This window comes from Desulfuromonadaceae bacterium, assembly GCA_019429445.1.
GTDB lineage: Bacteria > Desulfobacterota > Desulfuromonadia > Desulfuromonadales > JAHYIW01 > JAHYIW01.
The window spans coordinates 1-57,671 of record JAHYIW010000017.1 but is presented as its reverse complement, the minus strand read 5'-3'; the positions used below and the strand labels follow the sequence as shown (position 1 = coordinate 57,671).

General features: G+C 54.1%; 50 protein-coding genes, 7 tRNA genes and 1 other RNA gene. 13 read left to right on the top strand and 45 right to left on the bottom strand.

Annotated elements, in window-relative coordinates:
* Nucleotides 1–20: 20 nt before the first annotated feature.
* The 30 genes from K0A93_08530 to cysZ all read right to left on the bottom strand — a co-directional run bounded on the left by K0A93_08530 (nt 21) and on the right by cysZ (nt 25,473).
* The gene (locus K0A93_08530; protein ID MBW6512138.1) at nt 21–1,169 is read right to left on the bottom strand and encodes a peptidoglycan DD-metalloendopeptidase family protein; all 1,149 of its coding nucleotides are present in this window, start codon (nt 1,167–1,169) and stop codon (nt 21–23) included.
* Nucleotides 1,166–2,062 carry an ABC transporter permease gene (locus K0A93_08525; protein MBW6512137.1) on the bottom strand — a complete coding sequence of 299 codons (897 nt, stop codon included), beginning with the start codon at nt 2,060–2,062 and terminating at the stop codon, nt 1,166–1,168. Before K0A93_08525 ends, K0A93_08530 begins: the two co-directional genes overlap by 4 nt.
* Nucleotides 2,059–2,730 carry a cell division ATP-binding protein FtsE gene (gene ftsE / locus K0A93_08520; protein ID MBW6512136.1) on the bottom strand — a complete coding sequence of 224 codons (672 nt, stop codon included), beginning with the start codon at nt 2,728–2,730 and terminating at the stop codon, nt 2,059–2,061. Before ftsE ends, K0A93_08525 begins: the two co-directional genes overlap by 4 nt.
* Before the next feature lie 3 nt (nt 2,731–2,733).
* Nucleotides 2,734–3,162 (bottom strand): type II secretion system GspH family protein, encoded by a 429-nt coding sequence (locus K0A93_08515; protein MBW6512135.1) that lies wholly within the window; start codon nt 3,160–3,162, stop codon nt 2,734–2,736.
* Complete coding sequence (locus K0A93_08510; protein MBW6512134.1) at nt 3,156–3,662, bottom strand: type II secretion system GspH family protein; 507 nt, start codon at nt 3,660–3,662, stop codon at nt 3,156–3,158. Before K0A93_08510 ends, K0A93_08515 begins: the two co-directional genes overlap by 7 nt.
* Nucleotides 3,646–6,126, bottom strand: a complete 2,481-nt coding sequence (locus tag K0A93_08505) for a hypothetical protein (GenBank protein MBW6512133.1) — start codon at nt 6,124–6,126, stop codon at nt 3,646–3,648. The genes K0A93_08510 and K0A93_08505 overlap by 17 nt, the downstream gene beginning before the upstream one ends.
* A complete protein-coding gene (locus K0A93_08500; protein MBW6512132.1) occupies nt 6,119–6,955 on the bottom strand; it encodes a hypothetical protein in 837 nt (278 codons plus the stop codon). The genes K0A93_08505 and K0A93_08500 overlap by 8 nt, the downstream gene beginning before the upstream one ends.
* Nucleotides 6,952–7,515 (bottom strand): type 4a pilus biogenesis protein PilO, encoded by a 564-nt coding sequence (gene pilO, locus K0A93_08495; GenBank protein ID MBW6512131.1) that lies wholly within the window; start codon nt 7,513–7,515, stop codon nt 6,952–6,954. The genes K0A93_08500 and pilO overlap by 4 nt, the downstream gene beginning before the upstream one ends.
* A complete protein-coding gene (locus K0A93_08490) occupies nt 7,512–8,087 on the bottom strand; it encodes a PilN domain-containing protein (protein ID MBW6512130.1) in 576 nt (191 codons plus the stop codon). The genes pilO and K0A93_08490 overlap by 4 nt, the downstream gene beginning before the upstream one ends.
* 3 nt (nt 8,088–8,090) lie before the next feature.
* A complete protein-coding gene (locus tag K0A93_08485) occupies nt 8,091–9,008 on the bottom strand; it encodes a hypothetical protein (protein ID MBW6512129.1) in 918 nt (305 codons plus the stop codon).
* A 4-nt stretch (nt 9,009–9,012) separates the two neighbouring features.
* A complete protein-coding gene (gene tadA, locus K0A93_08480; GenBank protein ID MBW6512128.1) occupies nt 9,013–10,686 on the bottom strand; it encodes a Flp pilus assembly complex ATPase component TadA in 1,674 nt (557 codons plus the stop codon).
* 58 nt (nt 10,687–10,744) lie between these two features.
* Nucleotides 10,745–11,947, bottom strand: coding sequence for a type II secretion system F family protein (locus K0A93_08475; protein MBW6512127.1), 1,203 nt, complete (start codon nt 11,945–11,947; stop codon nt 10,745–10,747).
* 91 nt (nt 11,948–12,038) lie between these two features.
* Nucleotides 12,039–13,145, bottom strand: coding sequence for a cytochrome c3 family protein (locus tag K0A93_08470; GenBank protein MBW6512126.1), 1,107 nt, complete (start codon nt 13,143–13,145; stop codon nt 12,039–12,041).
* 1 nt (nt 13,146) lies between these two features.
* Entirely contained in the window at nt 13,147–13,830 is a 684-nt protein-coding gene (locus K0A93_08465) for a hypothetical protein (protein MBW6512125.1), read from the bottom strand.
* Between the two features lie 253 nt (nt 13,831–14,083).
* Nucleotides 14,084–15,121 (bottom strand): SMP-30/gluconolactonase/LRE family protein, encoded by a 1,038-nt coding sequence (locus K0A93_08460; protein ID MBW6512124.1) that lies wholly within the window; start codon nt 15,119–15,121, stop codon nt 14,084–14,086.
* Between the two features lie 11 nt (nt 15,122–15,132).
* Nucleotides 15,133–16,095: a peptidylprolyl isomerase gene (locus K0A93_08455; protein ID MBW6512123.1), complete on the bottom strand. Its 963-nt coding sequence runs from the start codon at nt 16,093–16,095 to the stop codon at nt 15,133–15,135.
* Nucleotides 16,096–16,191: 96 nt separating this feature from the next.
* Nucleotides 16,192–16,268, bottom strand: a tRNA-Asp gene (locus tag K0A93_08450).
* A 38-nt stretch (nt 16,269–16,306) separates the two neighbouring features.
* Nucleotides 16,307–16,382 (bottom strand) — tRNA-Val (locus K0A93_08445).
* A gap of 9 nt (nt 16,383–16,391) precedes the next feature.
* A tRNA-Asp gene (locus K0A93_08440) sits at nt 16,392–16,468 on the bottom strand.
* A gap of 96 nt (nt 16,469–16,564) precedes the next feature.
* Entirely contained in the window at nt 16,565–16,837 is a 273-nt protein-coding gene (locus tag K0A93_08435; protein ID MBW6512122.1) for an HU family DNA-binding protein, read from the bottom strand.
* A gap of 104 nt (nt 16,838–16,941) precedes the next feature.
* Nucleotides 16,942–19,341: an endopeptidase La gene (gene lon, locus K0A93_08430; protein MBW6512121.1), complete on the bottom strand. Its 2,400-nt coding sequence runs from the start codon at nt 19,339–19,341 to the stop codon at nt 16,942–16,944.
* Between the two features lie 49 nt (nt 19,342–19,390).
* Nucleotides 19,391–20,638: an ATP-dependent Clp protease ATP-binding subunit ClpX gene (gene clpX, locus K0A93_08425; GenBank protein MBW6512120.1), complete on the bottom strand. Its 1,248-nt coding sequence runs from the start codon at nt 20,636–20,638 to the stop codon at nt 19,391–19,393.
* 6 nt (nt 20,639–20,644) lie between these two features.
* A complete protein-coding gene (clpP, locus tag K0A93_08420) occupies nt 20,645–21,247 on the bottom strand; it encodes an ATP-dependent Clp endopeptidase proteolytic subunit ClpP (GenBank protein MBW6512119.1) in 603 nt (200 codons plus the stop codon).
* 4 nt (nt 21,248–21,251) lie between these two features.
* Nucleotides 21,252–22,574, bottom strand: a complete 1,323-nt coding sequence (gene tig / locus K0A93_08415) for a trigger factor (protein ID MBW6512118.1) — start codon at nt 22,572–22,574, stop codon at nt 21,252–21,254.
* An 87-nt stretch (nt 22,575–22,661) separates the two neighbouring features.
* Nucleotides 22,662–22,744 (bottom strand) — tRNA-Leu (locus K0A93_08410).
* A 285-nt stretch (nt 22,745–23,029) separates the two neighbouring features.
* A tRNA-His gene (locus tag K0A93_08405) sits at nt 23,030–23,105 on the bottom strand.
* 92 nt (nt 23,106–23,197) lie between these two features.
* Nucleotides 23,198–23,274, bottom strand: a tRNA-Arg gene (locus tag K0A93_08400).
* Nucleotides 23,275–23,277: 3 nt separating this feature from the next.
* Nucleotides 23,278–23,354 (bottom strand) — tRNA-Pro (locus K0A93_08395).
* Between the two features lie 119 nt (nt 23,355–23,473).
* A complete protein-coding gene (locus K0A93_08390) occupies nt 23,474–24,688 on the bottom strand; it encodes a tetratricopeptide repeat protein (protein ID MBW6512117.1) in 1,215 nt (404 codons plus the stop codon).
* On the bottom strand, nt 24,685–25,473 hold the full coding sequence (gene cysZ, locus K0A93_08385) for a sulfate transporter CysZ (GenBank protein ID MBW6512116.1): 789 nt from the start codon (nt 25,471–25,473) through the stop codon (nt 24,685–24,687). The genes K0A93_08390 and cysZ overlap by 4 nt, the downstream gene beginning before the upstream one ends.
* A 99-nt stretch (nt 25,474–25,572) precedes the next feature.
* Here cysZ and K0A93_08380 point away from each other — a divergent pair, with 99 nt between their 5' ends.
* Nucleotides 25,573–26,649 carry a sensor domain-containing diguanylate cyclase gene (locus K0A93_08380; protein ID MBW6512115.1) on the top strand — a complete coding sequence of 359 codons (1,077 nt, stop codon included), beginning with the start codon at nt 25,573–25,575 and terminating at the stop codon, nt 26,647–26,649.
* Between the two features lie 57 nt (nt 26,650–26,706).
* Here K0A93_08380 and K0A93_08375 read toward each other — a convergent pair whose 3' ends face one another.
* Entirely contained in the window at nt 26,707–29,067 is a 2,361-nt protein-coding gene (locus K0A93_08375; GenBank protein MBW6512114.1) for an EAL domain-containing protein, read from the bottom strand.
* Between the two features lie 200 nt (nt 29,068–29,267).
* Here K0A93_08375 and ssrS point away from each other — a divergent pair.
* A non-coding RNA gene (gene ssrS, locus K0A93_08370) (6S RNA) lies at nt 29,268–29,451 on the top strand.
* A 93-nt stretch (nt 29,452–29,544) separates the two neighbouring features.
* On the top strand, nt 29,545–30,735 hold the full coding sequence (locus K0A93_08365; GenBank protein ID MBW6512113.1) for a TraB/GumN family protein: 1,191 nt from the start codon (nt 29,545–29,547) through the stop codon (nt 30,733–30,735).
* Here K0A93_08365 and K0A93_08360 read toward each other — a convergent pair.
* Together K0A93_08360 and K0A93_08355 are read right to left on the bottom strand one after the other, a co-directional pair.
* Nucleotides 30,719–32,413 (bottom strand): L,D-transpeptidase family protein, encoded by a 1,695-nt coding sequence (locus tag K0A93_08360; protein ID MBW6512112.1) that lies wholly within the window; start codon nt 32,411–32,413, stop codon nt 30,719–30,721. The two genes, K0A93_08365 and K0A93_08360, sit on opposite strands and share 17 nt — an antisense overlap.
* A gap of 56 nt (nt 32,414–32,469) precedes the next feature.
* The gene (locus K0A93_08355) at nt 32,470–32,928 is read right to left on the bottom strand and encodes a phosphate-starvation-inducible PsiE family protein (protein ID MBW6512111.1); all 459 of its coding nucleotides are present in this window, start codon (nt 32,926–32,928) and stop codon (nt 32,470–32,472) included.
* Nucleotides 32,929–33,279: 351 nt separating this feature from the next.
* On the opposite strand from K0A93_08355, the gene K0A93_08350 reads away from it, so the two are divergent.
* The gene (locus K0A93_08350; protein MBW6512110.1) at nt 33,280–34,056 is read left to right on the top strand and encodes a rhomboid family intramembrane serine protease; all 777 of its coding nucleotides are present in this window, start codon (nt 33,280–33,282) and stop codon (nt 34,054–34,056) included.
* Between the two features lie 23 nt (nt 34,057–34,079).
* A complete protein-coding gene (ybaK, locus tag K0A93_08345; protein ID MBW6512109.1) occupies nt 34,080–34,565 on the top strand; it encodes a Cys-tRNA(Pro) deacylase in 486 nt (161 codons plus the stop codon).
* 75 nt (nt 34,566–34,640) lie between these two features.
* On the opposite strand, the gene K0A93_08340 is transcribed toward ybaK, so the two are convergent.
* The 3 genes from K0A93_08340 to K0A93_08330 all read right to left on the bottom strand — a co-directional run bounded on the left by K0A93_08340 (nt 34,641) and on the right by K0A93_08330 (nt 36,929).
* Nucleotides 34,641–35,102: a ferritin family protein gene (locus K0A93_08340; protein MBW6512108.1), complete on the bottom strand. Its 462-nt coding sequence runs from the start codon at nt 35,100–35,102 to the stop codon at nt 34,641–34,643.
* A gap of 105 nt (nt 35,103–35,207) precedes the next feature.
* Nucleotides 35,208–36,179, bottom strand: coding sequence for an MBL fold metallo-hydrolase (locus K0A93_08335; protein ID MBW6512107.1), 972 nt, complete (start codon nt 36,177–36,179; stop codon nt 35,208–35,210).
* A 24-nt stretch (nt 36,180–36,203) separates the two neighbouring features.
* Nucleotides 36,204–36,929, bottom strand: a complete 726-nt coding sequence (locus K0A93_08330) for an outer membrane protein transport protein (GenBank protein ID MBW6512106.1) — start codon at nt 36,927–36,929, stop codon at nt 36,204–36,206.
* A 920-nt stretch (nt 36,930–37,849) separates the two neighbouring features.
* On the opposite strand from K0A93_08330, the gene K0A93_08325 reads away from it, so the two are divergent.
* Both K0A93_08325 and K0A93_08320 read left to right on the top strand, forming a co-directional pair.
* The gene (locus tag K0A93_08325) at nt 37,850–38,074 is read left to right on the top strand and encodes a topoisomerase DNA-binding C4 zinc finger domain-containing protein (protein ID MBW6512105.1); all 225 of its coding nucleotides are present in this window, start codon (nt 37,850–37,852) and stop codon (nt 38,072–38,074) included.
* Nucleotides 38,075–38,225: 151 nt separating this feature from the next.
* Nucleotides 38,226–39,071 carry an NAD(P)-dependent oxidoreductase gene (locus K0A93_08320; protein MBW6512104.1) on the top strand — a complete coding sequence of 282 codons (846 nt, stop codon included), beginning with the start codon at nt 38,226–38,228 and terminating at the stop codon, nt 39,069–39,071.
* A 15-nt stretch (nt 39,072–39,086) separates the two neighbouring features.
* Here K0A93_08320 and K0A93_08315 read toward each other — a convergent pair whose 3' ends face one another.
* Nucleotides 39,087–39,761, bottom strand: a complete 675-nt coding sequence (locus K0A93_08315; protein ID MBW6512103.1) for a L,D-transpeptidase — start codon at nt 39,759–39,761, stop codon at nt 39,087–39,089.
* A gap of 194 nt (nt 39,762–39,955) precedes the next feature.
* On the opposite strand from K0A93_08315, the gene K0A93_08310 reads away from it, so the two are divergent.
* Complete coding sequence (locus K0A93_08310) at nt 39,956–42,037, top strand: adenylate/guanylate cyclase domain-containing protein (protein ID MBW6512102.1); 2,082 nt, start codon at nt 39,956–39,958, stop codon at nt 42,035–42,037.
* Between the two features lie 50 nt (nt 42,038–42,087).
* Here K0A93_08310 and K0A93_08305 read toward each other — a convergent pair whose 3' ends face one another.
* From K0A93_08305 to K0A93_08295, 3 genes are all read right to left on the bottom strand, one after another.
* Nucleotides 42,088–42,378, bottom strand: a complete 291-nt coding sequence (locus K0A93_08305; protein ID MBW6512101.1) for a hypothetical protein — start codon at nt 42,376–42,378, stop codon at nt 42,088–42,090.
* A gap of 307 nt (nt 42,379–42,685) precedes the next feature.
* Nucleotides 42,686–43,417, bottom strand: a complete 732-nt coding sequence (gene fabG / locus K0A93_08300) for a 3-oxoacyl-ACP reductase FabG (GenBank protein ID MBW6512100.1) — start codon at nt 43,415–43,417, stop codon at nt 42,686–42,688.
* 50 nt (nt 43,418–43,467) lie between these two features.
* Entirely contained in the window at nt 43,468–44,037 is a 570-nt protein-coding gene (locus K0A93_08295) for a hypothetical protein (protein ID MBW6512099.1), read from the bottom strand.
* Nucleotides 44,038–44,220: 183 nt separating this feature from the next.
* Between K0A93_08295 and K0A93_08290 the strand changes: the two genes are divergently transcribed.
* Nucleotides 44,221–45,066, top strand: coding sequence for a hypothetical protein (locus K0A93_08290; GenBank protein MBW6512098.1), 846 nt, complete (start codon nt 44,221–44,223; stop codon nt 45,064–45,066).
* A 22-nt stretch (nt 45,067–45,088) separates the two neighbouring features.
* Here the strand turns inward: K0A93_08290 and K0A93_08285 are convergent, their stop codons facing one another.
* The 4 genes from K0A93_08285 to K0A93_08270 all read right to left on the bottom strand — a co-directional run bounded on the left by K0A93_08285 (nt 45,089) and on the right by K0A93_08270 (nt 51,399).
* Nucleotides 45,089–46,714: a PAS domain S-box protein gene (locus K0A93_08285; protein MBW6512097.1), complete on the bottom strand. Its 1,626-nt coding sequence runs from the start codon at nt 46,712–46,714 to the stop codon at nt 45,089–45,091.
* 466 nt (nt 46,715–47,180) lie between these two features.
* Complete coding sequence (locus tag K0A93_08280) at nt 47,181–48,347, bottom strand: class II aldolase/adducin family protein (protein MBW6512096.1); 1,167 nt, start codon at nt 48,345–48,347, stop codon at nt 47,181–47,183.
* A complete protein-coding gene (locus K0A93_08275) occupies nt 48,341–50,083 on the bottom strand; it encodes an aldehyde ferredoxin oxidoreductase family protein (GenBank protein MBW6512095.1) in 1,743 nt (580 codons plus the stop codon). The genes K0A93_08280 and K0A93_08275 overlap by 7 nt, the downstream gene beginning before the upstream one ends.
* Nucleotides 50,083–51,399, bottom strand: coding sequence for a peptidoglycan DD-metalloendopeptidase family protein (locus tag K0A93_08270; protein ID MBW6512094.1), 1,317 nt, complete (start codon nt 51,397–51,399; stop codon nt 50,083–50,085). The genes K0A93_08275 and K0A93_08270 overlap by 1 nt, the downstream gene beginning before the upstream one ends.
* A 181-nt stretch (nt 51,400–51,580) precedes the next feature.
* Here K0A93_08270 and K0A93_08265 point away from each other — a divergent pair, with 181 nt between their 5' ends.
* Complete coding sequence (locus K0A93_08265; protein MBW6512093.1) at nt 51,581–52,717, top strand: M20/M25/M40 family metallo-hydrolase; 1,137 nt, start codon at nt 51,581–51,583, stop codon at nt 52,715–52,717.
* A 188-nt stretch (nt 52,718–52,905) separates the two neighbouring features.
* A complete protein-coding gene (locus tag K0A93_08260; protein MBW6512092.1) occupies nt 52,906–54,078 on the top strand; it encodes an aminotransferase in 1,173 nt (390 codons plus the stop codon).
* 4 nt (nt 54,079–54,082) lie between these two features.
* On the opposite strand, the gene K0A93_08255 is transcribed toward K0A93_08260, so the two are convergent.
* A complete protein-coding gene (locus tag K0A93_08255) occupies nt 54,083–54,355 on the bottom strand; it encodes a hypothetical protein (protein ID MBW6512091.1) in 273 nt (90 codons plus the stop codon).
* A 72-nt stretch (nt 54,356–54,427) separates the two neighbouring features.
* On the opposite strand from K0A93_08255, the gene hrpB reads away from it, so the two are divergent.
* Nucleotides 54,428–56,884: an ATP-dependent helicase HrpB gene (hrpB, locus tag K0A93_08250; GenBank protein MBW6512090.1), complete on the top strand. Its 2,457-nt coding sequence runs from the start codon at nt 54,428–54,430 to the stop codon at nt 56,882–56,884.
* A 122-nt stretch (nt 56,885–57,006) separates the two neighbouring features.
* The gene (locus tag K0A93_08245) at nt 57,007–57,501 is read left to right on the top strand and encodes a hypothetical protein (protein ID MBW6512089.1); all 495 of its coding nucleotides are present in this window, start codon (nt 57,007–57,009) and stop codon (nt 57,499–57,501) included.
* The last annotated feature ends 170 nt before the right edge of the window (nt 57,502–57,671 follow it).

The following is a 57,671-nucleotide window of genomic DNA, read 5'->3' as shown; positions in this document are numbered from 1 at the left end:
ACGAATCCTTTTATTGATGCTCAGCGTTGCGCCTGCAACCATGGCTGCGGATCGATCGGCGCGCCCTGATGACGAATTTCGAAATAGCAGCGCTCCGTGCTCCGGGCAATTCGCTCCCCGACAACGACAGCCTCTCCAGCCGTTTTGAACAATTGCTCGGCGTGGGCATAGAGTGAATAGTAGCTATCGCCGTGATCGATGATCAACAACTTTCCAAAACCGCGAAAAGTGTCGGCAAAGACCACCTGGCCGGACCAGACAGCATGCACCGGCTGCCCGGCGGACACCGCAAACTCCAATCCATTACTGTTGGTCAGAACGCCATCTCCGGGGAGGGTGCGCATTCCGTATCCGTACTTGATCGGGGCAAAGACCGGCGACTTGAGGCGACCGCGTTGCCGCGCAAACTTCCCGGTGCCCGGAGTATACGTAGCACGGCGGGACGATTCAAGCTTTTTGACCAGCGCCCGCAACTGCTCCGCCTGCTGCCGCAGTTGCAACGCCGTCTGCCGCAAATTCACCCCCTTGCTCTCCAGCCGAAGTAAAGTTTCCTGTTGTATCTTTTCGGCATGGCGCAATTCGCGCTGTTCATCAAGCAACCGTGTACGGGTCCGTTGCTGCTCCGCTTCGAGTGATTTCAGCTGCGCGATTTCTCTTTCCAGCCGTTGCTGCCGTGTCCGGGTTTCGTTGAGCAGTTGCTGATCGCTGGCGGCAATCCGGCGCAAGAAAAATAAATCTTCCGCCACGGAATCGGCCGCTTCAGTACCGAACAGAATTGGCAAGACCCCGCTGTTCCCTTCCTTGTACATCACGATCAGCCGCTTCTGCAACAGTTCGCGGTGGGCATGCTGCTGTTTTTTCATTTTTTTGATCGCACTGTTCACAGTCGCAATTTCACTGGTGAGTTGCGCTGTCAGCCGTTTGAGCGCATTGATTTTTTGGCCGATGCGATCCTGCTCGGTCTGCAATTTTTCCAGTACGGCAAATATGTGCTGAACATCCCCCTGATTGTCACGCAGCGCCGCTTCCGCCTGCTGAAGTTGCTCGGCGATTGCAGCCAAACGACGCCGGGTGTCTTGCAGTTCGTCAGCCTTCACCTTAGGCAGGGCGATAACAAAACAAAGCAGCACTACGGTCCCGAGCAGGATACGCGTCGATGTTGAAATCATTTCCGCAGCAACCGCCGCAGCGCGAAGGAACTTCCCAGCAGGCCGAGAATCACCCCGCTGACGATCACCATCACCTGCCATTGCCAGGGAAGGAACAACACCTCACCGATCCCCAGCAAGCTATGCAAAACGCTCAGATTTGCCGCCAGCACGGTCTGGAAAAGAAGGGCGACGGACGCCAGCGCCAGGACCCCTCCACACCCGCCCTGGATCATCCCCTCAACCAGATAGGGCGTTTTCAGGTAGTAGGGAGACGCACCGACCAACGCCATGATTTCCAGTTCGTCACGACGGCTGTAGAGCGTCAGCCGGATGGTGTTGGCAACGATCAATACCGCAGCGCAAAGCAAAAAAATGCCCAGCGTACCACCCACCAGCTTGATCACTGCGGTCAGCGCACGAACCCGCTCCAGCCACTGGCGACCATAGCGCAAATCGGCGACCCGCGGATCATTGCGCAACCGCCCGGCCAGCGCATCGATCTCATCGGTGTTTTTAAAATCAGCAGCAACTTTGAGAACTAATGAGGCGGGAAGAAAATCTTCCGGCAAACCATCGAGCAGATCGGCCCGCCGACTCAAACGCGCGCGAAAATCGTTCATGGCTTGCGCCGGGGAGGTATAATCAACTGCGGCAACCCCCGGCAAACGGAGCATCTCCGTGCGCCACAAGTCAAGCTCAGCCGCATCCGGCACTTGTTGAAGGTAGGCGACCATGCGCACATCTTGCCGCCAGCGTTCGGCGACCTGCTGTCCATTGATGAGCAGCACAGCAAACAGGGCAACGATCCCGAGGGCAACGGCGATGCTTAAAATCGTCGCAAGACTTAATACCGGGGTCTGCCGCAGATTGCGCCACCCACGCACAAACGGATAGCTAACGGTCCTGATCATAACAGATGAGTGTCCGGGGGGATCACCCGACCATCGGCCAAGGCAATCTCACGGCGGGCGTAACGCCGCATCAGCAGCCGATCGTGCGAGGCCATCAGGATTGTCACCCCCTGTTCGTTGATGTGTGTAAAAAGCTTGAGAATATCGCGACTGGTCGCGGCATCAAGGTTGCCGGTCGGCTCGTCGGCCAGCACCAGGACAGGATCGACGACCAGCGCCCGCGCGATCGCCACCCGTTGCTGTTCACCACCGGACAGCTCCGGCGGGCGCCGTTGCAATTTGTCCTGCAAACCAACAAAGCGCAACTGCTCGTTCACCCGCGCTGCAATCTCGCGTCGCCCCACCCCCTGAACTTCGAGCGGCAAGCCGACATTTTCAAAAACAGTTCGAAACGGCAGCAACCGGAAGTCCTGAAAGACAATGCCGAGAGATCGCCGCAACAGCGAAAGACGTCGCTCCGTCATCCGCGTCACATTTTGACCATTGACGAGAATCTGGCCGCGTTGCACCGGCTGTGCGGCATAAACAAGTTGCAACAGGGTTGATTTCCCGGCTCCGGAAGGCCCGGTCAGGTAGGTGAATTCGCCTGTGGCGACCGTGAAAGAGATATCGTCAAGAACCGCGCTGTTGCCGGGATACGATTTGCACACATTGTAAAGCCGGACCATCGCTCACCACTCGCGGTAGGGCGTACCGTCCAGTCCCATCAGGTCGCTCCCACTGTGAACATCAAAGACCCCGCCGGGAACAACAGTCCCGTCCTCCATCGGCTCGGGAGGAACCTCCTCCCAAGTGTCAGCTGAGTTGGTAAACGGGTCTTTGGGCAACTGCCGCAGATAACGCTTTGCTACCAGATCGTCAAGGCTGTCGGGATATTTGGCATTGTCCGCGAAATACGCATCGATAGACGTACGCAACTGAAACAGATCCTCCATCAGCACCGTTTCACGCGCCTTGATCAAACTGCGCTGATAACTGGGGATCGCCAGACTGGTCAGCGTGCCGACGATCGTCATCACCACCGCCAGTTCAATCAGGGTGAATCCGCGTTGGCTGACAATGCGCAATCGACCTATTTTTTGCAGGAAAGTTCTCACCATGTATTGTAATACGTCCCGTCGAGGGCGACTCCGTCGCTTTGTGAGTAAATATCGTAAATGTCACCGCCGCCATAAACCCGGCTGTCCGGTTCATCGCTATAGGCGCGCAGTCCCCACCCCTGCTCATACTCATCAAAGGGATCGACCGGGATGCGGCGCAGATATTTGCGCTTGTACTCATACATCCCGCCCCACGATTCGCCGGTGAGCAGAGCTTCCAGTTCGCGCGGATAACCGGTTTCGTTGATAGCGCTGATAATTTTTTTCTCTTTGACGGCGCGGTCAAAATCCTCTTTGTATGCGTCAATCGCGGTGCGCACCTGACGTAGCCCACGGCGCAGCTCAATTTCCTTGGAACGCCGCACGCTCATCTCGGCCAACGGCATGACTGCCGCCGCCAGCACGGCAAGAATCACCATTGTTATCAGCATTTCGATCAGGGTCAAGCCGCGACAATTTTTCAGGGTCCGACCGGGACTCAAATCAACGCACCTCGATATTCAGCGGTGCCACTTCTGTCGTCAGTCGTGTGCCACCGGGATCACGAAAATTGATCCGATCAAAATTCAAGGTGGTGAGCCCCTGGGTCAACGCCCGGAATGTCGCCCGAAACAGCACTCCATCACCGGAAGCACCGCTGCCTCCGGCACCCTGTTTCGCACCGACAATGATGCGCCCGGCGCTGCGATCAGGACTGCTGGTAAAAATGGTCGTGGCACCCGCCTGCTTCAAAAAATCACCTTCGTCAAGACGCACAAACTCAAGCATTTCTGGATCATAGTCGACAAAGAGCGGTGCACTGAATAACTGCCCGACCCCGGAAAGGACCGCGTCAACCGTGAACGTATCCCCCTGTTTGACCAGTGTTGCCCCGTTCCACGCCAGTCGCCCCCCGGCGGGAAGCGGCGGAATATCAAGTGGCGGGACGTTGACCACTTCCACCGGCGGGGCAATGTCGGGCATGGCAGTGTGCGGCATGCCGCCCGGCAGTTGCTGCATAGCCGTCATTGCGTCCATGCCGGGCAGGGTGGAAATTTGTTCGGTCGAGGTGTGATCTTCCGGCGCAGCGATAGGCTCTAGCGCACGTTGCCCCCCGGCGTCAGCCGCTTGTGCAGGGACCGGAATTTGCGGCGGCTCGTTGACTGCTGCCGTCAGCTCTTTGGCAAAAGAAGAAAAACGCGCACCGGCCTTGAGTTGATCCTCGCCCCCCGACCAGATGCTGGCAACATCGGCATCGGGAATGTTTAACTTTCGGACAATGTGTGGTGTAATCGAAAGAAGAATTTCGCGTTTGTTCTTGTCGCGTGAATATCCGGTGAACAGATCCCCCAACAAAGGAATGTCGCCAAGGAAAGGGATCGTCGACTTGCTCTGGTTGTTGTTGTCGCGGATCAAGCCGCCAATGATCGTCTGTTCGCCATCTTTTAATGTCAAGGCGGTCTGCGCATTGGTCGTGGTGATCGTCAAGGCTATCGAGCCATTGTTGGTTTGGGTCCGGTCAGAGACACTACTCACTTCAAGGGTTATCTTGGTAATGACGGTATTATCAAGCTGCACGGTCGGTTCAACATCCAGCTTGACCCCGACATCGACATACTGAATATTTTCTGTAACATTATCCCCGGAGGTCGTGACGGTGATCACCGGTTCACGCGTACCAACGTGAACCTTGGCCTTTTCCTTGTTTCTGACCCGAATTTGGGGATTGGCGAGGATTTCGCTGTCAGTTTTGGTTTTTGCCAAATCAAACGATGCACTGGGCAGGCCGTAAAGAAAATCGATCCCTCTTAAATCACGCAGCGATTCCAGCACAACGGGACCAATCGCGTTGGTCGTGACGGGACCTGTGCCGCCCGTCGTTGTGGTCAGCGCTCTGCTACTGTTGATCCCGACCTGAAGTGAGTAGTCACTCAGCTTCGGACCGATTTTCAACCCGTCCCCATGACTGATTTCGACCAGCTCCAGATCGAATATGACCTCGGCATCCTGGCGATCCGCCGCCTCCAGTAACTGTTTGGCCAGTTTGATCACTTCCGGAGTATCGCGTATTACCAGTGCGTTGAGTTCTTCATGCACATAAACTTTACGCAATTGCAGCATCGTCCGCAGCAGGTTGACCGCTTTTTTGGCGTCGATATTCGACAGATAGAAGGTCTGGATCACCTGATCTTCATATTGCTTGGCTTTTTCCTTGGAGAGCGGGTAGATAATAATCGATTTTGAATTGAGAATTTTCTTGTCGAGTTTGTTCATGTTCAGCAGCAGTTCCAGCGCCTGGCCGAAGGTGCCGTTTTCAAGCAGAATAGAGATTTTCTCCGAACGGATCTCGCCGTCAAAAATAAAGTTGATCCCCGACAATTGCGACAGAATATTGAACACATCCTTCAGGTCGGCATCCTTGAATTTGAGTGTGATCGGCTCATCGGAAGCAACCTCCAGCTCGACCCCGTCAATCAGCGTGCGCCCCTCGCTGCGGATTTGATCGTTCAGGGCCAGCGCGTCGGCCTGGTCAGGGTTAACCTTGAGAATCTCGTCGATGACTCGTTGCGCCTGCGGCAAACGCCGCTCTCGATAAAAAGCCCGCGCCTCATCCAGGCGGTTTTTCATCTCCAGCCGCTTACGAATCTTGTTCAGTTCATAACCAGCGACATCGAGTCCGGGGTCATAGCTTAGCGCCCGTTCCAGCTCGCCTGCAGCTTCGGCATATTGTTCTTCGTCGGTCAACCCCCGCGCCTGCTTCAGGTGGTGTTGCGCCGCCTCGGCGCGAGCGGTAAGCAGGGAGATACGGTATTCATGCTTGCCCGGATCTTCTTCGACGGCGGTGGTGAATTCATCGACGGCAGCGGCGTAGTCGTGGTGCAGCAATGCATCTTCACCGCGACTGAAGGCACGTTTCCCGGCACAGCCGGTTGTCATCGACAAAATCAGCACAATGAGAAGCCAGGTAAATGTTCTGTTAGTCATGCGAAATCCCTTTGGGAAAGTTGATCAATACTGGCGGCACGTCGGTATGCGCCGGGACCTCTGCGTCAACCGGCACCTCTTCCGCATCGACCGGGGACGTGCTGTCCGGCGCTGGCTCAATCACGGTCGGATGCGGGTACGGCACCACGGCAGGCTGCGAAACTGGCGGTGAAACAGCGGCGGGGTGATACCTTGCTGCACCCGGCAGTGTCGTTGCGGAAGGTATCTCATCCGGCACCAGCGGCGCTTGCTCAACCAATGAAACACTGATGAAACTCCCGCTGATGTGATCCGAAATTATCATTTTGTCGACAGTGATGGTTTGCACTTCAAAGCGTGACTGATCGCCGAAACGGTCTCCCTGCTTGACGATAAAAATTTCACCGGCGGCGGTCAGAAATACCGATTGCTGAAACTTTTTTTTAAGATAACCGAGAAAGGTAAATTGTGCCAACTGCGTCCGCACGACCTCGGCCACCGGCGCGGCGGATATTTCATCCGCCACCGGTTCAGGTGCGGGCGTGGCGACAACCTCCGGCTCAGGTGGCGGGGGGGGCGGCGGGGGCGGAGCACTGGCAGCAACCTTGCCGGTGAAAAGATCGCGTTTGATTCCGGAATATTTGCCCGTTTCATGTGTCAGCAAATCAACCCGCAGGCGTCCTTCGTAGAGACGCGCGACCTCTGCTGACGATTTATTTTCAGCACGGACGACTTTCTTGTCAGGCACCGGTGGTGCTTTTTCAAGACGTGGGGTCTCCAGCCAGGCATACACCAGTGACAGCATAAAAATAATGACGGCAATAACCATCAGCCGCTGGGAACGGGTCATGATTCCTCCGCCTTGAAGTAGGTGGTTAACTTCAAGCGCAAAGCACCGTCGCCGTCAGCACCGCCACTCAAGCCCAGGCTGTCGATGGTTATCAAGCGTCGCGACATTTCCAGTGAATACAGAAAACGTTTCACCTGGGCATAAGAACCTTGCAATGAAAATTGCAGCGAATAGGCAAGAATCCCGCTTTCCTCGATGATTTCAGTCTGATAGTTGATCGAGGCGAGGTTAAGTCCAGTCGCGGCGGCAAGGGTGTCCAGCTCACCGATCAGTTCAGAAAACTCCTGCTCCTGGGGAAGTATTTCGTCAAAGAGACGAAAATCCTCCAGATTGCGTTGAAACTCGGCAGCCGGGCCCTGATTTCTGGCCCGCCCGGCCTGTTCCAGACGAACCTCCGCCTGGCGTTGTAAATAGTTTTTTTCGAGCGTTGCCAGGCGGGGGATCGCTACTAGATGACGATAGCCGAGGATGCCGACCAACAATGGTGCCGCGATCAACAGCATTATTATCAGCGGTTTCTGGGTGCGCCACAGCAACTGAAAACTCGCCGCCACAATCATAAAATTTCTTTCCAAATCATACTGAGAGTAAACTGGACTTGCGTCGCTTCACTTTGCCCCTTACCCCCCTTAACCCGTGACTGACTCGCTAAACGCACATCAAAGAAGAATTCACTGCCCAGCAAACGGTCGAGGAGAAGCTGAAGGGTCGAAACATCCCGGGACCTGCCACTGATATTGATAACCCCGTCCTTAAGGTGTGGTGTAATCGAACTGAGGCTGACTCCTTCAGGCAAAATCGCTTCCAACCGGTCAAGCAGGGCCGTCCACCGAAAGGCATCTTCTTCCAGTAATCGGTTTGCCAAAACGATCCGCTGCCGTTGCTGCACAAGTGCCTCTGCCGAATAGCTGACCTGCGGCACGACCGGGGCCTGTTCCGCTGTCTGCCCCGGCGATTCTTCCAACGCAGAAAAACGCTCAACCAGTTGCCTGGTGCGATTATTTTCAGCCGCCAGCCCGATCAGGTTGTTGACCAGAAAAACCCCCAGAAGAACCAGCAACAGCGTCCCCCCGGCAGTCAGTGCCCGCCGGTTCGGGTAAGATTTAGTGGCCAGATTAATAGCAAGCTTCATGGTTTATAATAATCTTTCAGCCGCACCGATAGCTGCCGTCAAACGCAACGCGTCGTCTTTACCGAAACTGCTTGCGAAATTCGCCAGGCGATCAATTCTGGGGTCAAGAAGGACGATATCACGCTCAAAAACCGCTTGTAATCCGGTGATGTAATCATCAACGTCGACTGGCTCAATGTGGGCAAAAACCGTTGCCCGCCGCAACATGTGAAATTGCTCCCGCAAACCAACGATGGAGCGATTCACTTCCTGAAATACCCGATCGGGGTGTGCAGCCAGATACTTGACGCGGCAAAAAGTCAGGCACTTTTCGTGAAAGAAACTGATGATCAGATTGTCATTTTCGACCCCGATAAAAATAAAATCTTCCCCCAGGTCAAAGCGTCGCTGGACATAATAGTTAAAGAGCGCCAGGGCGTGCAGTTCAATCTGTACCGGCTGCAAACCGGCATCCTCCAGCACCTCTTCATATTGCTCGACCACCGCCTTGCTTAACAACCCGACCAGAACGCTGGATCGACCACTTTCCTCTTTGCGCAACGTCTGAAAATCGAGTTGCAACTCGCCGAGTTCCGCAGGCAGTTTTTTTTTCATCTGCCAGCGCAGAATTTCCCGCCCTTCAGCATGGCTTTTAAACGAAGTTTCAATCTCGGTCAACAGCAGCCGACCGGCGAGGTCCGGCAAGGACAGCGCAACCCGCTCCTCCCCTCCCGCCAGCCCATCAAAAAGATCCCGCAGATCACTGACCAGACCGGAGCGATTAATGATGTTGAGTTTATGGGGAGAAACTGTCAAACGTCCTGGCGCCAACGACAAAAATTTTCCGCCGCTCAGTGCCACACTTTTGCCGGCACGACGCAAGGAGACGGCACGCAACTCATAACCAGTTACATCCAGCCCCAGATAAGTTCTTCGCAACATATTCCTACTCGACAAAAGTCACCCGATCGATCTCCGGTAACGACGTTATCCCGGCCACCAGCTTTTCCACCGCCGAATCACGCAGGAAGACGGTCCCCGATTCACGCGCCACCTGTTTTAATCGCGCTACCGGCTCGCGGGTCATGATCAGCTCGCGCAAATGATCATCGAGCACCAGCAGCTCCACGATCGCACTCCGCCCCCGATACCCGGATCCATTACATTCCTTGCACCCCTCCCCCTCATAGAGAGGCAGATCGCGAAAGGTTGTGTAATCGAGCCGTGATTCTTCGAGACGCTCACGCGAATACTCAACCCGCTTTCGACAGTGGGGACACAACTTGCGCACCAGCCGCTGCGCGATGACACAATTGAGACAGGAGACAAAATTATACGGATCAATCCCCATATGCATGAAACGTCCCAGCACATCAAAAACATTGTTCGCATGGACCGTGGTAAAAACCAGGTGACCCGTCAAGGCTGACTGGACCGCAATTTGTGCCGTTTCCGGGTCACGGATCTCGCCGACCATGATCTTGTCCGGATCATGCCGCAAGATGGAACGCAAGCCACGCGCGAAGGTCAACCCTTTCTTTTCATTGACCGGAATCTGTACCACCCCGGCAACCTGATATTCGACCGGATCCTCAATGGTGATAATCTTTTCCTGATCACTTTTGATTTCACTGAGAGCAGCATAGAGACTGGTGGTTTTACCGCTCCCCGTCGGACCGGTGACCAGAATCATGCCGTAAGGCTCACGGATCAGCCGGCGGAAACGCTTCAGTTCACGCTCAGGGAAACCCAGCACTTCCAGCGTCAACCCTTTCAGATCGGAGGCAATCGACTCTTTATCGAGAATCCGGATAACGGCGTCTTCACCAAAAACACTGGGCATGATCGACACCCGGAAATCGATCGATTTACTCCCCAGACGAACCTTGAAACGCCCGTCCTGGGGGATTCGTCGCTCAGAGATGTCAAGTTCACTCATCACCTTGATCCGCGAAATAATCGGCCCCTGAAAGCGGCTGTCGAGAGTCTCGGTCGCCCGATAGAGCACCCCGTCGATCCGGTATTTGATCACCACACCTTGCGGTGTCGATTCAATATGAATATCACTGGCGCGTTTTTTCAGTGCATCGTAAAGGGTCGAATCGATCAGGCGAATAATCGGGCTGGCGTCGTCGGCGAGCTTTTCCAGAGAAAGGACTTCATCCCCCTTGTCACTTTCCTTGACCAGTTGCAGTTTGAAATCTTCCGAAACTTCCTGCAGCACACGATTGGAGGTATCACCCTTTTCAAGGAGCTGATGAATCCGGCTGGCAGAACCGACCTTGAGAATAAGTGGTTCCCCCAACAGAAGTTCAAGATCGTCGAGATTTTCAACGTCAGTTGGATTGGCAACAGCAACAACCAGCCCCTTATCGGTGCGTTTAATCGGCATGAAACCGAATCGCTGTGGCGCTCCGGAGGGTAACGATTCGAGGAGCGCGGCTTCCGGCAGAAAAAACTCCAGATCAACATATTCCAGCCCATATTGGCTGGCAATGGCCTGCGCCAGGGTTTCATCGCTGAACAGCCCTTCCTGGACACCGGTTTGGCCGAAATTGGTTCCGGAAATCTTTTTCTTGGCCAGCAGGAGATCAACCTCGGAGGGCGTCAATGTCCCCATCTCAACGAGAATTTCTCCTAATTTTTTTCGTTGAAAACTCACCTGCTTACCTCACTCATCATCCGGCGGTCCCGGCAAGCTGGAAGATCGGAATATACATGGCAACAATAATTCCTCCCACCACCACCCCCATCGTCAACATCAGGATCGGCTCAATCAACGTTGTCAGCCGATCGAGACGTTGTTCGACTTCCGCTTCATAATAATCGGCCACTTCGCTCAGCATCAACTCCAGTGAACCACCGGCTTCACCGACCGCCAGCATGCGTAGCGCAATCAACGGAACAAATCCGGTCCGTTCCAGCGCAACGGAAAACTCCCCGCCTTCCTCAACCTGGCGGGTCGCAACCTTCAGTTTTTCTTCGAGGATCCGGTTATTCAACGCGCCGCGTGACATCTGCATTGACTGCACCAGCGGAACACCGCTGGCCAATGTCGTTTCCAGTGTTCGACAAAAATTGGAAAGCGCATAATCAGCGAATAATTTACCAAAAAAGAACAATTTGAGTTTTATTTTGTCACGCAGCAACATGCCGTTAGCGCTGCGCAAGTAAATCCGTCCTCCCCAGATCGCGGCAAGCAGCAGTGGCAGCCAAAAGATCACGCTGCCAGCCAAACCATGCGCCACCGTGATCAACACCCGCGTCAAAAACGGCAGTTTCATGTTGGCGTCAGCGAACACCCGTGAAAAGGTCGGAATCACGTAAAGCATCAGGAACAGGACCACGCCACACACCGCGCCCATCAACAACAGCGGATAAAAACTCTCTTTGCGCACCTTGGCCTTGAGCGACTCGACACGTTTCTGATACTCGATGTGGCGCTTCAGCATGACCGGCAAATCGCCGGTGCGTTCTCCTGCCCGCAGTGCGGCAATATAAAGGTTGGAAAATATGTGCGGATATTTTTCGAAAGCTTCTGACAAGGACGCTCCGCCCTTGATGCTTTCGCGAATATCCTGAAGGGCCTCAAGCAGTGCCCCCGCCTCCATGCGCTCAATCAACGTGTCGAGTGCCTGCAGAATCGGCAATCCGGAACGCAACAGGGCAATCAGTTCCTGATTGAGCGTCAACAGGCGTCGTCCGCTCACCCTGGTGTGTGTTCCGTGTGAAAATAAATTCAGTGACCGGTTGCTGATCCGGAAAACAAAGAACCCCTGTTCTTGGAGACTTTCACGCAATACCTCGCGATCAGCGGCATCGAAATCTTTTTCGAGCACCCGTCCGTCAGCAGTTCCTATTTTACAACGAAAGCTTGGCATAATTGCGCATAGTAGCATGGAGAAAAACATATTTAAATTAAAAAGGGCCGACGCAAAACGTCGACCCTTGCAGCCACAAGAATGAATAAAATCAGTATGTTCTTGGATTATGTTCGACACCATGACAGACCAGGGTGCAACTGCCATGAAAGGCGGCAACGCCTTCGGCTTTGTATTCCCGCTTGCCTTCTTTGGTCGGTTCAACCACCGCTTGATTAAAAGTCAACAGGTAAGGATTCATCGTACTGCCATGGGCATCATGACAGGTATAACAGCTGGTGCCGGGTTGATCCGGACTGAACCCCTGAATGTGCTTTTGATGCAAGGAAAAACTTTCATTGGACAAGATACTGCCCCGATCGTGACAGGTGTAACACAGGGCATAAGCAAAGGCGCTTTCCGGGTAACCATCCTCTGTCTCGTAGTTCCGTTTCAGCAAACCACGGTAAATTGAACCGTGCGGTCCGCCGGGAGCGTCAGGCTCATCGCTGCCATGGCAGTCGGAACAACTGATTATCGAAATATCGGCAGGTTTGTTTTTCCGTGCGGCGTAAGGCTGCAGAAGACTGACAACGAATTCACGCTTCCCTTCCCCCTCGACCGGATGAAAGGAGGGGTTCGTGGTTTTGAATTCATTATGCTTATCGGTTGAAAAAGCGGGCAGATTCGCACTGAACGAATGACACAGGTAGCACAGCTCATATTCCTGCTCGATTTGTGACACCAGATTGCCAACGCGTTTCCCCTTGATCCCGCCGAACGGCGTTTCAATATCGGTCGAATGTGATTCGTGACAATCGACACATTCCGCATGGCGGGGGGCGTTGACTTCTTCCTCGGGAAGAAGTTCGTTACTGCGGTGAGCACCACGCACCGACAGAACCGGATGAGCATAGGGTTTACGCACCTCGGCATCAATATCAGCAAGATAACCAACCGCGCGCTCTTTCAAATAACCGCGTTTGACCATAATGTCGCGCCGCTCGGCAGTACCGTGACAATCGAGACAGACCCCTTCCTCACCACTGATAACCATGGTCATGCCCCGGTGACAGGCGCGGCATGATTTTGACATCAGGGAGCGATCACCGTGGACCCCTTGCAGCTTGCTCTGGGCAAAAGAAGTGCCCCCCGGCCAGCATAAGAAAAGACTGAACGCAGCAAGCAGGATGATACAGGATCGTTTTATAATAAACATGTCACATCCCATGGGGGTCACTTGCCGGGGGCGGATTATAATCTGCCACATGGCAGGCATTGCAAATCGCGTCATATTCCGTCGCTTCATTCAACCCGGCCCCGCGCCAGAAAGGCAAATCATACGCCCCACCGGCACCGTAGGGTGCCCGGCGAGCCCCGTCAGCGAGATCGGAATTGAAGTGCGGATCATGACAGGTGGTACACTGCATGCGCTGCTGACCGTCAAGATAAGGGGAATTGAATTGGTATCCTGCCCCCAGCGCCGTGACCACCGACGAATTGTAGACAAACGAGATCGGGTGCGTATTCCCTAAAGAAACGTCATCAAAAATCATTTGCGGATTTGTAATATAGTCGCTATTTAAAGACATGGTGATAAACATATCGTTCACCATGGTGCCGATGGCGGTAGCACCGTCATGACACGACAGACACAGCTTGCTCGCACCGTTCGGATATTCGCCGCCATTATCATAATCGGCCAGAGCCCTGGTTGCGGGAGTATCGCGAATCTGAATCGTTGATGCGGAATTATAGACGGGGAAAGACCCCATCAAAAGCGGGTCGGGACGCCCCCATAACGGTGTATCTGGCGTCGCACCATGCGGGGTATGGCAGAACACACAGATGCGTGTTTCGTTGGGATCACCGGTGTCGGCTGCTTTAATCGCAGCTTGACTCATATTTGACAGGTTGTGCGGGTTGGGGTTCACCCCATCATTTTCCCCCAGATAGAGGGGAGCAGAGGCTGCAAATGCCGCAGCAGAAAAAAAACTGCAAAATAAAAGTAGAATAAAAAAGCGAATAATCACTGTAGGCTGGTCCTGACAAAAAAGAATTCTACATGTAACTTCCAATAAGCACACGATAAGCCAAGCAGATGCTATCTGCTAACCAAGACCAATGTGCAAAAAATGCGCCATTTTATAAAGATGCCTAATCGGTTAAATAGGTAAAAATCTGGATACGCTGATTGTAACTGTCGACAACGTAAAGCCGGTTATGGCGATCAATAAAAAGTCCGGCAGGAAGCGAAAACTCGCCACGTTCGGTCCCTGTTTTACCGAACGCAAGTAACAATTGCCCCTCCTGATTGAAGATCTGCACATTATCCAGCAGCGCGTCAGCGACATAGAGATGCCGTTCACTATCGATCGCAACTCCGCGAGGTCGCGCAAAGCTGCCCGGCACATCACCGATTTTTCCGAATACACTTAAAGACTTGCCAACTTCATCAAACTTTTCAACCCGAAAGTTCATCGAATCTGTAACATAGAGTTGTTGCTCTGTATCAACCGCCAAGTGGACGGGAGAGTTAAAGCCATGCTCAGGGGCCGCCTGACCTTTGATAACCCCAAGAAAGCTGCCATCGGCAGCGAATTTAACCACCTGATGGCGCGTAACATCGGCAACATAAAGGGTTGAATCTGCATCGAACGCCACCCCCCCCGGTCGCCCGTAACCACCTTCCGGAACCCGTTCGCCAAGCAGGGTGCCGTCAGGGGTAAAAACAAAGACGGTATTCAGAGCAGAATCCGCAACCGACAAAATATCTTTAACCGGATCGTAACTGATTCCGGTCGGAGACATCAAATACCGCCCGGACAAAACTTGCAAGATAGAGACTTTTTCCCGACGCAAATCGAAACAAAAAATAGTTCGCTGCGGGGGGTCAGTGACCCAAACCCTTCCATCACCGTCGGCCGCCACACCGAACGGCACGGAAAGTGCGAAATTCTTGTCTTTTTCCCCGCTTAACCAGCGAAAAAACGTGGTTCCAACATTATTGGACGAGAAATCAGCCGACCCGTGCAATGAACGCAGGTATTTTATGCGCGGTTGCGCGGGGGGGACAGGCCAGACCAGTTCAGGAGAATCACCACGCCAACGAACCGGCTGCTCCGAGCGAAGAACACAGGAAGACGACAAAAGAAGTAGTGCCGTCGCTGATATGGCTAAAAATGAACGGTGCATCTATGCGCGGGTCACTCAAGAAAAACTTCGGCAGTGTATTTTTCTTTCAAAGAGTTCATCCAATCAGCATAGAGTTGATCGCGAAGCTTTTTTTTCATTTCCATCAGGATACTGGTTTTAACTTCGTCATATTCCAACTGGCGAGGTGGGTTCTTTTCCGTCAACTTAATAATATGATAGCCGTAAAGGGACTCAACAATGTCAGAAATTTCACCGACCTTGAGTTTTTTGGCCGCATCTTCAAAAACCTGAACGGTCTGACCTTCATGGAACAGACCGATGTCGCCGCCGACCATCTTGGAACGATCATCGGAATTGTAATAGGCAAGATTGTAGAAATCTTCACCCTGTTTGGCACGCGCCAGCAACTCTTCAGCTCTGGTCCACAATGCAGCGCGCTCCTCCTTGTTTGAAGCGGGATCAATCTTGATCAGAATATGACTGGCGCGAAATTGCTGAGGGCGAAAAAAGGCATGCTTCCGACTCTCATAGGCATTACGAATGGCGCTCTCATCAATTTCTATCTTGTCGTCGACATTGATTTTTTCTGCTTTTTCAGCCAGCAACTGTCGATAGAGAGAGGCCCTGTACCCTGACGGTTTTTCTTCACCAAAGGCGGTGGAAAATTCTTTTTCAGAAGGAAATTTGTTGCGCAAAGCGGCCATTTTTGACTGAACAGCTTCATTTTCAACCGAAACCTCAAGATCCAGGGCAGCACGAACTTTATAAGCACTCTCAATCAGGGCATCAAGGGCTTCCTGGCGAATTTTCTTCACTTTATCCGCAGAGATTCCAGAATGAAACGAGCTGCGCAGTGGAACAATCTTCTGGACCGCTCTGTCCAATTCGTAAATTGTCACCGGGATTCCACCTACTTTTGCAACAACCCCGGCAGATGGCGCGGCACAAACAAGGGCAGGAAAGGTAAAAAACGCGAAAACAATCGATGCAACAGTAACGTGAATGAGTTTCATCCGTTTCTCCTGGTGAGACGTAAAGTTTGCCATCCAAAAATTTGCAGGCGACATATTAAAAGGGCGGCTCGTTCGAGCCGCCCTTTTAAAGTTGAATGGCGGGGCTGACGGGACTCGAACCCGCGACCTCCGGCGTGACAGGCCGGCGTTGTAACCGACTCTACTACAGCCCCAGACGGAGTGAAGATAATGCATCACAGCGATTTTTAAATGGTGGGCGAAACAGGGCTCGAACCTGTGACCCTCGGCTTGTAAGGCCGATGCTCTCCCAGCTGAGCTATTCGCCCTGAAAATAATGGCGGGGCTGACGGGACTTGAACCCGCGACCTCCGGCGTGACAGGCCGGCGTTGTAACCGACTCTACTACAGCCCCGCAAAACACGAAAACAGGAAACCAGCTGCTACCTCAAGACGAAGCACTGCAGCTTCTGTTTCCTGTTACCGTTCTTAACCTGCGGAAAGCAAGGATTTAGTTTACTGCGTCCTTGAGTGCTTTGCCCGCTTTGAATTTTGGCGACTTGGCTGCCGGGATGTTGATTTTTTCGCCAGTCTGGGGATTCTGCCCAGTCCGTGCAGCACGTGCACCAACACTGAACGTACCGAACCCAACCAAAGAAACCTTGTCTCCAGCTTTCAACGCTTCACTCACAACGTCAGTAAAAGACTTTAACGCTTTCTCAGCTTCAACCTTGGTCAAACCTGTTTTTTCAGCCATTGCATTGATCATATCTGCCTTGGTCACAACATACCTCCGTGCATAAATAAGAGTAACAGACTGTTTCGAAGCGAGGTTAGATATAGCAGAACCCCTATCCGAGTGCAAGAAAATATTTACACAAAAACGGCTTAATGACGCATTTGTGTCGCTGCGGTCCCCACGACCTTGCGCTCAATATTTTCCCCGCCAGAAATCGCGGCAACGCCGAAAGCGTACACCAGCACTTCGTCCATATGGGCGACAGGAATTATTTCCAGTGCATTACGAATCGACGCGGGCACATCAAGTAAATTTTTCTTGTTATCGTCTGGAATCAGTACGCGTTTCATTCCGGCGCGTTTTGCCGCCAGTAATTTTTCCTTTAAACCGCCGATCGCCATGACCCGACCACGCAAGGTGATTTCACCCGTCATCGCCAGCTCGCGATCAACAGTCTGTCCAATCAGCGCCGAAGTCAAAGCTGTCGCCATTGTAATCCCGGCGGATGGTCCATCTTTTGGCGTCGCGCCATCCGGCACATGAATATGGAGATCGATTTTCTGGTAAAAGTCCTGCTCCAGCGACAGCTCGCGCCAACGGGAACGCACATAACTCATCGCCGCCTGAGCGGATTCACGCATGATTTCCCCCAGTTTCCCGGTGACGGTCAACTTTCCCTGCCCCGACAAGACGGCTGTTTCAATCAACAGAACATCGCCGCCCACTTCTGTCCAGGCCAGCCCGGTGGCAATCCCGACCCGTTCTTCTTCTTCGGCGACCCCATACGAGTAGCGTCTTACCCCCAGATACTTCGCAATCTGGCGCGTCCCGACAGTGAAATTTTGATCTTTACTCGCTCGCCGCACGACTTCACGTGCGCACTTGCGACAGACTGCAGCAAGTGCGCGTTCCAGATTGCGCACACCGGCTTCGCGGGTATAGTAACGAATAATTTCGTAGAGTGCCCCGTCAGTAAAGCTCGCCTGGTCAGGTGACAGGCCATGGACTTCAAGCTGCTTGGCGATCAGATAGCGCCGGGCAATATGCAGTTTTTCCTCTTCGGTGTACCCCTCGATATGAATAATCTCCATACGATCACGTAACGGCGCGGGGATCCCGTGAAGCGAGTTGGCGGTAGCCACAAACATGACGCTCGACAGGTCGTAATCAACATCCAGAAAGTGATCGCCGAAAGCATGGTTTTGCTCCGGATCGAGAACTTCCAGTAACGCGGACGACGGGTCACCGCGAAAATCGGTACTCATTTTGTCAATCTCATCAAGGAGAAAAACCGGATTTTTTACGCCGACCTTACGCAGCCCTTGCATAATCTTGCCAGGCATCGCGCCGATATAGGTCCGTCGATGCCCGCGAATCTCCGCTTCATCCCGCACGCCACCAAGAGACATGCGAATAAATTTGCGGGTCATAGCGCTGGCGATAGAGCGCCCTAACGAGGTTTTACCCACCCCCGGAGGGCCCACCAGACAGAGAATCGGGCCCTTGATCTTGCCGACCAGAGACTGAACAGCAAGATACTCGATAATGCGTTCTTTAACTTTTTCGAGACCATAGTGGTCCGCTTCGAGAATCTGCTCCGCGATCTCGATATCGTGCCGGTCCTTGCTCCCCTTCTTCCACGGTAAAGCGACCAGCCAATCGATATAGTTGCGTACCACCGTCGCCTCGGCTGACATCGGCGACATCATTTTCAGTTTACGGAGTTCGCTCTGCGCCTTTTCGGTCGCCTCCTTCGACATCCGTTTCTTGTCAATCTTTTCTTCAAATTCGCGCAGCTCCTGCTTGAACTCATCCTTTTCGCCCAGTTCTTTCTGGATAGCCCGCATCTGTTCATTCAGGTAATATTCTTTTTGACTGCGCTCCATCTGACTTTTAACGCGTCCGCGAATTTTCTTCTCAATCTGCAGGATCTCAATCTCACGCTCCATCACTGCCAGCAAAGCCTCCAGGCGGTGGTGCGCGTCAAACGTCTCCAGCAGCTCTTGTTTATCGGCGATACGAATATTCAGATGGGCGGCAACCGAATCAGCCAAACGCCCCGGCTCATCAATCCCGTTGACCGATGCAAGGATTTCCGGCGGAGCTTTTTTACTCAAATTGATGTAAAGTTCGAAGGCATCCAGAACGCTCCGCTTGAGTGCTTCAGATTCGGAGGTATCTTCATCAACTTCTGCGTGCAGCTCAGCCGTGATATAAACAATTTCGTCACTCTCGTCAAACGCAGTAATCCGTCCCCGTTTTTGCCCCTCGACCAGGACCTTGACAGTGCCATCAGGGAGTTTTAACAACTGGATAATCTGCCCGATGGCCCCCACCGGATAGATATCATCCGCCACCGGATCATCTATTTTCGGATCCTTCTGCGTGGCCAGAAAAATCAGTTTGTCGTTTTCCATTGCCGCTTCAAGGGCCGCAACAGAACGTGGTCGACCGACGAAAAGCGGAGTAATCATGTAGGGGAAAATTACAATATCACGCAGGGGAAGGAGCGGATAACTCGCTGTTTCAGGCAGCAATATGGAGGTCATACGGTGTACTCCTTACAGAGAAACGGAGCGCGTGCGCCGCTTCGCAGGATCAGGCTGATTCGGCGCAGTCGTGAACGATGATCGGACGCGCTTTACGCAAGATCACTTCCTCGTTGATCACGACCTCTTTGACTCGATCCTGAGAAGGAATTTCGTACATGATATCAAGCATGGCGTTCTCCAGAATCGAACGCAGACCACGCGCGCCGGTTTTGCGCTTGAGTGCTTCACTGGCAACCGCGACCAAAGCGCTGTCAGTGAATTTGAGAGTCACTTTTTCCAATTCAAACAGGCGTTGATATTGCTTGACGAGAGCGTTTTTCGGCTCTTTGAGGATTTCGATAAGCGACTCTTCGTCAAGTTCACCAAGGGTCGCCACCACCGGCAGACGGCCAATAAATTCAGGGATCAATCCGTACTTGAGAAGATCAGCTGGTTCAAGTTCCTTGAGAACATCGCCAATCGGACGATCACCGCTCAACTTGACCTCGGCACCGAAGCCCATACTCTTGTTGCCGGTCCGTTGGGAGATGACCGTCTCCAGGCCCGAGAACGCGCCGCCGCAGATAAAGAGGATATTGGTGGTATCGACCTTGAGAAACTCCTGTTGCGGATGCTTGCGTCCCCCTTTCGGCGGAACGCTGGCGGTCGTGCCCTCAATGATCTTCAACAATGCCTGCTGAACACCTTCTCCGGACACATCTCGGGTGATCGAAGGCGAGTCGGTCTTGCGCGCAATCTTATCAACCTCATCAATATAAATAATGCCGCGTTGCGCCCGCTCCAGATCATAATCAGCGGCCTGAAGCAGATTGAGAATGATATTTTCAACATCTTCCCCGACATATCCGGCTTCAGTCAGATTGGTCGCGTCAGCAATTGCGAACGGAACATCAAGGACTTTTGCCAGGGTCTGTGCCAACAATGTTTTGCCACTGCCGGTCGGACCGAGGAGCAGAATATTACTCTTCTGAATTTCAACGTCACCACTCTTCGCAGAGTCATTGATGCGTTTGTAATGATTATAAACCGCAACGGAAAGAACCTTTTTCGCCCAGTCCTGTCCGATCACATACTCATCAAGCGTCTCCCTGATTTCTACCGGTTTCGGCAGGGACTCTTTTTCGGTGGCACTTTCGTCGAGTTTGCTTTCCTCGGCAATAATATCTTTGCACAGGTCAATACACTCGTCGCAGATATAGACCGAAGGTCCCGCTATCAGTTTTTTGACATCTTCCTGCGATTTCCCGCAAAAAGAACACGTTAATTGATCCGAACGATTTTCATCACGACTCACGCGTCTCTACTCCTGTTTTTTCGCAGATGTTTTGTTAGCAACGATCTGGTCAATGATACCATAATCTCTTGCCGCGGCACTACTCATGAAAAAATCGCGATCCGTGTCAGCGGAAATTTTTTCGATCGGCTGCCCGATGTGATCGGCGAGGACGCCATTGAGCGTTTCACGCATACGCAAAATTTCCTGAGCATGAATACTGATATCCGTCGCCTGCCCCTGAAACCCGCCAAGCGGCTGGTGGATCATGATCCGGGCATGCGGCAGGGCAAAACGTTTCCCGGCCGCTCCGGCGGCAAGCAGAACCGCCCCCATGCTTGCAGCTTGTCCGACACATATCGTCGATACCGGCGTACGCAGATACTGCATAGTATCGTAGATGGCCATCCCGGAAGTAACGATCCCTCCGGGGGAATTAATGTAGAGATGAATATCCTTGTCTGGATCTTCTGACTCAAGAAAGAGCAATTGGGCAATGATCAAATTAGAGAGGGAATCGTCGATTGCGCCACCTAAGAAAACAATCCGGTCTTTCAGCAGGCGCGAATAAATATCGTACGACCGCTCGCCCCGGCCAGTTTGCTCCACAACCATCGGGATCAAGTGCATGGTGTTACTCCTTAATGGCATCCTGCTTGGCGGCCAATTCGTCCTTCGTTACTTCCTTGATGTGCGCCTTTCCCAGAATCAGCTCAATGGCTTTTTCTTCAGCGATCTGCGCACTCAGGCCACGACGCGCCTCGGCGCTTGCGTAGTGCTTTTTAACCACATCAAGCGGCGCACCGGCCATTTCAGCCACTTTTGCCAGTTTTTCATCAAAATCACCATCAACGACCTCGATTTTTTCCTGACGAACAACGGCCTCCAGCAGCAAACTGCCCTGCACCTGCTTGACAGCTGCGTCACGATACATCTGGCGGAACGACGCGTCACTCATGCCGAGCATTTCCAGAGACATGCCCTGCTGTTTCATACGATTGCGGGTGTTGTCGAGCATGTAGTCCAGCTGTGAGTCGACCATCGCGACAGGAACTTCAATGTTGTTCCGCTCGACCAGCTTTGCCATCATTCTCTCGCGTAATTCACTGTTAATGCGATCAACTTCCTGCGCTGAGTAGATTTGTGTCAACTGCTGCCGCAATTCTTCAGCCGTCTCCATGCCGAAACCTTGAGCAAACTTATCGTCAAGTTTCGGCACGACCTTTTCATTAATCTCCTGCATGGTCACTTTAAAGGTCGCAGCTTTACCCGCCATCTCTTTATTTCCGTATTCTTCCGGAAAAGTCACCTCAACAATACGCTCTTCATGACGCTTCATGCCCTCAATCTGCTCTTCAAAACCGGGAATAAAGGTATTCGAACCAAGTTCCAGCTGGTGACCGGTCGCCGAACCACCAGCGAAGGGGACACCATCAATCGACCCGGAGAAATCAATGACCACAAAATCACCCTGGCGTGCTTTCTTCCGGGTTGTTGGCTCCATCGTTGCGCGTGATTCGAGCATTTCCTCCAGACGCGAGTCAACCGCCTGGTCATCACCAACGTAAACTTCCTTTTCCAGCTCAAAGCCGACATAGTCCCTGGCTTCAACTTCCGGCTTGATCTCGACCTCGGCAACGTAGGTAAACGCCTGACCCGGCGCAACTGTTGAACTTTCGGTAATCTGCGGATCGGACACCGCAAAGACCGCTTTTTCAACCAATGCCTGGGGATAAGACTCATTTATCAACTGTTGAAAAGCATCCGACTGAGCCTGCGCTGCATAGTTATTTTCCAGCACACGGCGCGGTACTTTCCCTGGTCGAAAACCTTTTACTTTGGCCTTTTTGGCAATTTTCTGATACGCCTTTTCAATTGCGGCATCAACCTGCTCAGTGGGCACCTCAAAAGACAACTTTTTCTTGACGCTGCTGATATCTTCAATCGTAACATTCATTGTCGCATGGCCTCTTTTCTCTTCAATTATCTTGCCTTCGTCCCAAAATGAAAGACCGCGGCCACCGGGGTCGCGGGAATATTTTGCTGGTGCGAGAGGGGGGACTCGAACCCCCACGGTTACCCGCTGGATCCTAAATCCAGTGCGTCTGCCAATTCCGCCACTCTCGCATTAGACACACCGGTAAAATTCTAGCACACCAAAAATTTGATGCTCTCGCAAAAACTCATGGGATGGCTAAGCGAAAATTTCGTCCTACAAGGCCTGGTGGTTTTTCAGGGGCGAAGACCTGCATCAGGTAGGTCGAGGTCCTGAAAAATCAGCGTAACGCAGCAGGGCGGACTTTTTGCGACGCCATCAAAAATTCAATAAACAACAAAGCCCGACTTTCCTTCGACTTATCCACGGCATTGCCGCTACAATCGCTCGGGGAAAGACGGGCCAGAATAATCAATTGGGGTGAGTGATGGGGCTCGAACCCACGACAACCGGAACCACAATCCGGAGCTCTGCCAACTGAGCTACACTCACCGCAAAATTGAAATCAGGATACTAACCAAAGGGCACCACATTGTCAACGGTAAAACCGCACCCGGCACCTTTAATACTGCAACAGGTGAAAATGGCGCGCCAGGAAGGACTTGAACCCTCGGCCCACGGCTTAGAAGGCCGTTGCTCTATCCAGCTGAGCTACTGGCGCGTATGGTCGGGGAGACAGGATTTGAACCTGCGACCCCCTGCTCCCAAGGCAGGTGCGCTACCAGGCTGCGCTACTCCCCGATTTTATCTCCATCCTGAGTTTGGGTCGCAATCAATACCATGAAAAATAGTGAAAAACAAGTTTTTTTAAACGCGCCATCCGCCACAAAAAAACAACCTCGGCAATGGCCTGTAAACCGTTAAAAAATCCCCGCCACAAGCTCAGCCCGCCATTCACGCAGCAACGTATCGAAGTCGAGTCCGTACTTTTCATAAACGGCGGTAACCGCAGTCACTCCATCAACACCGTCCCCCACCTTTTTCAGCAAGCGCTGCATTTCAAACCACTCAAACCGCCTCAATAAAAAATCGACAAGCGACCCACTCTGTTCGTAAGCCAGCAGGACCTGCCCCTCTGGTAAGGTAGTAAAAGGTTTTTCCAACTGTTCAAACGACAACAGCGTTCCGTTCTCAACCGCCTTTTGCAAAGTGCTCAACGGCTGTTTATAGCGCTGCCGTTCAGCCCATACAGCCAACCCCTCGTTCAGCCATGTCGGACAACGCCCCCGCGTCAGGTAGCGGATCACGACATGACAATATTCATGATAGAGCACTCCCTGCATCTTCGGCGTCATTTGGTCAACGCCGCCAACCGGAACCCGGATTTTCCCGTCATAAAGGCCGCCTGACCAATCCGGTGAACCGGTCAGATCAAAGAAATCCAGCCGTTTGTAAAGTAACACGTTTACCAATGTTTCCGGGTAAAAGTCAAACACGTAACCAAGCGTGTCGTACGCCCCTTCCAGAACATCAAGGACCTTGTCACCAACGACTCCATGGACCCCGTCATCATAGGTAATCAGAAAATGTGCGCCGTAATCGGTCGTCATTTTTTGCTCGGCATCGATGTCGCGCTGCACTTTAGCCAGCAACTTTCGTGCATTGTTCTCCGCGGGGTTTTGCTCAACAGCTTCGGTCATAATCTGTTGTGCCTCATAAAGTCGCCCCGTGGCATAATAAACCTCCCCGAGCACGATCAGCGACAGGACAGAATTGTCCCCCAACCTTCGAGCCGTCTTCAGCGCATCTTCCGCATTATCATGATGGCCAAGGTGATACCAGGAAACGCCCCGATAGAGGTAGAAACGACTATCCTCCGGCGCCAGCGCTGTGCCTTTATCAAAAAGAGCCAGCGCTCCCCGATAATCTCGCTCTTTGAGCCGTTCGGTCCCCGCGACAAGCAACGTCTCACGCAACTGTTCGCGTAGTTCGATATTTTGTGGCTGCTCGCGGACGGCGGTTTCAAGCCGTAATAACCCCGGAGCATCCGGGTGTTTCGCAACCGCCATCGCCGCCAGCGGGAGACCAGCCAGAAGAGAAAAAAAGCACAGGACGCGGATCAAAATCAACATCATGATACGTCTCCGGCGGTTATCTCCAGATCTTCGGCGCAATAGAGTCGGGTCGCGGCGACCACCGCAACCGGGATACAAAAGAATTGCAAAAGCGGGATGGTCAGTAACACCAGTACGCCGACAGAGAAACCTCCCATCAAGGCCTTACGTGATAATAGATACTGACGTTGCACCGCGAAGCCCAGCCGCTTGCGACTGAAGACAAACCCGGTGTATTCGAGCGCCAGAAAAAAAAGTGTCAACAACAGCGACAAGACAGCATAGAGCACAGAACCGGCAAGCGGGATCAGGTTGAGCAACAGGATCACCACCATTGCCGCAATAAAAATACCCAATTTTTTCAGCTCATCACCGACTGTCCGGCGCACGTCATGAACAAACCCCCGCCACGACCAGGGATCATCAGACCCTGTGCCGCGTAACACTGCTTCGGTTTTTTCAGAAAGAATGTCATTGAAAGGAGCGGCAATCAGATTGCCGACGACGCTAAACAAAAAGAAAACCAGCACCGCCGTCAGCAGCACTGCACACGTCCAGAGAAAATACGAGAGGGCTGCCCAGTACCAGGCATCTCTACGCGGAATCAGCTCGACGACCGTATCATTGAAAAAATTAAAGCCCAGATAAACCGTCAGCGAAAACACCAGAACATTAATAATCAGCGGGATAATGATGTAAGGATAGAGCCGTGGGTGACCGATGAGGAACTTCCCGGCGCGAAAAGGTGCAAAAAAACCGTTGGAAAAGCGCGTCAGGGGATTTACAGACAACCAGATATTTGCCATACTACCTCCGATTCAGACTTACTTGCATTGCTATTATCACTATGATCGCCTATAAGAGGCAAGCATCTTCTCCACACACGGCAGACCGGAGCACTCGCATTGACGCAAACAGCGGACGAAAACAGTCTGGTTTCCACCCTCAGTCGACGCAATGAAGAATTGAGATTGCTGGTTGATATCGGCAAGGCGCTGGCTTCATCGCTCGATCTGGAAGAAATTCTCAATACCGTTTTGAATGAGGCCGGGAAACTGCTTAAAGCGGATATCTGGTCACTGCTGTTAAGGGAAGCTGGAAGTGACGACCTGATCTTTAAAATTGCGGTCAACCCGGGCACGCCCCCCCCGCAAGGAGAACGACTGTCGAAAGGAGAGGGGGTCGCGGGCTGGGTGGTGGCACACGGCGAACCGTTGCTGATCAGTGACATCGCGCAGGAACCCCGTTTTTGCGAACGCATTGACCGCGACTTCAAGTACCGAACCACGTCGATAATCTGTGCCCCGATTAAAAGTCGCGACCAAATTTTCGGGGTCATCGAAATGATCAACACCCTCGATAAAGAGAGTTTTTCCGACAACGATCTGACTATCATCACCACCGTGGCCGACTACGTCGCCATCGCCATCGAAAACGCCCGCCTGTTTGAAAAGATAAACGAGCTGGTGATCACCGACGAGCTGACCGGACTGTTCAACGCGCGCCAGCTGCATCGCATCCTCAAGCATGAAATTGAACGCTCTGAACGCTACGGCGACGAACTCTCGCTGATTTTTTTCGATCTTGACCACTTCAAGGATGTCAATGACACTTACGGCCATCTGGTCGGCAGTCGCATGCTGAGCGAAATTGGTCAGCTGTTAAAAGACAACTTGCGCTTGTCCGATCACCCCATTCGCTACGGCGGCGACGAGTTTATCGTCGTTCTGCCGTCGACCGGTAAACACGATGCATTTATTGTTGCCACCAAACTGTGTGAAAAACTGCGCAATTTCGAGTTCCTTGTCGAAAACACCGTGCTCACGATGACCGGGAGCTTTGGTGTTGCGGCATTTCCTGACGACGTCAACAGTACCGAAGAAATGATTAAACTGGCTGATTCACTGATGTACGAAGTCAAGACCGCCGGTCGCAACAATGTCAAGATGCTCCAGGGAGGAATTCTCGGCACACCGCAATAGAGCGCGGTTGAGCCCCCCAAGGGGTCGGCCTCTTGATAAGGTCATCACCCGGCGTATTTAATCACCAACGATGCGTTTTGTGTCCAGCCTGCCGACTCGCAACACCTTTTCAACACTACTGGCCGACAGTGCTTCGCTGAAAAGGAACCCTTGAATTTCATCGCACATCTGCTCCTTGAGAAACGAGAGCTGTCCCTCCGTTTCAACCCCTTCGGCAGTGATCTGAAGATTGAGGCTTGCCCCCATCGAAATGATTGCCGTAGCAATCGCGGCATCGGTCGAATTGATTTCCAGATCGCGCACAAACGATTTGTCCATTTTCAGCGTATTCACCTGGAAACGCTTGAGATGAGCCAGCGATGAATACCCTGTCCCAAAATCGTCGATCGCCAGATGGATACCGATATCGCTCAACTGCCCCAGGACCTTGACCGTAAAATCGGGATTTTGCATAATGACCGTCTCGGTCACTTCCAGTTCAAGATATTCAGGATCAAGTCCGGTCTCGGCGAGAATTTTTTTCACTCGCGTCACGATATCCGCCTGTTGCAATTGATGCCCGGACAAGTTGACCGCCATCCGCACCGGTGCAATCCCCTTGTTCTGCCACTCCCGATTCTGGGCACAGGCACGCCGCAATACCCATTCTCCAATTTGTAAAATCAGGCCGGTTTCCTCGGCCAGGGCAATAAATTCACGCGGATAAAGGAACCCCAGCGACGGATGGTTCCAGCGCACCAACGCCTCTATGGCAGTGATTTTTCCGCTCACCGCATGGACCTTGGGTTGATAGTGGAGCTCAAACTCATCACGCTCAAGGGCCTTGCGCATTCCGGTTTCCAACGACAGGCGCCGGTCAGAATCAAGATTCATCGACGGATCGAAATAGACCCAATTGTTCCGCCCGTCCTGCTTGGCCTGATACATCGCAATATCCGCATGTTTGACCAATGTCGCTGGATCATCGCCATCTCGCGGATAGACACTGGCACCGATACTGGTGGTAATAAAAAGTTCATTCCCCTCTATCACCACCGACTTACCCACCGTCTGGAGAATCTTTCGCGCAACCTTTTCAATATCACCTTCATCTTTAATGTTGGTTAACATCACGGTAAACTCATCACCACCGAGGCGCGCAACCGTATCGATCTCACGCACCGATGCCTTGATCCTGGCAGCGACTTCCTGAAGCAACAGGTCGCCGACGCCATGACCCAGGGTATCATTGATAATCTTGAATCGGTCAAGATCGAGAAACAGAATGGCAATCTGGTGACTGAAGCGTTTTGCAACCAGACGCGCCTGCCGCAACTGGTCAAGAAAGTAAAGACGATTCGGCAGCCCCGTCAAGGCATCGTGGTGAGCGATATGAAAGAGGCGTTGTTCTGCAAACTTGCGCGAAGTAATATCACGGCACACACTCCACAGTGACGTTTCATGATTATGAACACTGCGGGTCAGGTTGCCCTCTACATCGATTAAACGCCCGTCTCTGGCGACAAAACGTCCCTCCAGTGTATTTAACGAGTCCCCCTCAACAGCCTTGCGGACATGGAGCAAACACTTGGCTCGTGAATCATCATCTACGATATCAAGCAGGTTGATATCGCCGATTTCCTCCTCAAATCCAAGCGCTTTTTTCCAGGCACAATTGGCATACAGCAGCTTGCCTTCGGGTGAAAAGTGAAAAATCAGATCACTGGCCCGATCGAGGAAATCGAAAAGTCGTTTCTCGTTGAGAATCGCGGCAGCATTTTCCTCACGGATAATCGACATGAGAAACGCCGCTACGATCGACACCGCAGCATTGAGCAGACTGACCCAAAACCATTTCAGCAACAGATAGAGATGATCGGTGTACAGGGTAGCATCAACAAACGGCATCGACAGGTTGCGTAGCAGGCCACTCGCCTCCCCGAACAACAATATCCCATACATGGCACCACCAACTGCCCCGAGAATCCAGACACTGGCGCGTTTTTCGATGACCACCGCCGATTCAATCGTGACCACCAGATAGACCGGCCAGAACCAGCTTGCAGACCCACCACTGTAATGAACCAAAATTGTTGTAAAGAGGAGATCCAGAATGATCTGCAGGTGATCGATACAGGGCAGATGCACGATCTTATCGTAGCCAAGCTGGTAAATCAGATTGTATGAAATGACCGCAGCAACGGCAACAAGGAGAATAACCAGCTGAGACGCGTCAAGGAAGAATCCATAACTGCTGAACAGATAACAACTCGCAGCAACCACGCAGTAAGCACCGATCATCAGCAGTAGCAGCCAGCGCATGCGTGAAACCAGCAACACGCGACCGTGTCGTTCAGTGAATTTTGAACCTGTGGCATAATTCTGAAGCAGGCCTAAATTTTCAAGAATTGTTTCGGTCCAGCTTGTGGACTGCGGCATAATTAACTCCATAAAAATATTCGACATGCCATATTGCAAAATGCGCAGGGGTTCAATATAAACATTAATATAAATACGCTGGACAGTGAGCTGTCAACGATTTTAATGTATTATTTTAATGTGGCCTTCCCCTTATGGTTTCCTCCGTTGGTTTTCCCTTGCCAGACACATTGTTTTTCCATATACTGGGAACATATCTTGGCTCTCTGCCCTGCACGTGAGACTCCAATGTCCACGCGGTATAATTTTCGTTTCGGAACGGCTTCAGAGGTGCTGTGTGCAAGCCCGCCGCGTAGCGGGACGCCTGATGCATCAACAAGCCGGGCCACCTTGTTGGGATAGTCGCTGTGAGACCCAACAGTCCACGGCAGGTGTGGAGAGCTCCTCAGTAATCAAGCGTCGCGTCGCGACGCTTTTCTTTTGAAAACACCGGCGTGCAGAAACCGGGCCAATCACAAATAGCGGATATGGTTTATTATGGACTCGATCTCAACGACAGCCCCTCCCCCATCCAATATTCGCCGCCTGCTGCTTGACGGTCGTGAAATCATCCTGATCGGAACCGCGCATATTTCGCAGGCTTCGGTCGATACAGTACGCGAAGTGATCACCACTGAACAACCGGACACGGTCTGTGTTGAGCTCGATGAGCAACGCTATCAGTCGCTGAAGAATCCGCAGCGCTGGGAATCACTGAATCTCTTTCAAGTCATTCGCAAAAAACAGGCACCTTTTCTGCTCGCAAACCTGGCCCTGACATCGTTCCAGCGCCGCATGGGACTACAGACCGGCGTCAAACCGGGAGCAGAACTGGCAGCGGCAGCAGAAACCGCTGAAGAGCATGGTCTTGGCGTGTGCCTTGTCGATCGTGATCTACGTACCACGCTGCTGCGTTCCTGGCGCAACACCGGCCTCTGGAAGAAGATGCAACTTCTTTCGACCCTGTTTGCCAGTCTCTTTGAAAAACAAAACATAAATGAAGAGGAACTCGCCCGTCTGCGCGAAACAGACACTCTTTCGGCCCTCCTCGAAGAAATGGGCGATGTGCTGCCGTCAGTCAAGACGATCCTGGTGGATGAGCGTGACTACTACATGGCCCATCATATTCTCACTGCGCCGGGAAACAAGGTTGTCGCCGTTCTCGGGGCCGCACACCTCCCCGGCACCGAACACCATCTGCGCCAGGGAACATCTGCAGCAACAGTGGCGGAGATGTCCGTCATTCCACCCAAGCCGGCTATTTCAAAAGTAATTCCATGGCTGATTCCGGCAATCGTCATCGTGCTTTTTATCGGTGGTTTCTTTCTCGGTGATCGGGAACGCTTTGCCGATGCCGCGCTTGCCTGGATCCTGGCCAATGGTCTGCTTTCGGCCGGGGGGGCGCTGCTGGCAATGGGGCACCCGCTCACGGTTATCACCGCCTTCGTCGCTGCGCCAATAACGTCTCTCAACCCGACCATTGGCGCCGGCATGGTAGCCGGTCTGGCACAGGCGTTTTTTGCCGCGCCAACAGTGCGTGATCTGGAAAAAGTCAGTGAGGACATCGTCAAATTGAGCGGCTGGTGGACCAACCGCACCACGCGCGTCCTGCTGGTCTTTCTCTTTTCCTCTTTCGGTTCGGCAATCGGCACCTTTGTTGCCTTCGGCTGGATCAAGGATCTGTTCTGACCGCCTTTACGCGGCGTTTTTGCAGCGCCCGTTCCAGGTCCCAATCCTGCCAGTAGACATCGGGACGGAAATGCACCAAACCGGCTTTGTCGACCCAGGCGGTCTGATACACCAGATGGACCGGCCAGCTAGATATGAGTTTGATTTGATATTCCTCCGGTTGAGTCAAAATCGTCAGCAGCCGCTCACGGCTCCACCCTTCCCGCTGCAACAGATATTGCGCCAGATCAAGAGGTCGTTCAATACGAATACAGCCGGAGCTGAACAGGCGGGTCTGCTTGCGAAAAAGATCCTTTTGTGACGTATCATGCAAATAGATATCGTACGGATTTGGAAAAAGAAACTTGATTTTTCCGAGCGGATTCCCCTCTCCCGGTCGTTTACGTAAAATCCCCTTGAACTGTTCAGGAACGACGTCGCGCCAATCGATCTGCTCGGCATCTATCTTCACGACCCGCCCCCCCTGCCATTCGACCAGATCGTAACCATGCTGCTCTAAATAGTCATGATCGACACGTAGCAACGGTAGCTTATCTTCGCGAAAGATTGTTTGCGGCACATACCAATAGGGGTTCAGAACAATCTGTTTCAGTTCGGCAGAAAAGACCGGAGTCCGACGATAAGCCGTCCCCACGACCACCGGCATCGACATTACATGCTCTTTGCCATCAATCACACTCAAACTGAAATCAGCAATATTGACCAGCAGATAGTTTTCGCCAAGATCCCGCGCCAGCCACCGCCAGCGTTCCATATTGAGCATCAATTGATCGATTCTTCGGCGGAGTGGAACGTTTAATTCTTTTCGCGTTTGGTCGCCCAGCACCCCATCCGGGAAGAGACCATGGCGGCGTTGAAATTTTTTCAGGGCAGCAACGGTCGCGTCATCGTAAGATTCGTCGGGACGGGTATTATCAAATTCCAGATCACCGCTGAACAGAAGACGCGCACGCAGTTTCGGCACACGCCGGTCACTCTCCCCCGGCTTAAGAAGTGGCCCTTCCTCAAGCTGTGGCCAATCGCCACGCACGGATAATTCCCGATAATAGCGCAAATAACGCCGTAAACCGCGATAGTCTACAGATGCCGGGATCAACTGTCGCAAAACCTGTGCGGCCCGTTCGGGGGAAATCATTTGCGCAAGCAGCCACGCAGTATCAGCTTTTTGTTGTGGAACATCCCAGTCAGGATAGACATCGGCAGGATTGACCCGCCCCTCGACCAGGTCACCGACAAAAGACAAAAACGCGTCAGTCAACAATATATCGAGACTGGCCAGAAAATGTGGATCAGTCGCAATGCCACCACGCCGCAAATCATGCTCAAAACGGACCAGCAGTTCAAGGGTTGCGAGGCGATACTCTTCGGGACACAGGCCCTCAAGCTCGGCATCTCGAATGGTATCAAGGAGCAGACGGCCTGATGCATTGAGGCCATCGGTCGCGATCCAGGCGGGTTGATAGTTAAACCCGGAGTAAAATTGAGGCAGCGTGGTATCGTCAAGCAACAATTGTCGGTTCAGTATCAGCTGCTGCCCAGATAATTGTTCCTCGACCAACGCGCGCAACTCAACAGCAATCTGGTCCGCTGGCGAAGGGATATGCTGAGGATCTGCTCCGCAAGGTATCGCATTCAACAAACCGGTAATCCAGATTATCGTTAACAGCACAAACCGCATGCAGAACATTCCCCGCAGCTACTGCAATGGCCGCCGAACACACTGGCCGCGTTCGGCTAATTCTTGTTCCGGTCTTCGGGCTGCAACGCCCAATACGCCACGCCGACAGCGATAATCAGCACGGCCAGCCCAATCATCGAGGTGTATGGAACCTGCTTGAAATCGACCAGAACAACCTTTCTCGCCAACGCCAGCAAAGCAACCAGCAGTACTGCTCGAACCTTGACCAGCGGTGCTTTCGCCGTAATATCAGGGAGTACGGTGTGGTTGAATTCCAGAGCAATCAGCACGGTCATAAACGTTCCGAAGACCGTAATGAACGCGTCATGATCGATCATGTGCGTGTTCGACATGACCACCTGATAGAGCGCCACAGCGGACTGGGCCAGAGTCAGTACGACCGAAACCGAAACCAGCACGGTTAATACGGCGATAACCACCCTTTCAAACCAGTGATAACCACGGGTACCAAAGATGAGACGTCTGACCGGCTGTTCATTTGACAAATTCATCATTGATCGCTCATTTCACCACGCGGGAAAGTTTACTTACCGGGCACACGCAAAGCATACTGCGAGTGCACCAAGTTTGCCTAATCTTCAGAAAAACTTCAAGTTTTGAACAGCCACAACAGATGTTATCGGACTTTCATCAGCGGCTAAACAAAGCCTGAAAATCTTTTTTTTGCCGCGGATTCAATCTGATTTAATCTGATAGTAAGGCTTAAAACCTCAACCTTCTTTTTGGTTCTATCAGCCATTATGCCGCAATTTTTACGTCATGCTTGCTGAATTGATCAATTTGCGCAATAATTGGTCGGAATCGAACCCCCCGCACTGCTTTTCTAATCGAGGAAACCTGTCCTGATGCCTTTTACTTTCAATCGCCGCCGCCGTTCAGTATTTAATCTTGAACGGTTACGCGACAGCCTGCTCCATGGTGCGCCGTTGCGCCCCGAAGATCCGCCGCTGGTAACCAACAGCCTGCTGGTTTTAAATCTGATATTGTTCACCGCAATGGTCTTGCAGGGGGTGCTTGCCGGGCAGGGGTTCTCGCCTATCCTCAATCCCGACCCCTATTTACTGCTTCACAGTGGTGCACAATATTGGCCACTGGTCATCAATGCGCAGGAATGGTGGCGCTGCATTACCTATGCGTTCACGCATGGCGGGATTATTCACCTTGCCTTCAATATGCTGGTGCTGCGTCAGATCGGGCCACTGCTCGAAGCCGACCTCGGCCCGCCACGCTACCTGGTCCTCTACCTGCTTGCTGCTTGCGGCGGAACCGCCGCCGATTTTTTATGGCATCCACAGGTTCCGGTGGTCGGTGCTTCGGCGGCATTGTTCGGACTGATCGCCTGTGCCGCAATCTGGTATCATCGCAGCGGGCCAAGTGGTTATCCCCTCCGCGACATGATGCTCAAATGGGCCGCTATCGCTTTTGTTTTCGGCTTTGTGGTCGGCGCCGACAATGCCGGGCATGCCGGTGGAGCCCTGGTCGGAGTCGGCTTCGGTGCGCTGATCCCGCTCGGTTATCATGCTCGACGTAAATATGCTCCGCTCTTTCTGCTTCTCGCCACCATCGCAACATTGATCATTGTCATCAGTCTGGCACTGCTCATCCTGACGTGGTTTCGATAACTTCTACCGAAAAGGTTCAGCCAATGGCCAAGGATAAAATCCCTGCAACTCCTGCGCTCCGCCTGCTGCGCCAACAGCAGGTCGACTTTATTCCGCGCCCCTACAGCTACGAAGAAAAAGGCGGAACCGCGGTCTCGGCACGGCAACTCGGTGTGGCTGAACACAACGTGATCAAAACATTAATCATGGAAGATGACGCGCGGCAACCGCTGATTGTCCTGATGCACGGTGATTGCGAGGTTTCAACCAAGGAATTGGCGCGTTTGATCGGCGTCAAATCGATCCGCCCGTGCGACCCGAAAACCGCTGATCGCCACTCCGGGTACCAGGTCGGCGGCACCTCCCCCTTTGCCACCCGCAAAAAGATGCCGGTCTATCTGGAAAGAACAATCCTTGAGCTGGATCGCATTTACCTCAACGGCGGCAAACGCGGTTTGCTGGTCGAAATCAATCCCCGCGCCGTGTGCGAGTTATTGCAACCGGAGTTGGTTGCTGTCGCCATCTCCTGATTTTTTCCATGTGAGGATAAAAAAACGCCGCTGAAACTGTCAGCGGCGTTTTTTATGGTGACGGCAAAAGGGCTATCAGGACATACCGAACAAATCCTTGTAATCTTCTTCAACATCCAACAGATGATGATGGGTCGAATGCGCGTTGGCGAGATAAACTTCCTTGATGATCGGGTTATCGATCTTTTCCGCCATCGCAAGCAACTCTTTTTCCAGCGCCTCTTCCTGCTCAATGGCCAGTTCCAGCGCTTTGCGCTCGTCAAAATCACCCAGCATGGTCTGCCGCAATGCATCGAACCAGATGGAGTCTTCATTCACCGGCCCGTTAATGAAGTCATCAAAAGAAGGAATATCTCTCCCGGAGTAGACGTTGAAGAAAGACCGCGCATGTTGTGCTTCATCCCTGGCCAGACTTTTGAATGTTTTACTGCAACGCTCGTCATCCATCTTTTCGGCGGCGAGTCGATAATAATCCATGGCGTCTTTCTCGGTCTGCATCGCCGTTTTGATCGCCTCTTGCAAGTCAATGTTTGTCATTTCAAGCTCTCCCTTGAAAATAATTTAATGGCGCGACAGTAACATATTTTCACAATCGAAAAAACCCTCTTTTTGACACCATCATAAAAAGTTCGATGGCCTCCGTCACAACTGCGGCAAAGAGACAAGGCGCTGACGAAAAGGGCCCGCAAGTCGGGCAGAATCGAGCGCATTCAGCAACAACGTTGGAGCGATCAGCAGATCACGCATGAAAACCAGTTCAGAAAGTTTCAGGTACTGCACAAAGGGCTGCTCAAAACGCTGCGCATACAAGGCACAGCCAAGTGCATAGAGATCATCTTGCCCTTTCAACATCGGCGCCAGACTTGTGGCACGATCAAGCAACCGGGTGATCAGGACACAGATTTCAGCAGCGACCGCACTGATTGCGTCGCCGTGTGCCGGAAGCAAGGTAACCTCGCCAAGTTGACCGAGCCGCGCGAGGGCCTTGCACCAGGCCGGGTAATTTTCAAATCGGCGGCCAAAATCCTCTGCCCGTACGTCCAGCAGCGGCACCGGCAAGGCACCCGCTATCAGCACGTCCCCGCCAATCGCCTGATTGCCGACCAGAAAAACATGATCCCCCTGCGAGTGTCCGGGGCAGTGCAACGCGCTGATCCCGTAACGCCCCAGCTCATCCCCCGCCTCTTCAATAAAACAAAAATTCAGCGGCGGTACGATACCCCGCCGCGCCGAACCGAGGGCATCACGTACCCGCCCCTGTTCGTCAGACGGCACGCCCAACAATGCCGCCTGCGCCAGCATGCCGTCAAGATATTCATTTTCACGACCGAAAAACGCGGCGTCACGCCGTGACAAGTAAACCGGAATAGCGTAGTCATTCGCCAGTCGCGCCGCCAGACCATAATGATCGGGATGGCAGTGAGTCAGCAGTAACGCGTCCAGTCGAGAGGGATCAATCGCCGCGTGCAGTGCAGTCCACGCTGCATCGGTCGGTGGCCCGGTATCGATCAGGATTTCAAACTCTTTGCTGCGGATGAGATAAACATGCACCGGACCGACCAGATAGGGGGTCGGCAGGGTAATCCGTTCGATGGTCGGTTGATGATCAGCCATGGGTATCCTTTCCCGACCGGATTCTTACCACACCCCACCCCACCCACCAAGAAAAAAAAGCCCCCGACAAAAACCGTCGGGGGCAGAAAAACCTGGCTCAAATGCCTCAAAGCTCCAGTTCCCCGTTTTATAGCCACTACCGAACGCAACCCAGGTTCGGTCCGCTCCGGGAATACGCGGCGTACGGGTCGCATCGGGAATCGGTGTTTCATCGTAAGCGACACCGGCGCGAAAGGCGAGTACATCGCTGTGGTGATAAGTCCCGCCGAGCGAGTAGCGCATATTGTCTTTCCAGTTTTCATCCGTAACATTTTGGCCTGCAGGCGTGTTGACAGTCAAATCCTCAAAAACGCTCCAATCGGTCCACATCACATCAGCCATCACGTCAACCTTGCTATTGATAGGATGAAAAACACTCGCCTGAGCACTGGCGGGTAGCTTGATTTTAGCGGTCACAGGTACTGAAGTGCCAGTGCGACGAATAGCCATATCTCCTTTAAGGGAATGGAAAACACTTGAACGGTAAGAAGCCCCAATACGGGTATTGTCATTAAATTCATACAAGGCACCAAAATTACAACCATATCCCCAGGAGTCACCAGTCGTTTCAGTAAAAGAAGAGACTCCAGGAGCGAGAACAGATTTTTGAGACAGCGTCACATCGAGATACTGAGCGCTAAAACCGAGACCAAAGCTGAAGTTATCGTTGCATTTGCAGGAGGCTGACGGGTTGATATTGATCGTCATCATTTTCAATTCGTCACAAAAACACCTCCCCCGCAACAAAGCTTCGCAATTATTCAGTCACCAGGGCAGTTTCAGCTTGAATGAACAGACGCGGTGGATTAAACTCCGTTAAATTCTGTTTCCGGTGGGGGGGGGATGTGATGCAATTGATGATCAGAGGATAATTTGACGACGCCGCAGCCACTGTTTAATACAGTCGGTGCGGCGTTTTGCGTTTTGGCACGGCAAATCCGTTTCGGCGTCTTATACAGCATTGGGCCGAAAATAAACCTTTTATACTGACCAGTCTTGAGGGCTGTGAGATGAGAGCGGGAAGGATACTTTATTGACTCGAATGACCGGATTGACAATGGTGTCAGTGCGGTCTATGCGGTCCCCGGCACAAGGAGCACGGCATGCCTGAACTGTTTGACAAACACGGAGGATTCCGTCGGCTGCACACCTTCACGCTGGCGACAATCGTGCAGCTCGACACACTGCGCTTCTGCCGCCGTTTTCTGACCTTCGACTACCGCAAGGCGGACACCAGGTTCTACGATCCCAAGGGACGGCAATACGACCAGATGACTCAGGCCGCGCGCAGTGGTCGGCAAAATATCATCGAAGGCTCGGAACGCTCCTCGACCTCGAAGGACACCGAGATGAAGCTCACCGACGTTGCGCGGGCGAGTCTCAGCGAGCTGCGCGGCGACTACGAGATATTCATCCTCGACCGCGGGCAGCTCCCGTGGTCGGTTCATGATCCTGAGGCCAGAGCCATCAATGCCATCTCTCTCGATGACGCGCCCTTCAAGGATAACATGGTCCACGAATCGGCCCGGCACGCTCTGGAACAACGCCGGAAATACGCCCGCTGGCTCGATGTCGACGACGCGGTGGTGGTAGCCAACGCCATGCTCATCATCATCGGACGGGCACTGAACATGCTCAAGAGTCAGATCGAAGCACAAGGCAAAACTTTTGAAGAAACCGGCGGTTTCAGCGAGCGGCTGATGACCAAGCGCATAGCGGCGCGCGAAAACCAAAAAAACGGGCCATCACCAAAGTGCCCGCAGTGCGGCAAGCCCATGCGACAGCGTAAGTCGGCAAAAGGCGATTTCTGGGGCTGCTCCGCCTTCCCTGACTGCAAGGGAACGAAGGCGATATAGAACAACGCAGAGTCTGGAGACTTCATTGACCGTGTTGACTGCATTGACAATATGAACATGGTCACTTAAAAAAACAGCGAATTACGAACGAAGCCAAAACCTTGCGCCATTCTGTTATACTCGAAAAAACATCAACCGAGGGAGACTTGCTATGGCTGAATCGCTGCAGGATAAGGTCCTTTTTATTACCGGCGCATCACGCGGCATCGGGCGGGCTATCGCGCTGCGCGCAGCGCGTGAAAAAGCGTGCATTGTAGTTGCCGCCAAATCGATTGATGACAACCCGCAGTTGCCGGGCAACATCCACAGTGTGGCCGAGGAGATCGAAGCGTTGGGTGGAAAGGCCCTGCCGTTGGCCCTGGATATTCGTGATGAAAACCGGATTGAAGCGGCAGTAGCGGCGGCAGTGCGCCATTTCGGCGGAATCGACATCCTGATCAATAACGCCAGTGCCATCAGCCTGACCCCGACACCGGCAACCGCGATGAAAAAATTTGACCTGATGTTCAACGTCAATGTACGCGGCACCTTCGCTTGCAGCCGCGCCTGCCTGCCGCATTTGCGCAACGGCCGCAATCCCCACATCCTCAATCTGTCGCCCCCCTTGAATATGGAGGCACACTGGTTTCAAAACCACTGTGCCTACACCATAAGCAAGTACGGCATGAGCATGTGTGTTCTCGGTATGGCCGAAGAATTTCGCCCATCCGGAATTGCCGTCAACGCGTTGTGGCCGCGCACGGTCATCGTAACTGCGGCACTGGCCATGCTCGGCGATCTGGTTAATAAGGAAAACTGCCGCACCCCGGAAATCGTCGCCGATGCGGCCCAGGCAATTCTGACTCGCCCCGGCTTGAAGTGCAGCGGCAATTTCTTTATCGATGAAGAGGTTCTGCGTGAGGAGGGGGTAACTGATTTCGCTCGCTATGCGGTCAATCCCGAAAAACCGTTGTTGCCTGACTTGTTTCTGAAAGGGGCGCCAGGAATTTCACTGTGACCGGACGAATCATCTCTAAGGTTCGATCACCACTTCCGCACCGAGCGGAACTTTTTCGAACAGCTCCCGCACATCGTCATCATTGAGGGCGATACAACCGAGCGTCCAGTCGCTGCCACTGCCGTGCCCGTGGATATAGATCTCCCCGCCAAGTCTGGTGTTCATCGGTGGTGGACGGCGTTCGTGTTGCGCCTTGATAATGGCATCGTACTCATCGAAATCGATCAAACCAGCCACCAAACCGCGCCCGGCATCTTCACCGCCGGGATAACTGATCCCCAGGGACAGGTAATAGGAACTTTGGGGATTTTTCGTGAAGACGTAAAACACCCCTTCCGGAGTGCGCCCGTCGCCGCGCTCTCTTTTATCGCCAGTCGGCTCAAACCCCAGGCCAATGGCACAACTTTTTACCAAATCGTCTCCGGCGAAGAGGTCGAGACGACGCTCCTTCTTGCGGATCAGCAACCGGGCGTTTTTGATCAATGCCGACGGTGCTGCGGAGGAGGGGATAACGTGCCTCGGCTCTACGGTCGGCTCTACGGTCGGCTCTACAGTTGGCTCTGCGCTCAGCGGCGGGACCGGCGGGCCAGTCGGCGCGGGCGGCGGCAATTCAAATGCCCCTTTCAGTACCAGCAGCAACAACAGCCCAACCAGCAGCCCCGCCCCCAGATCGAAAAGATTGTATTTCATTGCTAAAGTCACAAGCCTCTTTCATGATCAAACAGAATGACAGCTTACAAGATCACAGGGAATAGCTGCCATCGACAACGCCTAGCCGGGGCTATTCTACCCACCTTCTTCCGACTTGAAAAGGATTTCCTTGGCGACCGGTTATCGATCAGGTAAGATTGATCCTTTAAATCGGGTTCTGTCCGGGAGGCGTCATGCGTACCATCTTTTTCCACTATCGTGTTCTGGGTCTGGTCGTGGTCGCCCTGCTGGCGTTTCTGCTCTATGCTGTCGACTTTGACGGTGTCAATAAATTCGCGCTCCAGTTTGAAGACCTCAAGTTCGGTGTCCGGGGAATGATCGGACAGGAACCGGAGGGGAGCAAAGATATCGTCATCGTCACCGTCGATGAACGCAGCGTCAACCAGCTCGGCCGTTGGCCCTGGGATCGGCGCGTGATCGGTGATCTGCTTGCCAGGCTGCAAGAAGCTGATCTGGTCGGGCTCGATATTGTTTTCTCCGAACCAACCGACGCAGCGCACGACGCGTATCTCGCGGAAAAGATTGCCGGGAACGAAAATATCGTCGGTGGTTTCTTCTTTCGCAACGAAGCCAGCAAGCGAACCGACGCGGCAGATCTCGATATTTTACAGGATTACGCCTACCTCGAACCGGAAGTACGTGACAGCACCATCGGCATCAAGGATTTTCCCTACGCAGAAATCAACATCCCGGTTATTTCCGATGCCTTTTTGACCGCCGCCTACTTCAACAGCGAACCGGACCCGGACGGACTCTACCGGCGCTACCCCCTCGCTTTTATTCACGAGGGATATGTTTTCCCGCCTCTGGCAGTGCAGTTGTTACGTTTTAAACGCAACCAGGCCGCACGCATTGTGCTCGATCGGCACGGCGTTGCCGAGTTCGGCCTCGGTGATATCAGCTTGCAGCGCGACAACTATTTCCGCCTCAACTATTACCGACCTGACCAGAGTGTTTTTATCCCGGCACTGGAGGTTTACAACGGTACGGTCAAACCGGAGTTCTTCCGCAACAAGATCGTGCTGGTCGGGGTCACTGAAATTGGCGTCTTCGACATGCGCCCGACACCGGTCGATCCAGTGACTCCGGGAGTCTGGCTGCACTATGTGGCGTTGTCAAACCTGATGCACAACGAGATGCTGCATAACTCGCCGCTACGCGACGCGGCACTGATTGCTGTCGCCCTGCTGCTCTCCCTCGCCGTCAGTCTGCACCGCTCCCTCGCCGTGCGACTGGCGCTCTACACGACCCTCCTTGGCGCCGTGCTGATCATCTCCAACCTGTCACTGTTGATCGGCAATCTGTGGCAGCGCGAATTTTACGCTCTTTTCCCCGCCCTGCTGCTGATTGTCGTCCTCGAAATCAGCGCCTTTGTGCGCACCGAAGTGCGCGCCGGAGAACTGAAACGCGCGTTCACTTCGTATGTTTCCCCGGAGGTCGTCGGCGAAATCATCAACCATCCGGACAAGCTGGAACTCGGCGGTGAGGAGCGCGAAATTTCCATCCTTTTCTCCGATATTCGCGGCTTTACCTCATTGTCGGAACAGGTTACTCCGACAGAGCTGGTCAAGATGCTGACCCAGATTCACGATCCGATGACACAGGTGATCATGCACAACAAGGGGTTGCTTGACAAATATATCGGCGATGCAATGATGGCGCTTTTCAACGCTCCACTGGATGTTCCTGATCATGCTGACCAGGCCGTGCGCTCGGCACTGGAACTGGTCGCCGCGCTGACCGATATCAATCACGGATTCAGGGAACAGGGCTTCCCTCCGGTTGATGTCGGGGTCGGAATCAACACCGGCAGATGTATTGTCGGCAATATGGGATCAAAAGCGCGATTTGAATACACCGCCATCGGCGACGCCGTCAACCTCGCGTCACGGCTGGAGGGGTTATGCAAAACCTACCACTCGCGCGTGGTGATCAGCGCAGCTACCAAAGAAAAACTGACCGGGGATTTTGTGCTGCGAATGCTTGATCGGGTACGGGTCAAAGGGAAGAATATCCCGGTGGAGATTTATGAGGTGATGGCCGATTGTGCGGAAAACCGGACGATCGCCGACCACTTCAACCAGGCCCTCGACCGTTACTTTGCTCGCGACTTCAACGCTGCCGGGGCATCCTTTACCCGCCTCGCAAGCGACGGTGACCGTCCTGCCGAAATCTTCAAATTACGTTGTGAGGCGTTTATCTCCCGCCCCCCGGATGGGGATTGGGACGGGGTTTATACCCTGAAAACAAAATAACTACCGGCGAAGAGACAAATATTCTGACCGGAAAAGGGTAATTTGCACGTTTACCGAAATGGATCCTCTTCCGGCAACACATTCCTCTGCGCCCACTCATCATCCACCACGTTCACATAGCGGCATAAGCCAAAACTGACCATGGTTTGTTTCTGATTGCTCTTGGTGAACGACAAAAAAAACAGATCTGTGTAGACCAGATCATCCCAATTTATCTGCTGAGTCATGCCCTCCGGTTGAATCCTGTCCATATGATCGTCGAAGGTCGGGTTGATTGAATGCACAAACCAGATCGACCCGGCAAAAGCTGCAAAGATGAGGAACCGCTTCACTGATGCCATCGCTGGAAACCTTTCAATTCACGCGTCAACCATCCCTGACCAGAAGTAATCAGCCCCCACTCGCGCGCGTCGAAAACGGTGGTTGCTACCAGCATACCACCAGCAGGGAAAAGCGCGATCAACCAAGAGCCCCGTCACTCGAAAAGATCTTGATGGCGTCGCAAAAAGTCCGCCCTACGTCGTTACGCTGATTTTTCAGGACCTCGACCTACCTGATGTAGGCCTTCGCCCCTGAAAAACCACCAAGCCTTGGAGGACGAAATTTTTGCTTAGCCATCTCATTCTTTTTTGCGAGTGCATCAGATCTTCAGCCCATAAAACTTCCGCCATTAATCGAGATCACCTGACCGGTAATGTAGGTGGCTTTATCAGAACAGAGAAAGGCGACCATTCCGGAGACCTCGGCGGCAGTGCCGACACGCCCGAGCGGAATATGGCGAATAATCTGGTCTTTCGGCAGGTTGGCGATCATCTCGGTCTCAATAAAGCCGGGGGACACCGCATTGACAAGCACCTTGCGTTTAGCAACCTCAGCGGCCAGGGAACGGGTCGCACCGATCAGCCCGGCCTTGGCCGCAGAATAATTGACCTGCCCGGCCATGCCGGTCTGTCCCGACGTCGAGACGATATTGATAATCCGGCCCCGTTTTTTCTTGAGCATTTCAGTTAAAACCGGCTTGGTCACATTAAAAAACCCGCCGAGATGGACATCGAGGACCCCGTTCCATTCGGCGTCCCCCATCCATACCATCAGCATATCCTGGTTGAACCCGGCATTGTTGATCAAAGCGAACGGTGTCGCCTCGTCCAGAAGCGGTTCGAGCGCGGTCTTCGCCGCCTTGCCGTCAGCGACATCGAACGGCACCAGTGTACACTGGCCCCCCAGTGCTTCAATCTCGTCAGCCACCTGTTCTGCTCCGCCATGGTCACTGCGATAATTAAGCCAGATATCGTACCCCTCGTTTGCCAGTTCTATCGCTATCGCTGCGCCGATCCCTTTGCTGGCACCGGTCACCAGAGCGACCTTGTTTTCTTCCATCGGATCATGTCCTCCCGTTACAAATAGTGTGAGCCGGAAGGATCATAATACTATTCAATCACCCTTGCAACCTTGCCGTCACCACCGAACTCAACCACCAGTGTTCGCCAGCGATCCTGCCAGTAGGTCCATTTTTTCTCATCGAGTGACGGTGTTTTGTGTTTTGCCGGATAACCGAGGGCGGTCAGCACGCCGTTGCGAGTCATTCCGGGCAACGCCTTGCCGGATTTGATCCCCTTCTGATCGGTCTTGTTCAATCCCTTGAGCGTTTCGGGCTTTGCTGAAGTCACCAGCGAAATATATTCATCAAGTGATATCTTCATATTGCGCGAGTTGAATTCATAGTAAATCACCCTTCCGTCTTTTTTTCGGGTCAGGGTGAACCCCTGGCGCCACTTACCAACTGTCATGGCGGTGCCGGGGGGGACGATAAAATGATTCGCCGCCGCCGGAGGGTCGACAAAGCCGCTGTAGTTCGCCTTGTAAACTGTGCCGTTACGATCAGTATGTTCATAAACGTGCAGGTTGTACTTGTTGTAGACAATCTCACCCGCAACGACCGGAACGGCCACCAGCATGACGAGACCAAACAGGATAAATCGACAGATATTTTTTTTCATCACCACACTCCCACTTTTATGTATCCGGTTAATGTCTGTATCGCTCCCCGCATAAATGTAGCCCGTGTGACCAGAATTTCAAGTCATACCTGCCCGCAAATTGCTGTTGGCAAATTTATTGCCGACGCGGTATTCCCCCTGATATAGTGACCCAATTGCGTTAATCGTTGACAGGAGATCACCATGATTCATTTCACCCCCATCGCGAACCGGCTACGCTCTACGCTGTTCCTCCTGGCAACCATCGCCCTGCTGTTCGGCGGCTGTGCCAAGGTTCCCTACCAGTACGGGGGACTGCAGACCGAACGCAACCTGCCAATCTGGCGCGACACGCCACAGATTGAAACTGGTCGGCCAAATATTGTACTCGATGTTCTCGGCAATATTTATTCGTTGCCATCAAAGTTGATTCTTTTCAACTGGCGGGTCGGCAACCACAACATTGCGCCCGAAACCGCAGCTGCACTGGAATCGTACTTGCAGGAGAACGATTTACAAAACGTCAAGGTACGCATCAATCAATACGCCCCTGGCGCGGAATGGCGGCGGCTGTTTAAAAACCGTTCGTTGCATATCTTCTGGCGCGCCACCCTCGGGGTGCTGACGACATCGATGTACACGATCTTCCCTGGGCGGGTTTTCGGCGGGGACAGCTATAACCCCTATACCAACACCATCAGCATCTATTCCGATCTGCCGGTCATCGCCATCCACGAAGGAGGGCACGCCAAGGATCTCTTCAATCGGGCACGCAAGGGGCTTTATTCAGCGATCTACGCCCTCCCCGGTGTCGCCCTCTGGCATGAAGCGCAGGCCACCGGCGACGCTGTCGGCTATCTGCGTGACAAGGAACAGCTGGCTGACGAAAAGTCCGCCTACCGCACGCTTTATCCCGCTTACGGGACGTACCTCGGCGGAACGTTGGCGAATGCCTTTCCTGTCGATCTCGGCACCCGTTATCTGATTCAGTTGGGGCTGGTGATTCCGGGACACATTGTCGGACAGATCAAGGCAGCAACGACCGATTGAAGATGATTTGTCGGTAAAAATCTCAGTCAGCAACATTCAAGGTCACATGAACCGTCGTTCCGCGACCTTCTTCACTCTCAATCCAGCAGTGCCCGTCGTGGCTGTCGACAATGTCCTTGACCAGAGTCAGACCAAGACCGGCACCGCCGAACTGGCGACGATCGCTGTTATCCACCCGGTAGAAGCGCTCGAAGACCTTCTTTGTCCGGTCGGCGGGAATCCCCACTCCCTGATCTTCAACCCACAGATTGATCCGCTCCTCGCGCCAGCGTGCGCCGAGGGTAATCAACCCGCCAGCTGGAGAAAATTTCAGCGCGTTGCCGAGCAGATGGTCAAACAATTGCCGCAACTGTTCCTTGTCGCCACGGATCATCGGCAGATCTTCGGGGCAGTCGATCTGAAACTGGTGGACCGTGCTCGTCACGCGAAAATGCTTGACGGCCTCGACCAGCAACTCGCGCACCGCGAACGGCCGCAAGGTCGGCGGATGTTGTCGGGCTTTGTGGCGTTGCAAATGCAGAAATGCCTCGATCATCTGGTTGAGTTTTTCCGCTTCATCAAAAATCGTCTTTAAATAAGTTGCCCGCGCATCAGGGGCAGGATCATTGTCAAGCAGGAGCTCCGCATAGCCAAGGATCGCCGTCAACGGCGTACGCATCTCGTGGCTGACCGAGGAAATCATTTCATCCTTGAGTTGTTCCATCTGTTTGTTGTCGGTTATGTCAAAGGCGATTTCAACACGCACCAGTCGCCCGTCAGGCCAGCGAATCACCCGGTCGATACAACGATACCAATGACCGTTTACCTTGTTGCGAAATTCCCGGACATAAGATTCCTGCGGTACACCGTCCTTGACTAGCAAGTCGTTGTTGCAGAAAGAACATTGCTCGTTCTGCCCCTGTAGCAAAACGTGGCATTTTTTTCCGGTCCAGTCGGCGCCGAAGAGACTTTCGCCCTGACGATTCAGGTAGAGCAATTCGTGACTATTCAGGTCGGCAGCATAAACCACCGCGTTGATCGCGTCGAAAACAACGCTCAACTGCTCAAGTTGCATCCGCATCTCTTCTTCGGCACGACGGCGTTCGGTCACATTCCGCACCATCGACAAGACCCCGACGATCTCTCCGTCGGGGGCGCGCAACGGTGAGTTATACCAGGCGCAAATCAAACGGTTGCCTGCCTTGTTGAACATCTCACTTTCGAAAAAATTCTGCTCGTCACCGGCGAGCAGTTCTTTCCATACCCGCTCCATGATCGGCTGCACTGCCTGAGAAACAAATATATCGTAGGCATGCCGCCCTGCTGCTTCAGCGGCAGACCAGCCAAACATCTTCTCTGCCGCCGGATTCCATTCCACCACACAGAAGGCGGTGTCCCAGACGATGTAAGCCAATGGCATCCGTTTAATCTGAATCCGCAGGCGCTGGTGAGCATCGCGGATAATCTCCATGCTCTGCTTCAGTTCCTTCTCTTTCTCCTGACGCAAGGTGATTTCCTGACGCAGATCGGCGGTTCGCCGCCGCACCGCCAGACGCAACTGAATAATCCATAACAGGGGCAACAGTGCGACAACCAACGCTGTGCCGACAACTTCCTTCAGGTTGATATTGTCGTGACTGATGTCTGCACGCACCAGCGGATGTTGCATTAACCATGACTGCTCTTCCGCCGTCAGCGACACTGACCTAGGCGACGAATCCGTTTCGCCTGCGTAGGCCCAGGACACTACTCCGCAACATAAAAACGGCAACAGGAACAACAGTAGTCGCACTCGGGAAACCATCAAATAGTCACTTTAAGGGGAGAGAGGAATAACATTGATGCCCTTGCAAAAAAGAATGAGATGGTTTCTGAGTAACTTCAAGGTAACTATCTGAAATCACATTCTTTAGAAAATTGAAGTTACTCTATGAAAATTCGCCCCACGGGGCGTGAGTCGCTAAACAAAAATTTCGTCCTACAAGGCCTGGTGGTTTTTCAGGGGCGAAGGCCGGCATCAGGTAGGTCGAGGTCCTGAAAAACCAGCATAACGCCGTAGGTCGGACTTTTTGCGACGCCATCAATGATAAATGCCGAGAAAAAAAACGCAACCGGCAGCTGATAATTATCTTGCATCACGTCATGCGCACGACCAGGCGCCTGAAATACTCCTGCCGACACCAGTTTTCCACCGCGACCAAACGTTCCAGTGCTTCACCAAAATGCTCACGACCGAGGGTAAACACGCCGTGACCATAGACCAGTGCTGTTCCCGCCGCCCCGATCACCGGCGCAACCTTGTCGGCCAGACCACCGGCGCCAATTTCACCTGGCACAATCGGTGTTGTAGCGAGGAAACGTATCCTCGGGCAGTCCTTCCAGCAGTCTATATTCTCGCATCCGGTCTCTGCACAGAGCATGCTGAGCACGACTGCAAACTTCGGATGACCATGCAGGATAGCGCGGGCACCGGTCGCCTCATAAATACGCCGGTGCGCCAGCAGTTCACTCGATGCAGTCAGGCCGACAGTCGAGGAATTGTCGCAGGGGACCGGGTCAATACACCCTGCCAGTTCGTCAAGACTCGCGCCGGTCTGGCTGATGTAGATCATCCCCCCGTCACGCCAGGAGATATTACCGAAGGCGGAATCAACCAGTTGCAGATCAACGGTACACCGCCCGATGCGCTCGATTTGCGCATAGATTTCACTGCGCTCGACCGGCGGCGTTGCCCGGACGCAGCAATCGGCCAGCGTAATCGGTCGCCGGTACTGTTCGCGCAATGCCGCAACCATCAGCTCATCGTCCGGTGAACGGATGCCCGTGGTCAACAGATCGCTGAGATATTTGACGAAGACCGCGTGCCAGACCGAGGACCAGTTGATGTAGGCCATTTCCGGGGTCATCGCACCGGTGGTGACGATCCCCACCCCTTCAACGATAATCCCTTTGCGCGAACCGAGCAGGTCGGCGAGCAGCGCTGAGGCACCGGTGGTAAGTTCAGTCTTTCTGACCAGCGGGATATCATGCAGAAAGGTCCGGGTTTCGGTGTCGCTGGGAACCAACGTGCGACAATCAGGTGCCGCACGCCGAATCAACAGATCGGTGAGGGGGAGAAGCGGTTCGGCAATCGCCAGCGCCAGGACGTTGATCCGCTCAAGGATCGCCGCGCCAAGCGAGCTCAGATCGGCGGGACCCTGCGCCAGCAGCTTGTCATCCTTGACCAGCAACGCTGCCCGCTGCGGCTTGACCAGCGCATCACGGTGCAGTTTGCCAAGATACTTGTCGAGCTGACTCAGCATGGCAGGGAAACCAGAAAGTTACGATCAACGAAACGCCCGTGCGCGTCGAGGCCGCGCATCCGGTAGTATTTCTGCAATTCTTCATCGAAGCGTGCCCGGTCAAGCGGCGGCACCTCGATCCCGTCACCACTACTCCCCGCCTCGCGGAAAAACCGTTCAGGAAGACAATCATCGATCACACTGAAACCGTTGACATCATTGTACCAGCGTTCGGTCAGGTAGATACGTTCGCCAATCTCCTTGAGCCGCTCGGGGGTAAAGTCCACCCCGGTGACGGCGGCAAGAAGCTCTGCATACTCCTCGATGCCCGCCCCTAAAAAAGCAAATTTACACGCCACCAGCGAATCAATAGCGGCATTGATGTCCTCGGCGATTTTAATCATTCGTGCCTTGCCAGCGAACGAAAAACGGTCGGTCGGCGCAGGTTTGCGGAGAATCTCATGAGCAAGCGGATAGGCGCCGAGGTGACAGCCCCCGTGGTTATTGGTGCAATAGGCCAACGCCATCCCGTAAGCGCCGCGAGGGTCATAGGCTGGCAACTCCAACCCCTTGACACTCATCGATACTTGCGGTTTTCCGGCGGCCAGCGCCAGTTGTCGCGAACCGGCGCACAACTGCTCCCCTGCTCCGCGCCGCCAGACCAGATCATGGAGCAACGGAACCAGTTCGGCCGCCGTCGGAAACGCCCCCCGCACTTCCCCCCAGGTCGCCAGGGTTGCTGCCGCGCTGACCGGATCCAGCCCGAGCTCGTGGCACGTCCGGATAGCCGTGATGATCGCCGTAAGATCACCGATATTATTGAGCGCTCCGAAGTGCGAGAGCGCTTCATATCCGGGCAGATAGGCACCGTCGGCGGTAACTTTTTGACACTGGACCGGACAGCCGCAGCAGCCGACTTTATGGGGAGTACAGGCGGCCCGAAGCGCCGGGCCGGAATAGTTGGCCGCGGCGGCAAAAAAGGTTTTGCAAAAATTTTCTGTCGGGGTCATGCGCCGCTGCGCCAGCAGATCGACCAGCGTCGGCGTCCCGTACGCGCCGAGACCGAGTTCTCCGAAAAGGACCGGCGCGGCGCGGAACAGGCGCAGGATGTCATTGTGCGCGCGTTCGAATCGCGCCGGATCGGCGATTTCCGGCAACTTTGCACCGCTGACCACCACCGCTTTCAGCCGTTTGCTCCCCATCACCGCACCGAGACCACCACGATCCGCCGCGTTGCCGTCGTCGGTGACGATAGTGGCGAAAGGGACAAGGTGCTCCCCTGCCGGGCCGATCGCAACCACACTGCCGCGCCCGTTGAGCGCCGCAATCGTGGTCGAAACAGTGCTTCCCCAGAGGCTGTCGGCAGGGAGCAATTCGGCACCGGACGGCGTGATCGCCAGAACCATCGGAACAGCGGCACGCCCGTCGATCTGCACAACATCGAATCCGGCACACTTGAGCTGTTGGGCAAAACGTCCGCCAACCGAACAATCGTACAGGGTGCGGGTCAACGGTGAACGTGACACCACCGCCATGCGCTCGGCAGTCGGCGCCGCCGTCGCACCGAGCGGACCGGTGGCAAAAAGCAGGGGCATTTCAGGGGAGTATGGCTCAATCTGGAAAAAATCGCGGAACAAACGGACGGCGAGCCCCCGGCCACCAAGATAATGATGCAGCCATTCCTCGGGGAGGGATTCGGTTCGAGCACGACCGGCAGAAAGATCAACCTGCAACAGGCGGCCGTGCCAGCCGAACATCAGTTGAGACTCTGGCTGGATTCTGCGCCCGCGCTGGCAACGCGACTCGGGTCCGACAGCCGTTGCAGGTGGGCGATCAACGGAGTGATGTGCGCTTTGAATTCTGTCAGGTTTGCATCACTGACCGGAGCTACCGATGGGGGTCGAACACTGTAGGGGTTCACCGGGGTACCGCGCTTGTACATGCGAAAGCACAGATGCGGACCGGTCGCCAGTCCGGTGCTGCCGACATAGCCGATCACCTGTCCCTGCGCGACTCTGGTTCCCTGTCGCATCCCGCGAGCGAATTTGTTCATGTGCAGATAAAGGGTTTCGTAGGTATCGTTATGGCGTATTTTGACATAGTTGCCGTTGTATTTGGTGTAACCGATCTTGCTAATCTTGCCGTCGCCGACCGCCTTGATCGGTGTCCCGGTCGCAGCGGCATAATCAATCGCCGGATGCGATTTCCAGGTTTTGGTAATCGGGTGGAAACGCTTGTTACTAAAACCGGAAGAAATATGCGAAAAAGAAAGGGGCGCTTTCAGAAACGCTTTACGCAAACTTTGCCCTTTCGAATCGTAGTACGATGCGTGCAGATCACCATCTTTGAAATAGAAGGCATCGTATGCATTGCCATTGTTCGTAAATTCAGCCGCAAGGATCCGTCCGTAACCGGAAAACTCGCCATCGCGATAGCGGCGTTCAACCAGCACCCGGAAAGCATCACCAAAGCGAATATCGCGAACAAAATCGATATCCCAGGCAAAGATATCCGCCAGCGCCATCGTCAATTCGGCACTTTCGCCAATCTCGGCCATGGCTTCGAAGAGACTGGAACGGATTTCTCCCTGCACCGAGGAAACCCGAACATCATAAGGAATATCCTGCCGCGTAATAGCAAACCCGTCGGCCGTGCGATCAACAATAAACTGTTCGTTGGCGTTGATATCGTATTCAAAGCGGGAGAATGTCCCTTCGGTCAGGCAAATCTTGTACGGTTGCCCGGCACAGAGGGACGAAAGGGGGAAAATGTCGCGACTGTCGCGGTTGAGGTGATAAATTTCCTGCGCCGTCAGATGTTCACCGAGCAGACTGGTGACTGTTTCACCCGGCTGAATCTCCCCTTCATGCCATTCGCGTCGAAGCTCCGGAACAGGCGGCGGAGCAACTTCCACTACTGCGGTATGCGCTTCGATCAGCGGCGGGAGCTGTTCGAGCACCAACCAAAACACCCCGACCGCAGCGAGGACAAGAAACAGGAGCGGTTTGCGCGAGCGGCGGCGTGTCCAAAAATTACGCTTGCCGCGACGCGGGCGAAAAGGGGACTCAATCATGAAACATCCTTACATCCTCAAATGAACATCGTACAAACCTGATAATTAATTAGTGATATTAACATACATTTCTGCCTAATGTCCAGAATGACTGCTGTCGGACTTGCAAATCCGCGTTGGATGAGGTACATCTGACGCGTCGCTATATGTCCCTCACCAACTTGCAACCGACGGTGAACCGATGATCAACACTACACGCCTTGCCGCCGAATTTGCCCGTCAGTCAGCGATTTCCAGCCCCGCCCGCAGTGAAGGGGCGATGGCCGTTTATCTTGCTGAACGCCTGCGGCAGCTCAACGCCGAAGTGATTTTCGACACCGCCGCCACGACTATCGGCAGCGAATGTGGCAACCTGATCGCCCGCCTTCCGGCCCGCCGAAAAAGTGGCGCAGCGCTGCTTCTCGCCGTTCATCTCGATACGGTCGGTCCGGCCGCAGGGATTCAACCGGTGCTGCGCGACGGAATCTTTACCAGTGCCGGGAAGACCGTCCTCGGTGCCGACGACAAGGCCGGCATCGCGGAGATCATCGAAGCCCTCGAAGTTCTCCGCGAAAATGACATCCCTCACGTTACCCTGGAGATCGTCGCCACCGTTTGTGAAGAAATCGGGCTGGTCGGTGCCAAACATCTCGACTACACACTGCTCACCGCCCGTCGCGCGCTGGCCCTCGATACCAACGGCGTCGACCGGATCGTCGCACGCGCTCCCGCCGCCAACAAGCTGCATTTTGAGATCATCGGCCGTGAAGCACACGCCGGAATCGCCCCGCAAAAAGGGCTCTCCGCCATTCGCGTCGCCGCCCGCGGGATCGACCGCATGCCCCTGGGGCGCATCGACGAGGAAACCACCGCCAATATCGGGATCATCGCCGGCGGGGACGCGGGCAATATCATTCCACGCAGCATCGTGCTCGAAGGGGAAGCGCGCAGTCACGATCCACTCAAACTTGCTCGTCAAACCAACATGATGCTGAAATGCATGGAAGATGCAGCGGACGAACTGGCGGTGACAATCGACGGCGAACGCCTCCGTGCCACGATCCACCACACTATTTCCGGTGACTACCCGGCGATGAACGTCGCTGCCGATGCCGACATCGTCAATCTGGTACGGAACGCCGCAACCGCGCTCCATCGACCGTTGCACGTCCTCGCCGCCGGAGGCGGTTCCGATGCCAATATTTTCAATGAACACGGTATCGAAACGGTAATTATGGGCACCGGCATGGACAAGGTTCATACAATTGAAGAACAGGTAACCGTGGCCGACATGGTACGCGTGACCGAACTGCTGGTAGAAGTTATTCGCCAGGCTTGATGGCGTCGCAAAAAGTCCGCTCTACTGCGTTACGCCGGTTTTTCAGGACCTCGACCTACCTGATGTAGGCCTTCGCCCCTGAAAAACCACCAGGCCTTGTAGGACGAAATTTTTGCTTAGCCATCCCATGAGTTTTTGCGAGTGCATCAGGCTTGATACATCAACAAGATTGAGCGTTGGGTAATCACATGAAGTTCAAAATTTCTTCATCGATTGAGGTGGTACAGTTTCCGCCGATCACCGAAGTTCACAACTGGCTGGCAAACGCCCCGGCCAGTTCGTTACCGCTGATCGATCTGTGTCAGGCCGTACCGAGCTGGCCGACAGCGGAAGAACTCACCGGGCATCTGCGCGAACGGCTGACCGATCCGCTCATCGCTCGCTACACCCCCGACGAAGGACTCCCGGAGGTGCGTATGGCCGTCTCGACCTGGCTGCGGGCGCTGTACGGCAACGGCCCCGAAACCAGCGAGATCTGTCTCTCGATCGGTGCCAGTCAGGCGTTCTGGCTGGCGATCACGACCCTTTGTCAGGCCGGTGACGAGGTCATCGTCCAATCCCCCGCTTACTTTGACCACCCCATGGCCCTCGCTGCGCTCGGCGTCTGCCCCGTTTTTACCGCCTTCAATCCGGAAAGTGCCGGGCAACCTGATCTGGCCGAAGTGGAACAATTGATCACCCCCCGCACTCGCGCCCTGCTGCTGGTGACCCCGAGCAACCCGACCGGCGCAGTGATCCCGGCCGCGACGATTCAGCGCCTCTACGAACTGGCCGCCGCGCACAATATTGCCCTGATTCTTGACGAAACCTATCACTGTTTCCTGCCTGAAGACGAGCCGCCCCATGCGCTGTTTAACAATGAGGAGTGGGGTGATCACTTCATCCAGCTGCTCTCCTTCGGCAAAACCTTCGCCCTCACCGGGTATCGAGCCGGAGCGCTGGTGGCATCGGCGGCTTTTATTCGTCAGGCACTTAAAGTTCAGGACAGTATGGTGGTCTGCCAACCACGTATCAGCCAGACCGCAATCAAGTTCGGTTGTGAACATCTCGACGACTGGGTGGCACGTAACCGCAAAATGATGAACCGGCGTCACGATCGTTTTTGTACCGAGTTCGGCGATGATGACAACCTCTTTACGATTGTTGCCAGCGGCGCTTTTTTTGCGTGGGTGAAGCATCCATTCAACGGACACAACGGTCGCGAAGTCGCCAGGGCTCTGGTCGAAAAGGCGCGCATCATCTGCCTGCCGGGAGAAGCGTTCGGACCAAACCTTGAGGGGTATCTGCGCCTGGCGTTCGGCAATATCGATGATGAGCAGATTCCGGAGGCCGCACACCGCTTTCGCGAATTTTCGTTGTAACTCTTTACCCCGCGTCAGCGCCGCAACTCATCGCCCCCCTCATCCACACGCTATACTCCAGCTGGCGGGAACGGAAGGCCGAGCCGTTGTCGTCGACATAGAGTTTGCGCGAAAGACCCCGTTTGCCAAGGGCACTCTGGAAGGCCTCCATGAAGGGTGCCAGAGCTTCCGATAAATAATCCCCCGATGTAGGTGAGGGGGGGGCACGTAAAAGGGCGGAGAGTTCGTCAAAACTCTCCTCACCATTCCACTGTCTTGCTGTCAAAATCTCGACCACGGCCCATCCAGTTTCCCGGCAGGCACAGAAAAAGCCGTGACCATCACGCGCGGCTGTGGCAAACTGCTGCTCATGACGCACGCCCTCCCCTCATTGCCGATCGACACCATCCTGCCAAAGTTGCAGGAGGCCCTGTCGCGACATTCTGCTGTCGTGCTGCAAGCGCCCCCCGGGGCCGGAAAAACGACCCGTGTGCCGCTGGCGCTACTCGACGCGGACTGGCTGCGTGGCCAGTCAATCTTGATGCTTGAACCGCGCCGACTCGCAACGACCAACGCCGCACGCTACATGGCCCAACAGCTCGGCGAACAGGTCGGGGAGACCGTTGGCTACCGGATTCGTTACGCACAGGAGGTATCCTCGGCCACCCGCATCGAGGTTGTCACCGAGGGGATCCTCACCCGCCGTCTGCAAACAGACCCGGAGCTGCACGGCGTGGGTCTGGTGATTTTCGATGAGTTTCACGAACGCAACCTCAACAGCGATCTTGCTCTGGCGCTGTGCCGCGATGTTCAGCTCAATCTGCGTGCCGATCTGAAAATCCTGGTCATGTCCGCCACCCTTGACGCCACACCGGTCGCCACGTTACTCGCGGCACCGCTACTCACCAGCAGCGGCCGCAGCTTCCCGGTCACCATCCACTACCTGGACCGCGACCCCGAACGTGACCCGGCGGTCTGGACCGCCGCCGCCGTGCAGCGCGCCTTGAGGGAAACCAGTGGCGATCTGCTCGTGTTTCTGCCCGGTGCGGGAGAGATTCGCCGCTGCGCCGACCGGTTGCGCAATCTGTCGGATATCGACATCCGCCCGCTCTACGGCAACCTGCCATTTTGCGAGCAGGAAGCGGCCATTCGCCCCGGCCCACGCCGCCGGGTGGTGCTGGCAACCAATATTGCCGAGACCAGCCTGACCATCGACGGCATCGAGGTCGTCATCGACAGCGGGCTTGAGCGCCGCCCGCGCTTCGCCCCGCAACGTGGTCTCAACCTTCTGGAGACAGTCCGCATCTCCAAGGCAAGTGCCAAGCAGCGGACCGGACGCGCCGGACGACTCGGGCCGGGACGTTGTTACCGGCTGTGGAGCGCGGGCACCCACGGGGCACTGCTCCCCTTTGCCCCGGCGGAAATCAGTGTCGCCGATCTGACCTCGCTGGCGCTTCAACTCGCCGCATGGGGGAGCACCGAGGTCAGACAGTTGGCGTGGCTCGACCCGCCCTCCCCAGGTCGTTTGAATGCCGCGCGCAAACTGCTGCGTCTGCTCGGCGCACTCGACGCCAGTGATGCCCTGACCCCGCTCGGCAAGCGCCTGGCGGCACTGCCCACCGATCCGCGCAGCGCTCGATTGTTGCTGGCGGCAGAGGATGAAAAGCAGCTGCCCCTCGGCATTGAGCTGGTGACCTTGCTCAACGCGCGGCGCGACCTTGCCGCCAGCGCTGATGTTACGACGGCACTTACCTCGATCGACAGCCAACCGGACACCACCCTTGACCGGGAACGGCGCTACTGGCAGCAACATTTCCGACTCGGCAGTAACCAGCGTCCACTGCGTGATCCGGCAGTCATTGCCCGGCTGCTCGCTGGCGCCTGGCCTGATCGCATCGGTCGGCGGCGCCCTGCTACCGATCATCATTATCTCCTTGCCAATGGCCGGGGCGCGACATTGCGTTCAGGAAGTGCTCCGCTTGGCAGCGAATGGCTGGTTGCCATCGACTGTGTCGGGAGGCCCGGTACGGAGGATGAAATTCGGCTGGCCGTGCCGCTGGAGAGAAAAGTCATTGAGGAACTTTATCCCGCCGCATTGGCCTGGCGGCGTGAAGTCATCTGGGATGAGCGCGAAGAACGGGTCGTGGCCCGCGAGGTCCGGCGGCTGTGGGCACTCGTCTTTCAGGAACGCCCGATCAAGGCTCTGGCGGAAGAACGTAGCGCCGCCGCGCTGGACGGCTTGCATACGCATGGCCTCGGTGTGCTGAACTGGAACGCTCCGGCGCAACGGTTGCGTGCGCGGCTGGCGTTTCTGCAACGTAGCGCAGCGCACGAGGGGTGGCCGCCGATGGATGACGCGGCGCTGCTGGACACGGCGTCAAGCTGGCTGGCCCCCTTGCTGGACACGGTCGGGACAAGAGTCGACTTTGCCAAAGTCGATCTCGTCGCCGCCCTGAACAACCGGCTCAACTGGCAGCAACGCACCGAACTCAAGCGGCTCGCCCCCGAGCACATCACCGTGCCAAGCGGCGCCGACATCCGCCTCGACTATCCGTCGGACGGTGCGCCAGTTCTTGCCGTTAAACTGCAGGAAATGTTCGGTAGCGTCGACACCCCGCGTATCGTTGCCGGGCGCCAACCAGTGGTACTGCACCTGCTCTCCCCGGCAGGCCGACCGTTACAGGTGACCCAGGATTTACGGACATTCTGGAAAGACGTTTATCCTGACGTAAAAAAAGAGATGAAGGGCCGCTACCCCAAACACCCCTGGCCGGACGATCCGTGGCTGGCGGTGCCGACGCGCCGCACAAAGCAGCACAGGAATTGATTGCTATTGAATGGGGAGGTTGTTATAAACAGGTTCACTTTTGATGCACTCGCAAAAAAGAATGAGATGGGTCGCTAAGCCATCACTTTTAGCGCGGCGACATCACACCAAGGAGTTCATTCATGACGCAGGCCCTGCCCCCTTTGAAAAAAATGTCCATAAAAACGTTTGCTCTCTTTATCGCTATCTGGATTGTCGTCATGATTGCTGTTTTTGCCGGCTCGGCTATCTACAACAATTACAAAGGGCAGCAGTACCGTGACACCGCTGTCCCGTATCTGCTCAAAATCATTCCCGAGTTATCGCAATGGAATCCGCAGCAGATCAAGGGGTTGATGGCGGAAGAAGCGTTGCAGAATATTCCTGACAATAACTTTCTGACGATGATCAATTTCTTTTCAAAACTGGGAGAACTTCAGCGCGTTGATACGCCCGTCTTCGAAAAAACCGATACACGGCTGACTGCAAAGGGCACAACGCAGAAGATCATCGAATATTCAGTCAAAACCGTCTACGAAAATGGCGACGCCCTGCTCAATATCAGACTGCTCGACCTCGATGGCAGCTTCGCAATCTATCATTTCAGCTTCGGTTCTGCGGTATTGTCGGGCAAATAGCACCCCGCCACCATCGCCACAACGCAACTGCGGCTTGCTGCCGGAGTCCTTTTGCATGGGCGCCAAAGGTGCCCCCCCCCGGCTCTCCCACCTTCTGTTCTTGCTGTGCCTCAGCCGCAAAAAAGGCGCAACAGCTGCGCATGAAATTTACAATTACAGCACAGTTGGTT

Excerpts from the sequence above, each read along its gene's own strand:
- K0A93_08530 (MBW6512138.1), bottom strand. The coding sequence starts at position 1,169 with ATGATTTCAACATCGACGCGTATCCTGCTCGGGACCGTAGTGCTGCTT.
- K0A93_08525 (MBW6512137.1), bottom strand. The coding sequence starts at position 2,062 with ATGATCAGGACCGTTAGCTATCCGTTTGTGCGTGGGTGGCGCAATCTG.
- ftsE (MBW6512136.1), bottom strand. The coding sequence starts at position 2,730 with ATGGTCCGGCTTTACAATGTGTGCAAATCGTATCCCGGCAACAGCGCG.
- K0A93_08515 (MBW6512135.1), bottom strand. The coding sequence starts at position 3,162 with ATGGTGAGAACTTTCCTGCAAAAAATAGGTCGATTGCGCATTGTCAGC.
- K0A93_08505 (MBW6512133.1), bottom strand. The coding sequence starts at position 6,126 with ATGACTAACAGAACATTTACCTGGCTTCTCATTGTGCTGATTTTGTCG.
- K0A93_08500 (MBW6512132.1), bottom strand. The coding sequence starts at position 6,955 with ATGACCCGTTCCCAGCGGCTGATGGTTATTGCCGTCATTATTTTTATG.
- pilO (MBW6512131.1), bottom strand. The coding sequence starts at position 7,515 with ATGATTGTGGCGGCGAGTTTTCAGTTGCTGTGGCGCACCCAGAAACCG.
- K0A93_08490 (MBW6512130.1), bottom strand. The coding sequence starts at position 8,087 with ATGAAGCTTGCTATTAATCTGGCCACTAAATCTTACCCGAACCGGCGG.
- K0A93_08485 (MBW6512129.1), bottom strand. The coding sequence starts at position 9,008 with ATGTTGCGAAGAACTTATCTGGGGCTGGATGTAACTGGTTATGAGTTG.
- tadA (MBW6512128.1), bottom strand. The coding sequence starts at position 10,686 with ATGGGGACATTGACGCCCTCCGAGGTTGATCTCCTGCTGGCCAAGAAA.
- K0A93_08475 (MBW6512127.1), bottom strand. The coding sequence starts at position 11,947 with ATGCCAAGCTTTCGTTGTAAAATAGGAACTGCTGACGGACGGGTGCTC.
- K0A93_08470 (MBW6512126.1), bottom strand. The coding sequence starts at position 13,145 with ATGTTTATTATAAAACGATCCTGTATCATCCTGCTTGCTGCGTTCAGT.
- K0A93_08465 (MBW6512125.1), bottom strand. The coding sequence starts at position 13,830 with ATGAGTCAAGCTGCGATTAAAGCAGCCGACACCGGTGATCCCAACGAA.
- K0A93_08460 (MBW6512124.1), bottom strand. The coding sequence starts at position 15,121 with ATGCACCGTTCATTTTTAGCCATATCAGCGACGGCACTACTTCTTTTG.
- K0A93_08455 (MBW6512123.1), bottom strand. The coding sequence starts at position 16,095 with ATGAAACTCATTCACGTTACTGTTGCATCGATTGTTTTCGCGTTTTTT.
- lon (MBW6512121.1), bottom strand. The coding sequence starts at position 19,341 with ATGACCTCCATATTGCTGCCTGAAACAGCGAGTTATCCGCTCCTTCCC.
- clpP (MBW6512119.1), bottom strand. The coding sequence starts at position 21,247 with ATGCACTTGATCCCGATGGTTGTGGAGCAAACTGGCCGGGGCGAGCGG.
- tig (MBW6512118.1), bottom strand. The coding sequence starts at position 22,574 with ATGAATGTTACGATTGAAGATATCAGCAGCGTCAAGAAAAAGTTGTCT.
- K0A93_08390 (MBW6512117.1), bottom strand. The coding sequence starts at position 24,688 with ATGATGTTGATTTTGATCCGCGTCCTGTGCTTTTTTTCTCTTCTGGCT.
- cysZ (MBW6512116.1), bottom strand. The coding sequence starts at position 25,473 with ATGGCAAATATCTGGTTGTCTGTAAATCCCCTGACGCGCTTTTCCAAC.
- K0A93_08375 (MBW6512114.1), bottom strand. The coding sequence starts at position 29,067 with ATGCCGCAGTCCACAAGCTGGACCGAAACAATTCTTGAAAATTTAGGC.
- K0A93_08365 (MBW6512113.1), top strand. The coding sequence starts at position 29,545 with ATGGACTCGATCTCAACGACAGCCCCTCCCCCATCCAATATTCGCCGC.
- K0A93_08360 (MBW6512112.1), bottom strand. The coding sequence starts at position 32,413 with ATGCGGTTTGTGCTGTTAACGATAATCTGGATTACCGGTTTGTTGAAT.
- K0A93_08355 (MBW6512111.1), bottom strand. The coding sequence starts at position 32,928 with ATGATGAATTTGTCAAATGAACAGCCGGTCAGACGTCTCATCTTTGGT.
- K0A93_08350 (MBW6512110.1), top strand. The coding sequence starts at position 33,280 with ATGCCTTTTACTTTCAATCGCCGCCGCCGTTCAGTATTTAATCTTGAA.
- ybaK (MBW6512109.1), top strand. The coding sequence starts at position 34,080 with ATGGCCAAGGATAAAATCCCTGCAACTCCTGCGCTCCGCCTGCTGCGC.
- K0A93_08340 (MBW6512108.1), bottom strand. The coding sequence starts at position 35,102 with ATGACAAACATTGACTTGCAAGAGGCGATCAAAACGGCGATGCAGACC.
- K0A93_08335 (MBW6512107.1), bottom strand. The coding sequence starts at position 36,179 with ATGGCTGATCATCAACCGACCATCGAACGGATTACCCTGCCGACCCCC.
- K0A93_08330 (MBW6512106.1), bottom strand. The coding sequence starts at position 36,929 with ATGATGACGATCAATATCAACCCGTCAGCCTCCTGCAAATGCAACGAT.
- K0A93_08325 (MBW6512105.1), top strand. The coding sequence starts at position 37,850 with ATGCTCAAGAGTCAGATCGAAGCACAAGGCAAAACTTTTGAAGAAACC.
- K0A93_08320 (MBW6512104.1), top strand. The coding sequence starts at position 38,226 with ATGGCTGAATCGCTGCAGGATAAGGTCCTTTTTATTACCGGCGCATCA.
- K0A93_08315 (MBW6512103.1), bottom strand. The coding sequence starts at position 39,761 with ATGAAATACAATCTTTTCGATCTGGGGGCGGGGCTGCTGGTTGGGCTG.
- K0A93_08310 (MBW6512102.1), top strand. The coding sequence starts at position 39,956 with ATGCGTACCATCTTTTTCCACTATCGTGTTCTGGGTCTGGTCGTGGTC.
- K0A93_08305 (MBW6512101.1), bottom strand. The coding sequence starts at position 42,378 with ATGGCATCAGTGAAGCGGTTCCTCATCTTTGCAGCTTTTGCCGGGTCG.
- fabG (MBW6512100.1), bottom strand. The coding sequence starts at position 43,417 with ATGGAAGAAAACAAGGTCGCTCTGGTGACCGGTGCCAGCAAAGGGATC.
- K0A93_08295 (MBW6512099.1), bottom strand. The coding sequence starts at position 44,037 with ATGAAAAAAAATATCTGTCGATTTATCCTGTTTGGTCTCGTCATGCTG.
- K0A93_08290 (MBW6512098.1), top strand. The coding sequence starts at position 44,221 with ATGATTCATTTCACCCCCATCGCGAACCGGCTACGCTCTACGCTGTTC.
- K0A93_08285 (MBW6512097.1), bottom strand. The coding sequence starts at position 46,714 with ATGCAACATCCGCTGGTGCGTGCAGACATCAGTCACGACAATATCAAC.
- K0A93_08280 (MBW6512096.1), bottom strand. The coding sequence starts at position 48,347 with ATGCTGAGTCAGCTCGACAAGTATCTTGGCAAACTGCACCGTGATGCG.
- K0A93_08275 (MBW6512095.1), bottom strand. The coding sequence starts at position 50,083 with ATGTTCGGCTGGCACGGCCGCCTGTTGCAGGTTGATCTTTCTGCCGGT.
- K0A93_08270 (MBW6512094.1), bottom strand. The coding sequence starts at position 51,399 with ATGATTGAGTCCCCTTTTCGCCCGCGTCGCGGCAAGCGTAATTTTTGG.
- K0A93_08265 (MBW6512093.1), top strand. The coding sequence starts at position 51,581 with ATGATCAACACTACACGCCTTGCCGCCGAATTTGCCCGTCAGTCAGCG.
- K0A93_08260 (MBW6512092.1), top strand. The coding sequence starts at position 52,906 with ATGAAGTTCAAAATTTCTTCATCGATTGAGGTGGTACAGTTTCCGCCG.
- hrpB (MBW6512090.1), top strand. The coding sequence starts at position 54,428 with ATGACGCACGCCCTCCCCTCATTGCCGATCGACACCATCCTGCCAAAG.
- K0A93_08245 (MBW6512089.1), top strand. The coding sequence starts at position 57,007 with ATGACGCAGGCCCTGCCCCCTTTGAAAAAAATGTCCATAAAAACGTTT.